This window comes from Actinopolyspora lacussalsi subsp. righensis (assembly GCF_900116555.1).
Lineage (GTDB): Bacteria > Actinomycetota > Actinomycetes > Mycobacteriales > Pseudonocardiaceae > Actinopolyspora > Actinopolyspora lacussalsi.
The window spans coordinates 1-55231 of the sequence record NZ_FPAT01000013.1 but is presented as its reverse complement, the minus strand read 5'-3'; the positions used below and the strand labels follow the sequence as shown (position 1 = coordinate 55231).

The 55231-nt window shown below is 68.0% G+C and carries 62 protein-coding genes and 1 pseudogene; 35 read left to right on the top strand and 28 right to left on the bottom strand.

Annotated elements, in window-relative coordinates:
* Positions 1–170 precede the first annotated feature (170 nt).
* Positions 171–668 carry a GNAT family N-acetyltransferase gene (locus BM394_RS19495; protein ID WP_245755625.1) on the bottom strand — a complete coding sequence of 166 codons (498 nt, stop codon included), beginning with the start codon at positions 666–668 and terminating at the stop codon, positions 171–173.
* A gap of 155 nt (positions 669–823) precedes the next feature.
* Here BM394_RS19495 and pyrE point away from each other — a divergent pair, with 155 nt between their 5' ends.
* The 3 genes from pyrE (at position 824) to BM394_RS19480 (ending at position 3383) form a co-directional block, all read left to right on the top strand.
* Positions 824–1402, top strand: a complete 579-nt coding sequence (gene pyrE / locus BM394_RS19490) for an orotate phosphoribosyltransferase (RefSeq protein ID WP_092980824.1) — start codon at positions 824–826, stop codon at positions 1400–1402.
* Between the two features lie 224 nt (positions 1403–1626).
* Complete coding sequence (locus BM394_RS19485) at positions 1627–2226, top strand: TrmH family RNA methyltransferase (RefSeq protein WP_342752758.1); 600 nt, start codon at positions 1627–1629, stop codon at positions 2224–2226.
* A gap of 191 nt (positions 2227–2417) precedes the next feature.
* Entirely contained in the window at positions 2418–3383 is a 966-nt protein-coding gene (locus BM394_RS19480; RefSeq protein ID WP_245780314.1) for a DUF368 domain-containing protein, read from the top strand.
* A 318-nt stretch (positions 3384–3701) separates the two neighbouring features.
* Here the strand turns inward: BM394_RS19480 and BM394_RS19475 are convergent, their stop codons facing one another.
* From BM394_RS19475 to BM394_RS19465, 3 genes are all read right to left on the bottom strand, one after another.
* A complete protein-coding gene (locus BM394_RS19475; protein WP_092980625.1) occupies positions 3702–3929 on the bottom strand; it encodes a hypothetical protein in 228 nt (75 codons plus the stop codon).
* Between the two features lie 46 nt (positions 3930–3975).
* Entirely contained in the window at positions 3976–5154 is a 1179-nt protein-coding gene (gene nagA / locus BM394_RS19470; protein WP_092980623.1) for an N-acetylglucosamine-6-phosphate deacetylase, read from the bottom strand.
* A 393-nt stretch (positions 5155–5547) separates the two neighbouring features.
* Positions 5548–6132: a SigE family RNA polymerase sigma factor gene (locus tag BM394_RS19465; protein WP_092928806.1), complete on the bottom strand. Its 585-nt coding sequence runs from the start codon at positions 6130–6132 to the stop codon at positions 5548–5550.
* Positions 6133–6228: 96 nt separating this feature from the next.
* On the opposite strand from BM394_RS19465, the gene BM394_RS19460 reads away from it, so the two are divergent.
* From BM394_RS19460 to BM394_RS19445, 4 genes are all read left to right on the top strand, one after another.
* A complete protein-coding gene (locus tag BM394_RS19460; protein ID WP_092980618.1) occupies positions 6229–6510 on the top strand; it encodes a YciI family protein in 282 nt (93 codons plus the stop codon).
* Between the two features lie 910 nt (positions 6511–7420).
* Positions 7421–8116: a hypothetical protein gene (locus BM394_RS19455; RefSeq protein WP_139235271.1), complete on the top strand. Its 696-nt coding sequence runs from the start codon at positions 7421–7423 to the stop codon at positions 8114–8116.
* A 628-nt stretch (positions 8117–8744) separates the two neighbouring features.
* Positions 8745–9155, top strand: coding sequence for a DUF3151 domain-containing protein (locus BM394_RS19450; protein WP_092980818.1), 411 nt, complete (start codon positions 8745–8747; stop codon positions 9153–9155).
* Positions 9156–9373: 218 nt separating this feature from the next.
* On the top strand, positions 9374–10501 hold the full coding sequence (locus BM394_RS19445) for an FUSC family protein (RefSeq protein WP_092980816.1): 1128 nt from the start codon (positions 9374–9376) through the stop codon (positions 10499–10501).
* A 100-nt stretch (positions 10502–10601) separates the two neighbouring features.
* Here BM394_RS19445 and BM394_RS19440 read toward each other — a convergent pair whose 3' ends face one another.
* Positions 10602–11258 carry an HNH endonuclease family protein gene (locus BM394_RS19440; protein WP_092980612.1) on the bottom strand — a complete coding sequence of 219 codons (657 nt, stop codon included), beginning with the start codon at positions 11256–11258 and terminating at the stop codon, positions 10602–10604.
* A 153-nt stretch (positions 11259–11411) separates the two neighbouring features.
* A complete protein-coding gene (locus BM394_RS19435) occupies positions 11412–12116 on the bottom strand; it encodes a hypothetical protein (RefSeq protein WP_175530179.1) in 705 nt (234 codons plus the stop codon).
* A 145-nt stretch (positions 12117–12261) separates the two neighbouring features.
* On the opposite strand from BM394_RS19435, the gene BM394_RS19430 reads away from it, so the two are divergent.
* The gene (locus BM394_RS19430; protein WP_092980608.1) at positions 12262–13548 is read left to right on the top strand and encodes an adenylosuccinate synthase; all 1287 of its coding nucleotides are present in this window, start codon (positions 12262–12264) and stop codon (positions 13546–13548) included.
* Positions 13549–13868: 320 nt separating this feature from the next.
* Here BM394_RS19430 and BM394_RS19425 read toward each other — a convergent pair whose 3' ends face one another.
* Positions 13869–14942: a glycerophosphodiester phosphodiesterase gene (locus BM394_RS19425; protein ID WP_092980810.1), complete on the bottom strand. Its 1074-nt coding sequence runs from the start codon at positions 14940–14942 to the stop codon at positions 13869–13871.
* 221 nt (positions 14943–15163) lie between these two features.
* Between BM394_RS19425 and purD the strand changes: the two genes are divergently transcribed.
* A complete protein-coding gene (gene purD / locus BM394_RS19420; protein WP_092980606.1) occupies positions 15164–16447 on the top strand; it encodes a phosphoribosylamine--glycine ligase in 1284 nt (427 codons plus the stop codon).
* A gap of 413 nt (positions 16448–16860) precedes the next feature.
* Here purD and BM394_RS19415 read toward each other — a convergent pair whose 3' ends face one another.
* Together BM394_RS19415 and BM394_RS19410 are read right to left on the bottom strand one after the other, a co-directional pair.
* The gene (locus BM394_RS19415; RefSeq protein ID WP_092980600.1) at positions 16861–17247 is read right to left on the bottom strand and encodes a VOC family protein; all 387 of its coding nucleotides are present in this window, start codon (positions 17245–17247) and stop codon (positions 16861–16863) included.
* Positions 17244–17537, bottom strand: a complete 294-nt coding sequence (locus BM394_RS19410) for an ArsR/SmtB family transcription factor (protein WP_092980808.1) — start codon at positions 17535–17537, stop codon at positions 17244–17246. Before BM394_RS19410 ends, BM394_RS19415 begins: the two co-directional genes overlap by 4 nt.
* A gap of 238 nt (positions 17538–17775) precedes the next feature.
* Between BM394_RS19410 and BM394_RS19405 the strand changes: the two genes are divergently transcribed.
* Complete coding sequence (locus BM394_RS19405; protein WP_092626714.1) at positions 17776–17979, top strand: hypothetical protein; 204 nt, start codon at positions 17776–17778, stop codon at positions 17977–17979.
* A gap of 75 nt (positions 17980–18054) precedes the next feature.
* Here the strand turns inward: BM394_RS19405 and BM394_RS19400 are convergent, their stop codons facing one another.
* The gene (locus BM394_RS19400) at positions 18055–18486 is read right to left on the bottom strand and encodes an HAD-IA family hydrolase (RefSeq protein WP_092980595.1); all 432 of its coding nucleotides are present in this window, start codon (positions 18484–18486) and stop codon (positions 18055–18057) included.
* A gap of 24 nt (positions 18487–18510) precedes the next feature.
* Positions 18511–19458 carry a threonine aldolase family protein gene (locus BM394_RS19395; RefSeq protein ID WP_425427675.1) on the bottom strand — a complete coding sequence of 316 codons (948 nt, stop codon included), beginning with the start codon at positions 19456–19458 and terminating at the stop codon, positions 18511–18513.
* Positions 19459–19698: 240 nt separating this feature from the next.
* On the opposite strand from BM394_RS19395, the gene BM394_RS19390 reads away from it, so the two are divergent.
* The 7 genes from BM394_RS19390 to purB all read left to right on the top strand — a co-directional run bounded on the left by BM394_RS19390 (position 19699) and on the right by purB (position 25112).
* A complete protein-coding gene (locus tag BM394_RS19390; protein WP_092980589.1) occupies positions 19699–20217 on the top strand; it encodes a SigE family RNA polymerase sigma factor in 519 nt (172 codons plus the stop codon).
* Between the two features lie 13 nt (positions 20218–20230).
* Positions 20231–20914 (top strand): hypothetical protein, encoded by a 684-nt coding sequence (locus tag BM394_RS19385; protein WP_092980588.1) that lies wholly within the window; start codon positions 20231–20233, stop codon positions 20912–20914.
* A gap of 148 nt (positions 20915–21062) precedes the next feature.
* Complete coding sequence (locus BM394_RS19380) at positions 21063–21386, top strand: DMT family transporter (protein WP_092980586.1); 324 nt, start codon at positions 21063–21065, stop codon at positions 21384–21386.
* A gap of 149 nt (positions 21387–21535) precedes the next feature.
* A complete protein-coding gene (locus tag BM394_RS19375) occupies positions 21536–22123 on the top strand; it encodes a TetR/AcrR family transcriptional regulator (RefSeq protein WP_092980584.1) in 588 nt (195 codons plus the stop codon).
* Positions 22124–22247: 124 nt separating this feature from the next.
* Entirely contained in the window at positions 22248–22787 is a 540-nt protein-coding gene (locus BM394_RS19370; protein ID WP_092980582.1) for an RNA polymerase sigma factor, read from the top strand.
* Positions 22787–23542, top strand: a complete 756-nt coding sequence (locus BM394_RS19365; protein WP_092980580.1) for a hypothetical protein — start codon at positions 22787–22789, stop codon at positions 23540–23542. The genes BM394_RS19370 and BM394_RS19365 overlap by 1 nt, the downstream gene beginning before the upstream one ends.
* A 136-nt stretch (positions 23543–23678) precedes the next feature.
* A complete protein-coding gene (gene purB, locus BM394_RS19360) occupies positions 23679–25112 on the top strand; it encodes an adenylosuccinate lyase (RefSeq protein WP_092980579.1) in 1434 nt (477 codons plus the stop codon).
* Positions 25113–25244: 132 nt separating this feature from the next.
* Here the strand turns inward: purB and BM394_RS19355 are convergent, their stop codons facing one another.
* On the bottom strand, positions 25245–25928 hold the full coding sequence (locus BM394_RS19355) for a TenA family protein (protein WP_217643599.1): 684 nt from the start codon (positions 25926–25928) through the stop codon (positions 25245–25247).
* A 141-nt stretch (positions 25929–26069) separates the two neighbouring features.
* On the opposite strand from BM394_RS19355, the gene BM394_RS19350 reads away from it, so the two are divergent.
* Positions 26070–26954, top strand: coding sequence for a phosphoribosylaminoimidazolesuccinocarboxamide synthase (locus BM394_RS19350; protein WP_092980577.1), 885 nt, complete (start codon positions 26070–26072; stop codon positions 26952–26954).
* A gap of 461 nt (positions 26955–27415) precedes the next feature.
* Complete coding sequence (locus BM394_RS19345; protein ID WP_092980572.1) at positions 27416–28159, top strand: polysaccharide deacetylase family protein; 744 nt, start codon at positions 27416–27418, stop codon at positions 28157–28159.
* A gap of 25 nt (positions 28160–28184) precedes the next feature.
* On the opposite strand, the gene BM394_RS19340 is transcribed toward BM394_RS19345, so the two are convergent.
* Positions 28185–28820, bottom strand: coding sequence for an MBL fold metallo-hydrolase (locus tag BM394_RS19340; RefSeq protein WP_092980567.1), 636 nt, complete (start codon positions 28818–28820; stop codon positions 28185–28187).
* A gap of 94 nt (positions 28821–28914) precedes the next feature.
* Positions 28915–29589, bottom strand: a complete 675-nt coding sequence (locus tag BM394_RS19335) for a TetR/AcrR family transcriptional regulator (RefSeq protein ID WP_165400729.1) — start codon at positions 29587–29589, stop codon at positions 28915–28917.
* 95 nt (positions 29590–29684) lie between these two features.
* Here BM394_RS19335 and BM394_RS19330 point away from each other — a divergent pair, with 95 nt between their 5' ends.
* Together BM394_RS19330 and BM394_RS19325 are read left to right on the top strand one after the other, a co-directional pair.
* A complete protein-coding gene (locus BM394_RS19330; RefSeq protein ID WP_092980798.1) occupies positions 29685–30275 on the top strand; it encodes an SCP2 sterol-binding domain-containing protein in 591 nt (196 codons plus the stop codon).
* A 191-nt stretch (positions 30276–30466) separates the two neighbouring features.
* The gene (locus BM394_RS19325) at positions 30467–31675 is read left to right on the top strand and encodes an acyl-CoA dehydrogenase family protein (RefSeq protein ID WP_092980565.1); all 1209 of its coding nucleotides are present in this window, start codon (positions 30467–30469) and stop codon (positions 31673–31675) included.
* 125 nt (positions 31676–31800) lie between these two features.
* Here BM394_RS19325 and BM394_RS19320 read toward each other — a convergent pair whose 3' ends face one another.
* The 4 genes from BM394_RS19320 to BM394_RS19310 form a co-directional block, all read right to left on the bottom strand.
* Positions 31801–32040, bottom strand: coding sequence for a hypothetical protein (locus BM394_RS19320; protein ID WP_092980562.1), 240 nt, complete (start codon positions 32038–32040; stop codon positions 31801–31803).
* A complete protein-coding gene (locus BM394_RS22555; RefSeq protein ID WP_139235270.1) occupies positions 32037–32264 on the bottom strand; it encodes a hypothetical protein in 228 nt (75 codons plus the stop codon). Before BM394_RS22555 ends, BM394_RS19320 begins: the two co-directional genes overlap by 4 nt.
* Positions 32261–32479 (bottom strand): hypothetical protein, encoded by a 219-nt coding sequence (locus BM394_RS19315; protein ID WP_245780312.1) that lies wholly within the window; start codon positions 32477–32479, stop codon positions 32261–32263. The genes BM394_RS22555 and BM394_RS19315 overlap by 4 nt, the downstream gene beginning before the upstream one ends.
* A gap of 80 nt (positions 32480–32559) precedes the next feature.
* Complete coding sequence (locus BM394_RS19310; protein ID WP_483860536.1) at positions 32560–33564, bottom strand: helix-turn-helix domain-containing protein; 1005 nt, start codon at positions 33562–33564, stop codon at positions 32560–32562.
* Between the two features lie 619 nt (positions 33565–34183).
* On the opposite strand from BM394_RS19310, the gene BM394_RS19305 reads away from it, so the two are divergent.
* From BM394_RS19305 to BM394_RS19280, 6 genes are all read left to right on the top strand, one after another.
* A complete protein-coding gene (locus BM394_RS19305; protein WP_092980557.1) occupies positions 34184–34438 on the top strand; it encodes a hypothetical protein in 255 nt (84 codons plus the stop codon).
* A 6-nt stretch (positions 34439–34444) separates the two neighbouring features.
* A complete protein-coding gene (locus BM394_RS22550) occupies positions 34445–34864 on the top strand; it encodes a hypothetical protein (protein ID WP_139235269.1) in 420 nt (139 codons plus the stop codon).
* A 75-nt stretch (positions 34865–34939) separates the two neighbouring features.
* Positions 34940–35173 carry a DddA-like double-stranded DNA deaminase toxin gene (locus BM394_RS23965; RefSeq protein WP_092980554.1) on the top strand — a complete coding sequence of 78 codons (234 nt, stop codon included), beginning with the start codon at positions 34940–34942 and terminating at the stop codon, positions 35171–35173.
* The gene (locus tag BM394_RS19290) at positions 35170–35577 is read left to right on the top strand and encodes an Imm1 family immunity protein (protein ID WP_092980552.1); all 408 of its coding nucleotides are present in this window, start codon (positions 35170–35172) and stop codon (positions 35575–35577) included. The genes BM394_RS23965 and BM394_RS19290 overlap by 4 nt, the downstream gene beginning before the upstream one ends.
* A gap of 434 nt (positions 35578–36011) precedes the next feature.
* Positions 36012–36536, top strand: a complete 525-nt coding sequence (locus BM394_RS22910) for a hypothetical protein (protein WP_175530178.1) — start codon at positions 36012–36014, stop codon at positions 36534–36536.
* A 105-nt stretch (positions 36537–36641) separates the two neighbouring features.
* On the top strand, positions 36642–37103 hold the full coding sequence (locus BM394_RS19280) for a pyridoxamine 5'-phosphate oxidase family protein (RefSeq protein WP_092980550.1): 462 nt from the start codon (positions 36642–36644) through the stop codon (positions 37101–37103).
* A gap of 386 nt (positions 37104–37489) precedes the next feature.
* Here the strand turns inward: BM394_RS19280 and BM394_RS19275 are convergent, their stop codons facing one another.
* Genes BM394_RS19275 through pdhA form a run of 3 tightly spaced genes read right to left on the bottom strand, consistent with a single transcriptional unit; the run spans position 37490 to position 41299 of the window.
* Entirely contained in the window at positions 37490–39013 is a 1524-nt protein-coding gene (locus BM394_RS19275) for a dihydrolipoamide acetyltransferase family protein (protein WP_092980548.1), read from the bottom strand.
* Positions 39014–39023: 10 nt separating this feature from the next.
* Positions 39024–40043: an alpha-ketoacid dehydrogenase subunit beta gene (locus tag BM394_RS19270; protein WP_092980546.1), complete on the bottom strand. Its 1020-nt coding sequence runs from the start codon at positions 40041–40043 to the stop codon at positions 39024–39026.
* Complete coding sequence (gene pdhA, locus BM394_RS19265) at positions 40043–41299, bottom strand: pyruvate dehydrogenase (acetyl-transferring) E1 component subunit alpha (protein ID WP_165400728.1); 1257 nt, start codon at positions 41297–41299, stop codon at positions 40043–40045. Before pdhA ends, BM394_RS19270 begins: the two co-directional genes overlap by 1 nt.
* 554 nt (positions 41300–41853) lie before the next feature.
* Here pdhA and BM394_RS19260 point away from each other — a divergent pair.
* The 5 genes from BM394_RS19260 (at position 41854) to BM394_RS19240 (ending at position 46946) form a co-directional block, all read left to right on the top strand.
* Positions 41854–42552 carry a GOLPH3/VPS74 family protein gene (locus tag BM394_RS19260; protein ID WP_175530177.1) on the top strand — a complete coding sequence of 233 codons (699 nt, stop codon included), beginning with the start codon at positions 41854–41856 and terminating at the stop codon, positions 42550–42552.
* A 58-nt stretch (positions 42553–42610) separates the two neighbouring features.
* Positions 42611–44035 (top strand): M20/M25/M40 family metallo-hydrolase, encoded by a 1425-nt coding sequence (locus tag BM394_RS19255; protein WP_092980538.1) that lies wholly within the window; start codon positions 42611–42613, stop codon positions 44033–44035.
* A gap of 377 nt (positions 44036–44412) precedes the next feature.
* Positions 44413–45219, top strand: coding sequence for a transporter substrate-binding domain-containing protein (locus BM394_RS19250; protein WP_092980536.1), 807 nt, complete (start codon positions 44413–44415; stop codon positions 45217–45219).
* Positions 45220–45359: 140 nt separating this feature from the next.
* On the top strand, positions 45360–46145 hold the full coding sequence (locus BM394_RS19245) for an ABC transporter permease subunit (RefSeq protein WP_092980534.1): 786 nt from the start codon (positions 45360–45362) through the stop codon (positions 46143–46145).
* Positions 46146–46166: 21 nt separating this feature from the next.
* On the top strand, positions 46167–46946 hold the full coding sequence (locus tag BM394_RS19240) for an amino acid ABC transporter ATP-binding protein (protein WP_092980532.1): 780 nt from the start codon (positions 46167–46169) through the stop codon (positions 46944–46946).
* A gap of 48 nt (positions 46947–46994) precedes the next feature.
* Here the strand turns inward: BM394_RS19240 and BM394_RS19235 are convergent, their stop codons facing one another.
* The 3 genes from BM394_RS19235 to BM394_RS19225 all read right to left on the bottom strand — a co-directional run bounded on the left by BM394_RS19235 (position 46995) and on the right by BM394_RS19225 (position 50627).
* A complete protein-coding gene (locus BM394_RS19235) occupies positions 46995–47279 on the bottom strand; it encodes a hypothetical protein (protein WP_092980530.1) in 285 nt (94 codons plus the stop codon).
* 391 nt (positions 47280–47670) lie between these two features.
* Positions 47671–49500, bottom strand: coding sequence for a phosphoenolpyruvate carboxykinase (GTP) (locus BM394_RS19230; protein WP_092980526.1), 1830 nt, complete (start codon positions 49498–49500; stop codon positions 47671–47673).
* A 431-nt stretch (positions 49501–49931) separates the two neighbouring features.
* Positions 49932–50627: a DUF6802 family protein gene (locus BM394_RS19225; protein WP_175530176.1), complete on the bottom strand. Its 696-nt coding sequence runs from the start codon at positions 50625–50627 to the stop codon at positions 49932–49934.
* 264 nt (positions 50628–50891) lie between these two features.
* On the opposite strand from BM394_RS19225, the gene BM394_RS19220 reads away from it, so the two are divergent.
* Complete coding sequence (locus tag BM394_RS19220) at positions 50892–51917, top strand: siderophore-interacting protein (protein WP_092980524.1); 1026 nt, start codon at positions 50892–50894, stop codon at positions 51915–51917.
* A gap of 202 nt (positions 51918–52119) precedes the next feature.
* On the opposite strand, the gene BM394_RS19215 is transcribed toward BM394_RS19220, so the two are convergent.
* From BM394_RS19215 to BM394_RS19200, 4 genes are all read right to left on the bottom strand, one after another.
* Entirely contained in the window at positions 52120–52419 is a 300-nt protein-coding gene (locus tag BM394_RS19215; protein ID WP_217643598.1) for a hypothetical protein, read from the bottom strand.
* Positions 52420–52424: 5 nt separating this feature from the next.
* Complete coding sequence (locus BM394_RS23960; protein WP_425427674.1) at positions 52425–52898, bottom strand: AbrB/MazE/SpoVT family DNA-binding domain-containing protein; 474 nt, start codon at positions 52896–52898, stop codon at positions 52425–52427.
* A gap of 507 nt (positions 52899–53405) precedes the next feature.
* Complete coding sequence (locus BM394_RS19205) at positions 53406–53594, bottom strand: DUF397 domain-containing protein (protein ID WP_092980519.1); 189 nt, start codon at positions 53592–53594, stop codon at positions 53406–53408.
* Positions 53591–54445, bottom strand: coding sequence for a helix-turn-helix domain-containing protein (locus tag BM394_RS19200; RefSeq protein WP_092980517.1), 855 nt, complete (start codon positions 54443–54445; stop codon positions 53591–53593). Before BM394_RS19200 ends, BM394_RS19205 begins: the two co-directional genes overlap by 4 nt.
* Before the next feature lie 335 nt (positions 54446–54780).
* Between BM394_RS19200 and BM394_RS19190 the strand changes: the two genes are divergently transcribed.
* Together BM394_RS19190 and BM394_RS19185 are read left to right on the top strand one after the other, a co-directional pair.
* On the top strand, positions 54781–55029 hold the full coding sequence (locus BM394_RS19190; protein WP_092977188.1) for a hypothetical protein: 249 nt from the start codon (positions 54781–54783) through the stop codon (positions 55027–55029).
* Positions 55026–55231 (top strand): annotated as a pseudogene (locus BM394_RS19185) (hypothetical protein); the annotation flags it as partial. The gene BM394_RS19190 and the pseudogene BM394_RS19185, both read left to right, overlap by 4 nt.

Sequence of the window (55231 nt, the reverse complement as noted above, 5' to 3'; positions counted from 1 at the left end):
TCCGGTCGTGCGCGATTCGTGGTTTCCGTCCGGCCGGAAACCACGAATCGCGCCCCGAGGCCGTCGTCGCTACCCGATGCCTTCGCCCTCGACGTCTCCGCTCTCGGAGCGAGAGCGAGTGGGAGGCTTCGCCAAGCGAGTAGCTCGACAACCCGACCGGAACACTCCGATCAGGCGTCGCTGGTGGCGAACTCCTCCTCGGGAGCCACGGATTTGATCCAGTCCAGGCTGGGGGCGGCGAACAGGGTCATCGTGGTCAGTTCGGTGAACCCCATCGAACGAGCGAGCAGCTTGGATTCCCGGTTGGACGTGGAGATGTCACCCACCACCCGGGTGGCGCCCGCTCGGTAGAGCGCCCGGATGGTCGCGTCGGCCAGTTTGGTAGCCAGCGCCTTGCCCCGGAAATCCCTTCGCAGGCCTATCCATTCGACGTGCCCCCAGTACTTCTGGTCGAAGAACGGCATCGAGGCCAACACGAATCCCACTTTCCGCGAGCCCACCTCCGCCACGTGGCAGGCTTCCGGTTGTTGGTCGAGATGTTTGGCTATGGCTCCCAGCGACCACACGCTGTAGGGAAATACCGAAACGTCGAAAATCTCGTTGCCGAGTTCAAGTATTTCCGGGACGTCGCTGTTCTCGATCGGGCGTACTTCGGCGATTGATGTCATGGCGGAAATAGTAACCGTTGGTTCCTTTTCGGGACGCATCCCTATTTGCTCACACGATCAGGTGAGATTTTTCGTTCTGGCTAAAATTGACTTCGGTTTCGGGTAATATCCCTGAAACTCGTGCCAGGGCGAAAATGATCACCAGCCGGAGCGGTATGCTGCCGGTCGTGGAGGAACCAACCGCGCACACTACTGTTGACCAGCGACGTCGAGACCACCTCGCCCGGCTAGTCCGGGACCTCACGGTCGTGCACGAGCCGGTCACGCTGTCCTCGGGACGCCGGGCCGACTACTACGTGGACCTGCGCAGGGCCACGTTGCACCACGAGGCGGCGCCGCTGATCGGAACGCTGCTGCGGCAGCTCACCTCGGACTGGGACTACACGGCCGTTGGCGGGCTCACGCTGGGCGCGGATCCGGTGGCCACCGCGGTACTGCACTCCTCCGGCGCCCCGCTGGACGCGTTCGTGGTGCGCAAGAACGCCAAACAACACGGCATGCAGCGTCGGATCGAGGGGCCGAACGTCTCCGGACGTCGGGTGCTGGCCGTGGAGGACACCTCGACCACCGGTGACAGCGTGCTCACCGCGGTCGAGGCCCTGCGAGAGGCCGATGCCGAGGTGCTCGGCGTGGCCACCGTGGTCGACCGCGACACCGGAGCCCGCGAGGCCATCGAGGCCGCGGGACTGCCGTACCGCTCGTTGTTGGGGGTCACGGATCTGGGGCTGGACTGAAGGAAGCCGACAAAGCACTACCAGCAGGAGTCTTGGTGATTCCCAACGACAGCGCCGGGGTGCACCGGAGCGCGTCCGAGGACGAGCACCCGGCCGACGACTCCCGGGACGCCGACCGGCAGCAGGGCGGGGCGGGAGCTTCCGAACACGGCTCGTCCGAGCGAGGGGCATCCGAGCAGGGGCAGTCCGAGGCCGGGCCGACCGAGTGGGGTGCCCAGGTCGGGGTGGGCCCGTGGGAAGGGGAGTGGCCCGCGGACGAGCACTACGATCCCGAACTCCTGGAGCACGGTGATCGTCGCAACGTGGTCGACCACTACCGCTACTGGAGTCGGCGGGCCATCGTGGCCGATCTGGACCGTAGGCGGCACGGTTTCCACGTCGCCATCGAGAACTTCCAGCACGACCACAACATCGGAACGGTCGTACGTACCGCCAACGCCTTCGCGGCGCGGGAGGTGCACATCGTCGGCCGCAGACGCTGGAACCGGCGCGGCGCCATGGTCACCGACCGCTACCAGCACGTGCGCCATCATCCGGGGCTGGACGAGCTGCGTGCCTACGCCGAGGAGCACTCGCTGCGGGTGGTGGCCGTGGACAACACCCCCGGAGCCACCCCGATAGAGCGGGTCGAACTGCCGGCCGACTGCGTGCTGCTGTTCGGGCAGGAGGGGCCCGGTCTCGGTGACGACTCCCGTCGCATAGCCGATCTGGTGGTCTCCATAGCGCAGTTCGGTTCCACGAGGTCGATCAACGCCGGGGTGGCCTCCGGGATCGTCATGCACACCTGGATCAGGCAGCACGCCCGGTTGGAGAACGCCTGGTGACCTCGTCACTCCGGGGCAACGGGGCAACGGGGCAACGGGGCCGCTCTTACGATCTCCGGCGAGCTCTCGGTCACTGGCGGGTGGCACCATGAGGGCGATCGGTAGTGTCGTACTCACGTGAACCGGCGACTCCCCTCCGCCGGAGCGTTCGGCACGGGCGGGCCCGGTGGTGCCGCCGGTTGGTTTCTCCAGTGTCCGACAATGAAAAGCAGGTCATGGTCAACTCATTGCGTGCGTATCTAGCGAACCTGTTCCGCGGTGCTCTGATCGGTACCGCCGAGGTCGTTCCCGGTGTAAGCGGTGGAACGATCGCCCTGGTCACCGGGATATACGAAGCACTGATCGGTTCCGCGGGACATCTGCTCAGCGCGTTGCGGCTGGCCGTGGCCGACGTGCCGCGTGGCGCCGGTTTCACCCGCGCGGGCGCCGAGTTCCGCAAGGTGCGTTGGGACGTCGTGCTTCCCGCGCTCATCGGGCTGGTGTGCGCCGCGTTGATCGCCGCGAAACTGCTGGAACCGGTGATCGAGGAGCACCCGATCTCCTCCCGCGCGGTGTTCTTCGGGCTCGTGCTGGCCTCGCTGTGGGTTCCCATATCCATGATCGGTCGGGCCTGGCGAGGTGCCGACGTCATCACGGCCGTGCTGGCCGCACTGCTCGCGTTCGGGCTCACCAGCCTGCCCCCGACCACTGTCTCACCCAACCCGCTGATCGTGGCGCTGGCAGCGGCGGTGGCGGTCTGTGCCCTGGTGCTGCCCGGGGTTTCCGGATCCTTCTTCCTGCTTTCCTTCGGGCTCTACGAAACGACGCTCTCCGCGCTCAACGAGCGGGACATCGGCTACATCGCGACCTTCGCAGTGGGCGCGATCATCGGTCTCTCGCTGTTCGTCAAGCTGTTGCAGTGGCTGCTGGAGCACCGCAGGCGGATCACGCTGGTGGTGATGACCGGGATCATGGCCGGTTGCCTGCGCGCCCTGTGGCCCTGGCAGACCGAGGAGCACCGCGAGCTGCTCGCCCCCTCGGGCAACGTGGGCGTGACGGTGCTGTTCTTCCTGCTGGGGGTGGCCCTGGTGACGGCGGTGCTGGTGATCGAGCACCTCGCGCTGCGGAACAGGCCGAACGACGACGAACCCACCGAGCAGATCTCCAGGGTCGGCTGACTGAGGGTTTCGGCGGCTCGGTTGGCGTAGGGGCTCGGGCGGCGGAACCTCGCGCACGGCTCTCGCCGCGGGGCCGGAGACATCGGGTAGGTACTACACAACGTCTCCGGCGTCCTCGCGAGAGCCGCACGGGAGAACCCGCGGCGGTGCCGACTGCGGGAGTGGTTGGAGTGCGGCCCGCGGGGGTGGTCGGGGCTAGGCTCCGCGTCGAAGTGGCGCGGCGATTTCGCGAGAAATCGACGATCCCCCTCGCGAGTCGCCGCCGCGGCGTCCCCGGGACAGGGGCTCGGCCGCGCCGCTGAGCTCCCCGGCCCGAGCTCATTGCAGTGAGATCACGCCCGCGATGCCGCCGACGAGGATTCCCAGCAGCAGCGCGTAGAGCAGTACACGCAGCACCGGCAGCCCCCGCGGTTTCGGCTGCCGCGGCGGCCGCTGGTTCGGTGCGGATTCGGGTTCCGCGTTCCCGTTGCCGGTCGCCTGGGCGCGCAACGCGGCGGAGAGCATCCGTTCCGGATCCGGGTCGCCACCCGTCGAGGACGTACTCATGCCCTTCAGCGTAGGTATCCGTGCGGTTTCCGTGTGGGAGTGGTGTTCATCCCACCAACCTGGCGGTGTCGTCCGGCGCCGCCGGAACCACCGACCCGTCCTTGAGCACGTGCTCGGGCCGCAGCCGCTCGTCCAGTACCACGAGGTCGGCGGCCAGTCCGGTGCGGATCGAACCCAGCCGATCGGACAGGCCCAGCAGCTCGGCCGGTTTGGTGGAACAGGCCGCCACCGCCTCCGGCAGGCTCAGTCCGCAGCGTTCGACGAGGTTGCGCAGTGCGGTGTCCATCGTCAGCGTGCTGCCCGCCAGGGAGCCGTCCGCCAGCCTGGGTTCACCGTTGGTGACGGTCAGCGGCAGGCTGCCCAGCTCGTAGTGCCCGTCCCCCGCCTCCGTGGCGCTGATCGCGTCGGTGACCGCGACCGTGCGCGAGGGGCCCGCGTGCCGTGCGACCAACCGCGCCACCGTCGGGTGCAGGTGCACCATGTCGCAGATCATCTCCACGGTGATCCGCTCGTCGTTCAGCAGGGTGCCCACCGGCCCCGGCTCGCGGTGGTGCAGTGGCCGCATCCCGTTGAACAGATGGGTCGCCACGGTGGCTCCGGCGTCGATCGCCGGGCGCACCTGCTCGGCCACCGCGTCGGTGTGACCGACGGCGGCTATCACCCCGGCCTCGGCGAGTTGTTTGACCGCTTCGACGGCACCGTCGAGTTCCGGTGCCAGCGTGACCATCCGGACCTCGCCCTCACCGGCTTCGAGCAGTTCGGCGACGCTTTCCGGATCGGGGGCGCGCAGCATGTCGGTGTCGTGGGCGCCGCATCGCACCGCGGAGAGGAACGGGCCCTCCAGGTGGATTCCGGCCAGCAGTCCCTCGCGCACCGGTCCGAGCAGCGAGCCGATCTGTTCCCGGAGCTGCGGTACGGAGGCCGTGACCAGGCTGGCCAGCATCGTCGTCGTGCCGTGCGCGCGGTGCGCGGCCACGGCGGTGCTGATCTGCCGCCTGTCCCGGCTGGTCAGTGATCCGCCGCCTCCGCCGTGGCAGTGGATGTCGACGAATCCGGGCACGATCCAGTGGCCGCTGAGCTCCGGCCGCAGTCCGCCGGGGGCGGGGCCTTCACCGATCTCGGCGATCCGTCCTTCCTCGACGCGGATCCAGCCGTCCCGCGGCGCTCCCTCGTCGGTGACGATCCGCCCGCCGATCAGCGACGGCTCGGTTGCTTCGTTGCTCACAGTCTCGGCGTTCCTTCCAGGAGCGGCTGCGGTCGGTGCCGCTGGAGTCGCCCCGTGTTGCCGGGCGAATGTTTCGGGTTGCTAATCCGATCCTGCGACATCGACCCCACTTTGGTCTACACCACCTGTCGGAGACGTGGTGTGTGCCGCCCTTTCGGGGTAATCGGCGAAGTGAATCGATTCAACCGGTGATCGTGCTGACACGAGCCGTGACGATCTGGCGGCATCAGTGCCGAAACCACGTACGCGGCCCTGATGTCCGCGTACGCTCCCGCGGGGACGGCCCCGACGGGGTGCGGAACGCTACCCGAGGTCGGGGGTACCCGCGGGTGAGAGCCTGCGGGAGGCTCCGCCGCTCACGTCGCCGAGCGAGCCGAGGTGTGGAACTTCCGATCAGGCGTTGCCGAGCTGCTTCTGCAGCGCTTCGAGCGCCCGGCTGGCCGTGGATTTCACCGTTCCCTTGGACACACCGGTCGCCTCGGCGATCTCGCCCTCCGACATGTTTCCGTAGTAGCGCAGTACCAGCACCTCGCGTTGCCGCCGGGGCAGATGTCCCAGCGCGGCCACGATCGCCTGGTGCTCGCTGGAGAGCATCGCCAGTGACTCGGCGGAACGCGCGTCGGGCTGGTGCGGCGGCTGGTACTCGCGTGCGGTCTTGCGCCGCCGCAGCACCGATCGGCTGCCGTTCACCACTGCCGTGCGCAGGTATCCCACGGCGGCTTTGGAGTCCCGCAGCTGCGACCAGTTGCGATACAGCCCGGTGAACGCCTCCTGCACCACGTCTTCGGCGGTCGCCGGGTCGTCGACGAGCAGTATGGCGAGCCGCACCATCCGCATCTGCTGGTTGCGGTAGAGATCCTCCAGTGTCATTGGTGCCTGGGGCTGATCGTCCTGTTCGTCCGATCCGTCCAGAGCACGTAGGTGGCCGAGCGTGCGCTCGACCGAGCGTTCCACTCCGCTGGTTCCGTCCCCGATCACGATTCAGCAAGGTACCGGCTCAGCCCCCGGTTCGTCTGCTTACCCGGTAATCTCCGCAAGAAACTTGTGACCAACACATCGTCAGAAAGGGTGGAAATGGCCACTTTCGTCGTGCACATCCGATACGGCGAGGACCGTGAACTGCTCGAACGGGTCCGCCCGGAGCACCGGGACTACTCCAAGGCCCTCTCGGACCGAGGAGTGCTGCTGGCCGGTGGGCCGTTCGTCGACGGTGACGGCGCGATGCTGGTCTACGAGACCACCGACCGTGCCGAACTCGACCACATCCTGACCGAGGACCCCTACGCCAGGGAAGGTGTGCTGCGCGAGACCACGGTTCGGGAGTGGAAAGCGGTCGCCGGGAGCTGGCTCGGCTGAGATCGGCTGGAGCTCCTCGGGTCGGTCGTCCCCGGGAGCCGGTAGGCCTCTCGGGGCGGCCGGGCCGAGTACGAGGCCGCTTCGACGTCGGACGCGTCGAATGACACCGATGATTCGGACCGAACAGCCCGAGCCCCGAGATCGGAGCACGAGACCTCGCACAGCCTCTCGACTCCTCATTCGGCCGCTGTTGCTGTTGTTGCGCCGGAGCTCGGTGGAAGAGCCCTTGGTTGATCGCGCTCCTCTTGCGGGGCTCGCTGAGAATGGGGGTTGTTACCTCCGCTGCATTCAGGAGATCCGGATACAGATATCCGCTAACGTCCCGTGGACACCGTTGCGACGTTGTATCCAGCTCTCACACGTTGATGTCGGTGAGTTCACCGTGACCGAATACGTTCGAACTCGGTGGTGTATTCCAACGGCGCGTGTACACGTGGCTGCTGCGAGGACGGTGCCGTGCTGACTGATCGCCGGTCGATGTCATACCGGTCGTCGCATTCCAACCGTACTGAACTGGTCGAGCTCATCAGTCGACTTCGGGATCAGTGGTGGAGCACGCCCCAGATGTCGTTGCAGCTGGCGAACCCGCTGTAGACGGCCGGGACGACCCGCCGCCGACTCCATCCTGGAACCCTGCGGTAACCATCCCCGTGGGGCGCACATGGGTGAGGTCGTCAGGTCAGTGTTCGTTTTCTGTCACTACGTGAACAAGGGTTGGCTGTGTCGTGAAAACACGAATTTTCGCAAATAATCAAAATGCTATCCAAATTGCTGAATTTTTCCTGGGTTGGCTGCCTGGTGTCTTTTGTCGCTGGCGTAATGATTGACCGACAAAAGCGCGTGTGAGTAATTTTCGGTTTGGTCGGATCGAGTTTCGACGAAATGTTCTCCGAGGGAGCGAGTGTGTACTGTGGTATTCTCGATCAGAGCATCGCGCTGCATTGGCGCGGCAACTTTAGGGGTTATGGCTTTCGTGGGTTCTGGTGCGGTCGCTTGCGCTGGTGACCGCTCGAGTGGTGCGAATTCCGGTTTTTCCGATCGTGCGGTTGTTCGAGTAGGCGACGGCCAGGGGCGACGTCAGCTCGTTTCCAGTGATACGCTCAATCGAATCAAACCATACGTGTCCGTCGACTCAAACGGTGTGACGATGACTGTTCCCGATGAGGTCGAGAATAATCTTCCTCGGAAGGAGATGGAGCATCTTCGGGAATACCAGAGTCAGATCAACCAGCTGATCGCTGACGGTGCAGCGGAAGTTCGGCCGGATGGAACTATTGTCCCGTCCGGTTCCGCCGAGAGGCAGAACAGCAAAGTCCTCCGGGAGCCGACAGGACATGGTTACGTGAAAGCGCACTGGTATGGATTGGAGATCGCCTTCGATTCCTGGGTGCGGAACAAGATCAACACAACCGGCGGGGTAGGTGCCTTGGTCGGAGCCATCGCCACGGGTCCGTGGGCTGTCGTTATCGAGGCCGCGGCCGGTGTTATCGTTGCCGAGGCCAACGCGTGCGCGCACGAGGACGGCTATACGTACATGTACTTTATCGGAGTGACCGCGCCTGTCACGGGCGGAATTCCCACTCCTGTTTGCAATCCCTTCGGATGATCAAGCGATTATGCCATTGAAGACGGATGGACTCAAAGAATCGTCTACCTTTCGCTGGGCCGGTTTCGTGGTTTCACTGGTGCTGGCATTGGCAGCGGCGATCGCCGGATCGGTTGCCCTTTTCGCGGGAGCGGGCAGCACACCTGCGGTAGTGCTATTGTTCTGCTATCTGGGGTGCAAGCTGGTGCTGTACATTTTGGGCTGGCGGACACCGTTGTACAACAACGCATCTCGATAGGGAGTGTGCGGAGGTGCCGAGGTCACGCCTCTCGTGATGGCAGAAGACCTCGGCATCGTTGCTGGTTGTGAGGTGCTTCGGGATCGGATGGTCGAGTCGTCGAAGACGAGCTCTCCACTCCGCTTGGGCGGACGACCTCTCCGGGAGATGCACCCGATCCGGGTCGCGTCCGCCCCGGGAGTGCACGGGAAGATTGGCTGGTGGACAGGTGATACGCGGCGTGTCGTAGTCGGCCTCGAACACCACCGGAATCCCCGACGCCAGTGGTTCACCGAAGTTGGACCCCCGCAGCCGCCGGACAGGTGTGGCTCCCTCGGTCGTGCCGAGTTCGGCGCACCGGCGCCCGCGACCGGCGACCTCCCCCGGTCCGGCTGGCAGGATGAGGTCATGATGACGCGAGGAAACCTGCTGGAACCACCGGAGACGCTGCTGCCCGAGGACAGCGATGCGCAGGCGGAGCTGGACCGGGGTGACGACCCCGCCGATGTCGCGGCCCGACACCCCACCTTCAGCGCCGCGTGGGCCCGGCTGGCCGAACTCGCCCTGGAATCCGGGAGCCCCGTCGCCGCCTACGCGTACGCGCGCACCGGCTACCACCGTGGCCTGGACGCGCTGCGCAAGGCGGGCTGGAAGGGCTTCGGCCCCGTCCCGTGGCACCACCGCCCGAACCAGGGTGTGCTGCGCTCCGTGGCGATGTTGGCGAAGGCGGCCCGGGACATCGGCGAGGACGAGGAGTACCAGCGTTGCAGCCAACTGCTCGCCGACAGTGATCCGGCATCCCTGGAGGCCAACGGCATCTGACCCGAGCGGGCCGGGCCGCGGGAGCGGTCCGGCCGCCGGCCACGCCGGTGCTCGCCGGGGAGCGGTTCCGGCCGTAGTCGTTCACCAGCCGGGCCGGAAGCTTGGGTCGCCCACTCGTGGGCCCGCGACCGACCCCGAGCGGGTTCCGTCAGGGGCTCTTGCCGGGGACGCGTCCGGGCTGACAGGATCACGCGCCGTGATTGTCGCAGAATGACAGCGTGCAGCGATTTCGCCAGGAACTCCTCCGACGAACGCAGCGTCTACTGCGGACCGGTATCCCGATCGTGCAGTGCGCGATCTCGGCCGGGCTCGCCTGGTTGATCGCCCGGCACGTGGTCGGCCACCCCGAGCCCTTCTTCGCGCCGATAGCGGGTGTGATCGCACTCGGCATCTCGTTGGGACAGCGGCTGCGCCGCGCCGCCGAACTGGTCGTGGGGGTCAGTGTCGGTGTGGGGATCGGCGACATACTGATCTCCGTCATCGGGACGGGGCCGTGGCAGATCGCGCTGGTGGTGGCGCTTGCCATGAGCACGGCCGTGCTGCTGGACGCGGGCGGCGTGATCGTCATGCAGGCGGCTTCGTCCTCGGTGCTCGTCGCCACCCTGCTGCCGCCCGCCACGATGGGTGGGCTCAACCGCATGGTCGACGCCGCGATCGGCGGTGTGGTCGGTCTGATCGTGGCCGCGCTGCTGCCGCAGAACCCGCTCGCCGTGGCCCACCGCTACGGCAGGACGGTGCTCGGCTCGTTGGCCGACGCGCTGCGCGGCATCTCCGCCGCCATGGCGGGCGAGGACAGTGCCGCAGCCTCCGACGTGCTCGTCGCCGCACGTAAGAGCCATCGCTCGGTCGAGGAACTGCGTTCCGCCCTGACCACCGGCGACGAGATAGCCAGATACGCTCCGATCCGTTGGCGCAACCGCGGGGAGCTGGAGCACTACCAGACCGCCGCCACTCCCGTCGATCGCGCGTTGCGGAACACCCGGGTGCTCGCCCGCCGCGCGTTGGCCGCGTTGCGCGACGAGGAGCCGGTCCCCGATCCGGTGCCGGGCATGTTGGAGGAACTGGCCGGGGTGGTGGTGCTGCTGCGGGACGAGCTCGCCGACGGCTCGGAACCGTTGCGCACCAGGGAAGCGGCCCGCTCGGTCGCGCGCCGCACCACGGTTCGACTGGTGTCCGAAACGGACTTCTCCATGCAGGTGGTGGTGCTGCAGATCCGTTCCATCACGGTGGACCTGCTGCAGGCCACGGGACTGAGCCGTTCCGAGGCGCTGGCCAGCCTGCCCTCGCTGCACCCGGATTCCGGGGACGATTCCGCCGAAACCCCCTCCGACCGGCCTCCGGAGTGACCCGCGCCACGGCCGCTCTCTCGCCGCCGGAGGTCTCCGGAGCGGGTTCCCCCGGGAGGTTCCGAGCGAACATCCCGACAACCCGACCGGAAGACTTCGATCAGCAGCCGTCCAGCACACCGCGCAGCGTGGTCCGCTCGGCCCCGGTGACGGTCAGTTCCCAGTTGTGCTTGGTGCCGATCCAGGACCTCACGTACTCGCAGTGGAAACTCTCGTCCGGTGGTAGCCACTCGTCCGGGGTGTCGTCACCCTTGGACTGGTTGACGTTGTCGGTGACGGCGAGCAACTGCGGGCCGGACAGGTCGTTGGCGAACCGTTCGCGTTTCCGCTGTGTCCAGTCGGAGGCCCCGGAGCGCCAGGCCGCGGCCAGCGGAACCATGTGATCTATGTCCAGATCGGAGGGGTCGCTCCAGCTGCCGTCGTCGTAGGGGCTGTCCCAGGTCCCCGAGGTGGGGTAGCAGTCCGAGCCGGTTCGCACGTTCTCACCGTCGCGAATGAGCACCCGTTCCCGGACGTTGCAGTTCTCGCCCTCGGCCTTGCCCCAGTGCGGGAACTCGTCGCGGTCGTACCCGTCCATCGAACCCTCCGGGGCGGTTCGGAGGTCGGCGAGCATTTCCTCCGCCCGCGCGGTGTCCGGTGCGCCCGGTGGTCCGGCGCTCGATTCGGTTTCCTCCGTCGGGGTGAGGGTGGCGCATCCCAACGCGACGAGGACGGGTAACACGGCTGTCGCCGTACGTAGTGCTCTTCCGGCGGGCATGACTGGCCTCCAGGACGAATCCGGCCGAGGGGCGGCCGTGTGGGGTGTGAGGACTCGTGAGGTGCGGAAGGTACCTGATCTCGGCATACGGGTGGCGAGCCGGACCGCGCAATCCCCTGTCCGATGATTGTCTTCGGCGTGGGGTGCTGGGAGTCACGGGCGGGCGAGCAGCAGGTCCCGGGTGTGCCGATACCAGGCACAGCGGTGCAGCGGCCGGGGATGCGCCACCCCGTCCCGGTGGACCGTGGTCTCCTCGAAACTGGCCTGCATCGCGCGGCCACGTGCCGATTCGCTTCGCTGCCACAGCAGTTTCCGCCTGGTCACCACGGTCACCAGGCCGGTCGTGACCGGTGCGGGCTGGGTGGTGAGCGGGTCGTCGGTGGGCTCGCTCAGCGGTGGCGCGTCCGGATCGGGGAAGACCTCGACCGAGCGTGCCGAACCGTGCAGCATGCGCTGGTCGTCGCAGTACACCTGACCGGTCATCGGTGCGATGGCGCCGCGTCCCAGCAGCACACCGCCGGAGTCGTCCCTGATCAGCGGAGTGGCCCTCGTCGGTGCCGCCAGCGCCGTGTCGAACTCCCCGACCGGGAGGGACCACACCGAGCTCGCGGGCGAACGGGTGACCGGGACGTAGCCCACGGACAGCTCCGCTAGTAGATTCTTACGCAGCAGCCGCAGCACCACGGCGGCCAGATCCGCATCCGTACCGTGCACGACCACGCGGCCCTCGGCCTCGAGGAGTATCGGGTCCACGTCGGTGCGTGACGGCTGGGGCGGTAGGTCGAACCACCGCACGTCGGCACGGGCCGGGCGTGCTTCGCGTTCGATGTTTCCGCAGGATAGTGCGGTGGTAGTCACGTTACGCTCCTGGTTTACCCTGATCGATCGGCATTCGCAGGTGCCGGGCCTTCCTCGGTGTGGCGGCGCACCCGTGGCCACCGACAGCGATGACCCGCCGTTACCAGTTGCACAGACCGCCTCCAGTGACAGGTTGGAGTTTCACATGCCGGCAATCGTGTTGATCGGCGCCCAGTGGGGTGACGAGGGAAAGGGTAAGGCGACCGACCTGCTCGGTGAGCAGGCGCAGTGGGTTGTCCGCTACCAGGGTGGCAACAACGCGGGTCACACGGTGGTTTTGCCGGACGGGCAGGACTTCGCGCTGAAGTTGATCCCCTCGGGGATCCTCAGCCCGGAGGTGCACAACGTCATCGGCAACGGTGTGGTGGTCAGCCCGGAGGCCCTGCTGGAGGAGCTGGACGGGCTGGAGTCCCGTGGCGTGGACACCTCCAAGCTCTCGCTGTCGGCCGACGCGCACCTGGTGATGCCTTACCACGTGGCGATGGACCGGGTCACCGAGCGTTACCTCGGCAAGAAACGCATCGGGACCACCGGTCGGGGCATCGGTCCCTGCTACCAGGACAAGGTCGCCCGGGTCGGGGTTCGGGCGCAGGACGTGCTGGACGAGAAGATCCTCCGGCAGAAGGTCGAGGCCGCCCTGGAGTACAAGAACCAGGTGCTGGTCAAGGTCTACAACAGGCGTGCGATGGACCCCGAGGAGGTCGTCGACACGGTGCTGGCGCAGGCCGAACGGTTCGCGGGCCGGGTGGCGGAGACGAAGCTGATGCTGGACCAGGCACTCAGCCGGAACGAGACGGTGCTGCTGGAGGGGTCGCAGGGCACGCTGCTCGATGTGGACCACGGCACCTACCCGTTCGTCACCTCCTCCAACCCCACGGCCGGTGGTGCCTGTGCCGGAGCGGGGATCGGTCCGAGCAGGATCGACTCGGTGATCGGCATCATCAAGGCATACACCACCCGTGTCGGGGCGGGCCCGTTTCCCACCGAGCTCACCGACGAGGCGGGCGAGAACCTGCGCAAGGTCGGCGGTGAGGTCGGGGTGAACACCGGCAGGGACCGCCGCACCGGCTGGTTCGACGCGGTGATCGCGCGTTACGCGACCAGGGTCAACGGCATCACCGACTACTTCCTGACCAAGCTGGACGTGTTGTCCGGGCTCGAGACGGTGCCGGTCTGCGTGGCCTACGACGTGGACGGGATGCGCACCTTCGAGATGCCGATGACCCAGACCGGTGTGCACCACGCCGTGCCGGTCTACGAGGAGATGCCCGGCTGGCGCGAGGACATCAGCGGGGCGCGCACCTTCGAGGACCTGCCTGCCAACGCCCGTGCCTACATCGAGCGGCTGGAGGAGCTCGCCCAGGCGCGGATCTCGGCGATCGGGGTCGGTCCCGGGCGGGATCAGACCATCGTGCGCCACCAGATGGCATGACTGCGTTTCGGGCTGTCGGTCTGCGTAGCTGGTTGAAGTGGCGGAACCTCGCGCACGGCTCTCGCTCCGGGAGGCCCGACATCGGGTAGCGACCTACACAACGTCGGGCCTTCCTCGCGGGAGCCGCACCGGAGGACCCGCGGCGGCGCCGATCGCGTAAGTGGTGGGAGCTCGGCGCAGCGCCGTCCCACCGCCCGGCGATTTCGCGAGAAATTGACGGAACTGGGGTCGCACCGCCGTGCGGGGGTGTCAATTTCTCGCGAAATCGGCGCCCCCGGAGGTTTCGCCACCCGCACCGCTACGAAAACCGGCTCACCTCGTCATTGCTCGTTCCGTGCGTGGTGGGCGAGATCGGGCTGATCGGCGAACACGGCATCCACGCCTGCGGCGAACAACTCCCGGAGGAAGCCGAACACGTCGCCGTGGGCACCGTCCACGTCGGAACTTCGGAACTCCGCGGGCAGGAAGGTGTTCTCCGCTCGCACCGTGTAGGTGACCACCCGCAGGCCGGCCTCGTGGGCGTGCGTCACCAGGCTCGTCGGCTCGGTGAGGCGACCGTTCTCGTCCTCGGGCAGGATCATGGTCGTGACCGGTGCCACCCAGTCGGCGTACTCGGACATCTCGCGCAGTCCGGCGGGGGTCACCATGTCGGCGTACTCGCGCGGGTCACCGCTCTCGACGAAGTCGCGCGGCGCGCCGCTGCTCCACACCAGCTGCACCAGATCGACGCGCAGCCGCCGGTCCAGCCAACGCAGGTTGCCGACCTCGAAGGACTGCACCGCCACCCTCGCGTGTGGGTGGTTGAGTCCGTTGCGGTCGAGGGCCCGCACCACGTCGGGCTCCATGCCCAGTCCCACGGAATCGAAGTAGCTCGGATGCTTGATCTCCGGTGCGATTCCGATCCGCCTGCCCAGCTCGCGGGACAGTTCCCGCTCGAGATCGATGATCTCCTGGAAAGTGGGGATCTCGAACCGGCCGTCGAAGACGGTGTTGTGCTGCCTGAGCTCGGGGAGGCGTTCGGTCGCCCGCAGCGTCTTGAGTTCGGCCAGGGTGAAGTCCTCGGTGAACCAGCCGGTCACCCGCTCCCCGTCGATGACCTTGGTCGTCCTGCGGTCCGCGAACTCGGGGCGCTCGGCCACGTCGGTGGTTCCGCTGATCTCGTTCTCGTGCCTGGCGACGAGGACCCCGTCCTTGGTGGGCACGAGATCGGGCTCGATGTAGTCGGCGCCCATCCGCGCCGCCAGCTCGTAGGAGGCGAGGGTGTGTTCCGGGCGATAGCCCGGTGCTCCCCGGTGACCGAAGACCCGGATGGTCTCGTCCCCCTTCGGGTGTCGTTTCGCGTCCGAATGCCTCGGGACGGTGGTGTCCGGTTCGGCGACCGAGGACACGCCCATGACGGGCAGCGCCGCGAAGGCGAGCGTACAAAGTATCGCGATCTCGCGTATCCGGTTCCGTGGCACGTGAACCTCTCCTGCTCGTGAGTCCGTTCGGGGTGATCGTCGATCACGATCGCGCACCTCGCGGCGAACTGGGGGTGAACGGTCGACGTCGTGTCGGCCACTTCTCGGCGGGGGGTGAGAAGTGAGGGATCCGGCAAAGCTTTACGCTGCGGGGCGTGCGCATCCTCGTGATTGGTGCAGGCGGCAGGGAACACGCGATCCTGCGGGCGCTCTCCCGCGACCCGGAGGTGACGGCCCTGGCGTGTGCTCCCGGTAACGCGGGCACCGCGACGATCGCCGAGTCGTACTCGGTGGATGTCGCCGCCCCTGATGAGATCGCCGAACTCGCGGTGAAGTGGCGGGCCGACCTGGTGGTGTTCGGCCCCGAGACCCCGCTGGTCGTGGGCGCGGCCGACGCGGTTCGAGCGGCGGGCGTCCCCTGCTTCGGGCCGTCCAGAGCCGCGGCACGTATCGAGGGCTCGAAGGCCTTCGCCAAGGACGTGATGCTCTCGGCCGGTGTGCCGACCGCGCACAGCGAGACCGTGGACAACCCGGCGAAGCTGGACGCCGCGCTGGTCAATTTCGGCCCCACCTGGGTGGTCAAGGACGACGGGCTGGCAGGCGGCAAGGGAGTGCTCGTCACCGGTGACTTCGACGCCGCCCGGGCCCACGCCCTGAAGTTGTTGGAGGACGGCCACCCGGTGCTGCTGGAGTCGTTCCTGGACGGCCCGGAGGCGTCGTTGCTGTGCCTGGTCGACGGCACCACGGTGCGTCCGTTGCTGCCCGCGCAGGACTTCAAGCGGGTGGGTGACGGCGACGCGGGCCCCAACACCGGCGGGATGGGGGCCTACGCCCCGCTGCCCTGGGCTCCGGAGGGAATGGTCGACGAGGTCGTCGACACCGTCGTGCGCCCCACGGTGGAGGAGCTGGCACGGCGCGGCACCCCCTACTCCGGCCTGCTCTACGCCGGGCTGGCGCTGACCTCGAACGGTCCGCAGGTCATCGAGTTCAACTGCCGCTTCGGTGATCCCGAGACGCAGGCGATCCTGGCCATGCTCCGCACCCCGCTGTCGACCCTGCTCGCCGCCGTCGCCAACGGTGAACTGGCCGAGGCGCCCGAGCCCGAGTGGGAGCCCGGCGCGGCGGTGACCGTGATCCTGGCGGCCGAGGGCTATCCCGGCAGGCCGCGCGTGGACGACGTGATCGGCGGCAGCGACGGTCCCGGTGTGCTGCACTCCGGCACCCGCAGGAGAGAAGAGGACGGTGCCGTGCTCGCCGCTGGCGGACGGGTGTTGTCGGTGGTCGCCACCGGCGAGGACCTGGAGTCCGCGCGTGCGGAGGTCTACCGGCGCGTGGACGGTGTGCACCTGCCCGGTGCGCACTACCGCACCGACATCGCGGCGCGTGCCGCGCGCGGTGAGATCTCCGCCCCCGGAAACGGTGACCTCACCCGGAACTAGGATTCTCGGCAGAACTGACATGGGTGGTCGGGTAGCCGGCACGTGAGTCGGCGCCTTGCTGCGTTGGGCCGGCTCTTGAGTAGCGACCTACGCGGCGAGCGGCCCTGCCTGGCAAATGCATCCGACTCACGCACCGGGGACCCGTGCGCTGCGACACTCACGGTCGCTTCCCCACGGCAGTCTCCGGGTGGAGATTTCGCAAGAACTCGACGCCGCCCCGAAGTCGGGTGGCAGAACTTCACGGGCCGTGTCGCTGTGGGATCCTCGACATCGGGTAGGCAACTACACAACGTCGGGTCTTCCTCGCGAGAGCCGCACCGGAGAACCCGCGGCGGCGCCGGTTGCGGGAGTGGTGAGTTCGCGGCGGTGCCGATGGGCAGGGTTGGTTCTTCGGCCCTGTTGAGCCGAGCGTGTCAGTGGTGTTGGGCGATCTGGATGAGGTTGCCGCAGGTGTCGTCCAGCACCGCCGTGGTGACCGGACCCATGTCCACCGGTTCCTGGGTGAAGTGCACCCCCAGTCGGCCGAGCCGGTCGAACTCGGCCCGCACGTCGTCCACGGCGAAGGAGGTCGCCGGGATGCCGTCTTCCAGCAGTGCCGCCTTGTACGGCTTGACGGCGGGGTGGGCGTCGGGCTCGAGCACCAGCTCGGTGCCCTCCGGTTCCTCCGGCGAGACCACGGTCAGCCAGCGGTGCTCGCCGAGCGGGACCTCGGTCTTCTTCACGAAACCCAGCACGTCGGTGTAGAAGCGCAGGGCCTTTTCCTGGTCGTCGACGAAGACGCTGGTCAGGTGGATCTTCATTGGTCGTCCTCCGCTGCGTCGGTCCTGAGCCACCGGGTCGCGATGCGCTCGAGGGGTGCGGTGTTCAGGTCGTGGAACTTGTAGCGGCCCTGGCGCCGTGTCCGGACCAGTTCCGCGGCTTCCAGCACGGCGAGGTGCTGGCTGATCGCCTGGCGGGACATCCCCAGGCCGTGCTTGGTCGCGAGCCGTGCGCGGATCTCGAACAGGGATTGGCCGTTCCGGTCCGCCAGCTCGTCGAGGATGTGTCGACGTGTGGGATCGGCCAGCGCCTTGAAGACATCTTCGGGCACACCCCACAATAGGCAAGCGACGGCTTGCATGACAAGTCGAGGGAGAACCACCGTATTGGCGTCGCGGGAGGCTCCGCCACGCGAACTCCCCGGCAACCGAACCGAATACCCCCGGAAGTGGTTCACGGCCGGCGGAGTTGTGGGAGGCTGGAGGTGTTGGCTCCGGATCCGCGGTAGCCGTTCGCGATCGGCTTCCGCTCAGCCGCGGGGCCGTGCACTCGTGGTGAGGTGAGCAGCGATGTGGTGGAAAGTAGTTCTCGGGCTGCTGGCGTTGTGGCTGGTGCTCTCGGTGGCCGGAGCCGTGATCGGTTTCGTGGTGAAGGGGCTGTTCTGGCTAGCCGTGATCGGTGGTGCGTTGTTCCTGATCACAGCCGCCGTCGGCTGGGCCAAGCGGGACAGCCGACAGGTCGGCGGCAGGGACCGCGGTCGACAGCTCCGCTGAGATCACCGCTTTCCGCCGGACGGATCGGCGGCGGTGTACGGCGCGCGGCAGGGTTAGGTGCGCGGCGCTCTCGGTTCAGTGACCGCTCGTGGCGGGCAGCACCCCGTGCGAGCGGAGTTCCTCCCGTGCGTGCTCGGGCCCCTGCCAACGCCGAGCGTGCAGCCCCGCAGCACGAGCCGCCGCCACGTTGGGTTCGCGGTCGTCGAAGAACAGGCACTGCTCGGGTGACACGTCGAGCCGTTCCAACAGGACGCGCCAGATCTCCTCGTCCGGCTTGGCCATGCCCAGATCGGCGGAGAACACCATGTGACGGAAGTGCTCCGCCCACCTCGTGCGTTCGGCTTCCCGCGCGAACGAGCCCGGCGCGTTGGACAGCAGCGCGAGTGGGGTTCCGGAGGCGGTCAACTCCCGCAACAGCAGCAGCGTCCCCGGGTCGGTCTCGGACCAGCCCGCCACGTCGAGCCGGGTCAGCTGCCGGGACAGCCGCTCGTCGCCGGGTCCGCTCATTCCCACCGATTTCCCCTCCGCTGATCAGTCCGCTTTCCCGATCCGGCGCAACACCTCGTCGACGTCGCCGGAATCGACGTCGCGGTGCGTCACGAAACGCACCCGACCGGCCATCGGTACCGCGAGCACACCGGCCTTCCGCAGCCGTTCCAGGCTGTGGCCGACGTCGGGAACGGTGGCCAGCACCATGTTCGTCCGCGGCGAGTTGACGTGCCAGCCCAACTCGGTCAGCCCTGCCGCGAGACGGGCGGCGTTGTCGTGGTCGGTACGTAACCGCTCGGTCTCCTCCAGCGCCACCAGACCGGCCGCGGCGATCACGCCGCCCTGCCGCACCCCGCCGCCGAGCATCTTGCGCATCCGGCGGGCCTCGGTGACGAATTCGGCGGTGCCGGCCACAGCCGAACCGACCGGAGCGCCGAGCCCCTTGCTCAGGCATATCTGCACCGTGTCCACCCCGACCGTCAGCGCCGCGGGTTGCACTCCCAGCGCGACCGCGGCGTTGAACAACCGCGCCCCGTCCAGGTGAATCGTGAGGCCGTTGTCGCGCGCCGCGGCCACCAGCTGCGCGTGTTCGTCCGGCGGGATCACGGCTCCGCCCGCCTCGTTGTGGGTGTTCTCCAGGCACAGCAGGCTGTCGCGCAGTGAGTCGTACGCCGCGCTTCCCCCGGACACGGAGCGCACCAACCCCGCGCTGGGTCTGCCCGGCCCCGCGTCCCAGTCCAGCGGCTCGGGCATCCCACCCGCCAGCCATGCCGCCGAGCCCAGCTCGTGGGTCAGCACGTGCGTTCCGCGCGGCGCCAGGAACCGGTCGCCGCGCCGCAGGTGCAGCGACAGCGCGATCAGGTTCCCCATGGTGCCGCTGGGAACCCACAGGGCGTCCTCGGTTCCCAGCACTTCCGCGACGCGGCGTTCCAGTTTTCGCATGGTGGGATCCCGGTCCAGCACGTCGTCGCCGACTTCCGCGGCCGCCATCGCCGCGGTCATCCGCTCGTCGGGACGTGTCACCGTGTCGGAACGGAGATCGATCGGGGTTGTTCGGGTCACGAAAGGATCACACCATATTCGGCCCGGTGAGCGGTATCGGGTACGCGGGCCTGCGGGATCGCCGATTTCCACCGGGGGTGTGGTGATCGTGCGTTACCGGCGTGCAACCTTGAACGGTGGACGTTCCGTCCTGATACGTGTCGGCACGCAACGAGCGGAGGCTTCCGCGTGGAGCAACGCGAGGAGCAGGAGTTCGCGGAGTACTTCGCGGCTCGGCGAGAGGCGGTGCGTCGGATGGCGTACATGATGTGCGGGGACTGGCACCGAGCGGACGACCTGACGCAGAACGCGTTCATAGCGGTGCACCGCAGGTGGCGCAAGATCCGCGACAAGGAGGCGCTGGACGCCTACGTCCGTCGCACCCTCACCCGCGCGGTGATCGACGACTCGCGCCGCCCCTGGCGTCGGGAGCGGACCGTGGACGAACTGCCCGAGCACTCGGCGGATCGTGTGGACATGGACGACTCGGTCGTCACCCGTCGAACGCTGCTCGCGGGATTGCGGCTGGTGCCGCCGAAACAGCGGGCGGTGCTGGTGCTGCGTTATCTGGAGGGACTCGATGTCGCCGGTGTCGCCGAGGTCATGAAGTGCAGCGAGGGCAACGTGAAGAGCCAGACGGCCCGGGGGTTGGAGGCGCTGCGTGCCGCCCTCGGTGATTCGCTCGGTGATCTGCGGTCGATGTCGTGAGGAGGTGTAGGCAGTGCGAGAGCACGAACTCGCGGAACTGTTCCGCGACGCGGCCGATTCCGCCCCCGAAGCGACCTTCGACGCCGGGGACATCGCCAAGGCGTCGCGGCGTGTGACGGCACGGCGCAGAGTCGGCGCCGCCGGGGGCTCGTTGCTGGCGCTGGCCGTGGTGGCGGGCGGTGTCGGTTTCGGGACGGGCTGGGTCGATCCGCAATCGTCCAACCGGGCCGACTCCGCTTCGTCCGGCGCCTCGGAGCGAGCGAGCGAGCCCGCTCCCCGGGTGAGCACCGGGCAGCGGGAGCCCTCGGTGCTCTCCGTGCCGGGCGACCGTTCCGCGGGCTGCGGTCCACCGGATCCCGAGCTGGCCGACTCGCTTTCCGAGCAGTTACCCGCCGTCGGCGACGCCAGCGCGCCCGTGGCGGCCCGGCAGTGTCCCACCGGCGCGCGCACCGCGTCGTTCCAGCTGCGCACCGAACAGAGCAACGGCAACGTGACCGTGATCCTGGGCTCGGCGTCCTCGGCTCCCTCCGAGGGGGAGGTCGAACCGCGGCGCCGGGGTGACAACGGGGTGCAGGTGGCCGTGCGCACCGGAAGCGGACGGGAGCTCATCCTGCGCAGCAGTTCCGACTCCAGTGGTCCGCCGCCCTACGAGGGCGAGCTGGCCGGGATAGCCCAGCGGCTCGCGGGCGAGCTCTGACCCGAGTCGGTCCCGGTTCCGTCGAGTCCCGGTTCCGTCGAGTCGTGGTGGCGTCGCGCACCAGAGTGGTACGGCCGTACCACTTCAGGGGTAGTCTTCCCGGGGTGAGCGTGGTTCGTATCGCCGATCGCGGGAGGTTGAGCTCGTCATGGCTTGGCTGGTGTTGCTGTTCTCCGGAGTGCTCGAAGCCGGTTGGGCGATCTCGCTCAAGCTCTCGGAAGGTTTCAGCAGGCTGGTTCCCAGCCTGGCCTTCCTGGTGCTCGCCACCGGCAGTTTCGCGGGGCTGGCGTGGTCGATGCGCCTGCTGCCGGTCGGTCCCGCCTACGCAGTGTGGACGGGAATCGGCGCGGCGCTGACCGCTGTGATCGGCATGATCTGGCTCGGCGACGCCGTCTCGGTGATCAAGATCGTGTCGATCGTGCTGATCATCGCCGGGGTGCTCGGCCTCAATCTGGCCGGCGTGGGGCACTGATCCCGTCGGAACGATCCACCGTGCGGGCGGCTGTCGGCCCGGAGTTTCGAGGCGGTGCGGCGGCTGTCGGTCCCGGGCGGGGACGGACACCGCGAGAGCCTCGCCTCACGTCCCCCAGTCGAGTGGGCAGGGTGGCTAGGATCGACGCGATGACGGCGGCGAGTACTCCGAAAGGCGAACGGCGGCGGCAGCTGCTCGTGGTCGCGGCGGCGGAACTGCTCTCCGAGGGCGGCTTCGCCGCGATCCGGCACCGCGCGGTGGCCGAGCGCGCCCGGCTGCCGCTCGCCGCCACCACCTACTACTTCGACTCGCTGGAAGAGCTGATCACCGCCGCGGTGCGGCACGAGGCCGAGGAGGAACTCGCGGCGGGCAGGCGCAGGCTGGAGGAGCTGTCCGAGCGTCCGCTCGGCACCGAGGAGATCGTCGAGCTGGTGCTGGACCTGCTGTTGGGCACGGACTCGCGCGACGGCGGCACCGAGTCGGTACTGCTGCGGTACGAGCGGCTGGTGGGTTCGCCGAGACGTCCCTACCTCGCCGAGTCGATGCGCGATCTGCACTCGCGGCTGCACGAGCTGCTCGCCGAGATCTTCCGCCGCTCCGACGCGGACATCGGTCACGAGCGGATGTTGGAACTCATCGCGCTGGTCGACGGCGCGGTGGTCAACGCCCTCATCGAGAGCGACCCCGATCCCAGGGGCGCCGCCCGACGGATGCTGCGCGCCCAGCTGCTCCGATAGTTCCTCGCCGCCACGACCCCCGCGCGGCGATTTCGCGAGAAATCGGCGCCCGGTCCGCCCCGCGTGCAACCCCGTCCCCGTTCCGCGCGTATCAGGGGCGTGGCACGGAAGAGGGGTGTAGCCAATGCGGCAGAGCGAAGAGTCGTTCCGGGCCTTCGCACGTACCCATGCGACGCAGTTACGACGCTCGGCTTATCTGCTGTGCGGTGACTGGCACCTGGCCGAGGACCTGGTGCAGAACACGTTTATCAAGCTCTACCGAAGGTGGCGGCGGGTCGGTTCGGACACCGCCGTGCGCTACGCGCGCAAGACGCTGCTGCGGGTCTGGCTCGACGAACGACGTCGACCTTGGCGACGGGCCGAACACCGTTTCGGCGCCGTTCCCGAACGCGCGCACTCCGAGAGTGATCCGGCCTTGCTCGGGCAACGCGGATTCACCAGGAACATGCTGCTCGACGCGCTTTCCGACCTGCCACCCAGGCAGCGGGCCGTGCTCGTGCTGCGTTACTGGGAGGACCTGCCCATAGCCGAGGTGGCCACTGTCATGCGCTGCTCGGAGGGAACCGTCAAGAGCCAGGCGGCAAGGGGACTGCGCAGCCTCCGGACCGAAATCGTTGATCGCGATCCCGAGCGGTTCGGGATCGCGGTGGAAGGGACAGTGTGATGGACGAAGGACTGTTACGGGAGCGCATGAGCTCGGCCGTCGACGGGGAACCGCCGTTGCGGTTCGATCCGGATCATGTGGCGGACGACGCCGTTCGACTCCGCAAACGGCGCAGGGCAACGCTTGGCAGCGGTGCGGCGACCATGGCCGTGATCGGCGCTGTGGCGGTGGTTCCCGTTTGGACGGGCGCCGAGGCCGGGCAGCCGGTCGTCCCGGCCGCGTCCTCGAGCGGCTCGGCGGCGGACACCGGAACTTCCCGGCCCGACGAGCAGCGCGTCGAACAGCTCGCGCGACACGCCGTGGACAAGGTCGTCGAGCTCGCGCCAGGAGCGCGTGACGTCCGGGCTAGCGAGGCGGACTTCGTCGACAAGAACGAGGAACTCCCCGCCCACCTGTCGATCACCGTCGCGTTCACCAACTCCCAGGGCTCCGCCGAGGTCGAGCTCGACGTGTTCCCCGACGGCGTTCCCGGCGGGGTGAATCTCGGTGAGGGGGACAGCTTCCAGCTCCGGACCGGGAAGCACGACGACGGAGTGGGGTCCGATGGTGGGGATGTTTCGAAGAGCCGGAAGCTCTCACCGAATCCGTCGGTGAGACAACTTACCCGGGAGCGTGCGGACGGCTCGGTGATTTTCGTCGCTGCGGGTATCCCCGAGAACGCTTCGGATGAGAAGCGGTTGCGCGAGGGGCCCGTGATGCCCCGGTGGCAATTGGCCCGGCTCGCCACCGACCCGAAGTTCCGACTCGAAGGCTGAGCACGACGTGCTCCGGGCGGTCTCCGCAACCGCGGTCACCTGTTCGCCCCGTCGCGGCGATTTCGCGAGAAATCGGCGCCCGACCGTCGGGGCCGCCCGGCGCGTTCATCCGTTGGTGGAAGTATCCTCACCACTCGTGACGGACAAGCCCAGCATTCCCGACCCGCTCGCCTCCCGCTACGCCTCGCCCGAACTGGTCCGGCTCTGGTCGCCGGAGCACAAGATCGTGCTGGAGCGCAAGCTCTGGCTGGCCGTGCTGCGTGCGCAGGCCGAACTCGGCGTCGAGGTGCCGGACGGCGTGGTCGAGGACTACGAACGGGTGCTGGAACAGGTGGATCTCGACTCCATCGCGGAGCGGGAGCGCGTCACCCGGCACGACGTCAAGGCCCGCATCGAGGAGTTCAACGCGCTCGCCGGGCACGAGCAGATCCACAAGGGCATGACCTCGCGCGATCTGACCGAGAACGTCGAGCAGCTCCAGATCCGCCGCAGCCTGGAACACGTGCGTGACCGCACCGTGGCAGTACTCGCCCGGCTCGGGCAGCTCGCCACCGAGAACGGTGAGCTGGTCATGGCGGGGCGTTCGCACAACGTGGCGGCCCAGGCCACCACCCTCGGCAAGCGGTTCGCCACGGCGGCCGACGAGATGATCGTGGCCTTCCGGCGGCTGGAGGACCTGCTGGCGCGGTACCCGCTGCGCGGCATCAAGGGCCCCGTCGGCACGTCCCAGGACGCGCTGGACCTGCTCGACGGGGACCAGGAGAAGCTCGCCCAGCTGGAACGCAGGGTCGCCGGGCATCTCGGCTTCGGCAAGGTGCTGGGCAGCGTCGGTCAGGTCTATCCGCGCTCGCTGGACTTCGAGGTGCTGACCACCCTGTCCCAGTTGGCGGCCGCGCCCTCCAGCCTGGCCAAGACGATCCGGCTGATGGCGGGCCAGGAGCTGGTCACGGAGGGCTTCAAGCCGGGGCAGGTCGGTTCCAGCGCGATGCCGCACAAGATGAACACCCGCTCCTGCGAGCGCGTCAACGGGCTCGCCGTGGTGCTGCGGGGTTACGTCTCGATGTCGGGCGAGCTGGCCGGGGACCAGTGGAACGAGGGGGACGTTTCCTGCTCGGTGGTGCGGCGCGTGGCGCTACCGGACGCGTTCTTCGCGTTCGACGGACTGCTGGAGACGCTGCTGACCGTGCTCGACGAGTTCGGCGCCTTCCCGGCCGTGATCGCACGTGAGCTGGACCGCTACCTGCCGTTCCTGGCCACCACCAAGGTGCTCATGGCCGCGGTTCGCGAGGGGGTGGGCAGGGAGACCGCCCACGAGGCCATCAAGGAGAACGCCGTCGCCGTCGCGCTGGACATGCGGGAGCGGGGGCTGGAACGCAACGACCTGCTCGACCGGCTGGCGGCCGACGAGCGGCTGCCGCTGGACCGTGAGCGGCTCGGCCAGCTGCTCTCCGACCCACTGGAGTTCACCGGCGCGGCAGCGGACCAGGTGCGTGAGGTGACCGAGGAGATCGGCGAGATCACCGGCCGCCACCCGGAGGCCGCGGCCTACGCGCCCGCACCGATCCTCTGAGAGTTGTCCGTCCTCGCGAGGACTGCCGGGTGTGGATTTCCCACGAAATTGACACGCCGGTGGCGTGGCTCGGGCGCGTCGATTTCTCGCGAAATCGCCGCGCACCACTGCTGAGGCAGCGCTCGGCGGTGCCTACCGCCAGTGCGCGTCGAAGAAGTCCCGTTCGTACCGGGTGGCGAGCTGGAACAGCCGCAGGCAGCGCGCCCGCTCGCGCTCGTCCAGCTCTTCGGCCACCCGGTCCAGTTCGGAGCGCAGCCAGTTCACCCAGTCGGCGAACTCGGCGCCGTTGTGCAGTGTGATCCACTCGGCCTGCACGAAGTCCTCCGGCAGCCGCTCCGGCCCTGGTGAGGCCCACTCCAAGTAGGACCACTCGGCCACGGTCAGCACCGTCAGGACGTCGGCGTAGCTGCCTCGCTCCGTCGTGTCCCCCAGCAGGTCCCGGAACGCCACCGTGACCTCGTCCAGCTCGGGCGCCTCGCGCTCGTGCCGGGGAACCTCCAGCTCGTCGAACGAGCGCCGGAAGTAGTCGTTCTCGATGCCGGTGATCACGGCCACGCTGCCCGCGATGCGCAGTCGCGAGGTGTGGCGGTCGGCCCTGGCGAGTCCGGCTCCCAGCAGCGCGAGGAGCAGGTCGACGAACTGATAATCCTGCACCAGGTAGCCGCGCATCCGCTCCCGGGGGACCTTCCCCTCGAACAGGGCCTCGGTGAAGGGGTGTGCGACCACCGCGCCGAAGTCCGGCTCGCTGCGCTCGCGCATCCACTCGGTGAATCCCCCGGGGAACTCCCCGCCGTTTCCGGGCGTCGTCGATTCCAAGCTCGGCCTCCTGGTCGGCACTTTCCGCGACACCGGTGTGCGGTCGTCGCGGGAGACGCGGTGACTCGGTTCCACCCGTACTCTGCCGCAACCGTGGCCCGTCGGCCCACCGATCGTTCGGGTGAGGCAGAATTCCGAACCGTGGTCGCGCTTTCCGAATACCGTCCGGTGGCAGCGGGCAAGGTCCGTGAGCTCTACGAGGTCGACGACGAGCATCTGCTGATGGTCGCCTCCGACCGTGTTTCCGCCTACGATCACGTGTTGGAGACGCCGATCCCGGACAAGGGTCGGGTACTGACCGCCATGAGCGTGTTCTGGTTCGAACTGCTCGGCGATCTGATCGACTCCCACCTCGTCGCCGCCGACGACCCGCGCATCCCGGACGAGGTGCGCGGCAGGGCGCTGCTGGTGCGCAAGCTGGAGATGCTGCCCGTCGAGTGCGTCGCGCGCGGCTACCTGAGCGGTTCCGGACTCGTCGAGTACCGCGAGACCGGCAGGGTCTGCGGGGTGCCGCTGCCCGACGGCCTCACCGAGGCCTCGCGACTGCCGGAACCGATCTTCACACCGGCCACCAAGGCTGAGCTGGGCGAGCACGACGAGAACGTGAGCCTGGACGCGGTGGTGGACAAGGTCGGCCGCGAGCGTGCCGAGCAGCTGCGGGACACCACGCTGCGGATCTACGAGCGCGCGGCCGAGCACGCACGGACGCGCGGGGTGATCCTGGCCGACACCAAGTTCGAGTTCGGCCTCGCCGCCGACGGCACGCTGGTGCTCGGCGACGAGGTGCTGACCCCGGACTCCTCGCGGTACTGGCCCGCCGACGAGTACGCGCCGGGCAGGTCACAGCCCTCCTTCGACAAGCAGTACGTGCGGGATTGGCTGACCTCGCCGGAATCCGGTTGGGACCGCGCCTCCGACGTGCCGCCGCCCCCGCTGCCCGACGAGGTGGTCGCGGCGACCAGGGCGCGCTACGTTGAGGCGTACGAGCGGATCACCGGACGCGATCTCACCGACTGGCCTTCGTAAGGTCCCGGCAGCTCGGGCTGCGTGGCGGTGCGGTTGGCGGAACCTCTCGCACGGCTCTCGCTCCGGGAGACCCGACATCGGGTAGTTACCACAACGTCGAGGCTGTCCTCGCGAGACGCCCCGTGAGAACCCGCGGCGGTGCCGATCGTGAGGGTGGTCGGAGTGCGGCCTGCGAGGGTGGTGGGGGTTCGGCACCGCGTCGAAGCGGCGCGGCGATTTCGCGAGAAATCTACGGCCGCAGCACGAGGATCCGCCCCACACCGGGATCCGCCCCAGCGGCGCGGCGATTTCGCGAGAAATCGACGCCGCGCCGGTGCGGCCGGACCGCTCCGAACGGCAGCGACAGCACCGGACACCGTCCGGGTGTGGTGAATCCCGCTGGGCGGGTTTTTCCGGGAGGTCATGTCGGCTTCATCCGCCGGTCACCGGCACGACAGCCCGGTCTGGCGCCATGAAGCACCGTGAGTGCGCGACTCGTGGTCTCGTTGTACGGCATCGGCGGCGAGCCGGATCTCGCACGCTGTGCCCGCTTCGCCGCGCGGCTGGACCGGCTGCGTGTCGGGTTGTCGGTGTTGGTCCCCGCCTCGCTGCTGACCGACTCGGCCGTGACCGACTGGGTGCGGGAGCGCGTCGCGTCGGGCGACGCCCTGGTGCTGCACGGTCTCGAACCACCCCGTTCGAACCGGATTCGCGGACTCCACGACGACCGTCGTCGCCCCCGACACGAGGCCGGGCTGCGGCTGACCGCGGTGAACGCGGTTCTCGACGCGGCCGGGCTCGGCTCCGAGACGTTCGCCCCGCTGGGTGGCCGGGCATCGACGGGCACCCTGGCGGCGCTGCGTGCGGCGGGCTTCGGTGCGTGCGTCGAGCCGGAGGTGCTGCGGGACCTGCGCACCGGGCGGGTACGCCGCAGCAGGGTAAGGACCCTGGCGGGCTTCCGTAGCGAGTCGGCTCGCTGCAGGGGGTTGCGTTCGACGACCGAACGGGAGGTCCGGGACTGGCCGGGACTGGCCAGGCTCGCGATCTCCGCCGAGGACCTGGGGCATCCCACCCGTCGCGCGGCGGTTCACGACGCCATCGACCTGGCTCTGCTGCACGACGCCGTTCCGGCGACCTACCCCGAGTTGGTCGCACCGCCGCCCGCACCGCCGCATTCGGCCCCGACCGGGCGCGGCACTCCGAACCCGGACCCGCTGACCAGTTGATCAGCGGGACCGGGGTGCGGTGCGTTCAAACGCCGGTCGGTTCACCCCGGTTGAGCACCGTCACGGTGGTTCCCTCCGGCCCGAGCCGTTCGAACATGCCGTAGTGCATCTGCGGCATGGACAGCACCGCCTCGTGGATCGGCACCGCCACGCGGGGGTTCATCGCCCGCAGGAAGTCCACCGCCTCCGAGAGCTTCAGCCAGGGCGCGCCGGTGGGCAGCCCGAGCACGTCGACCCGCTGCGCCGGGACGTGGAAGGAGTCGCCGGGGTGGTAGAAGGCGCCGTGCTCCACCAGGTAGCCGATGTTGGCGATGCGCGGGATGTCCGGGTGGATCACCGCGTGCTGGCCGCCGACGACGTTGATCGCCACCCCGGCGAGCTCGAACGCGTCACCGGGGCGGGCCGTCTCGGCCTCGATTCCCTTCTCGGAGAGCTTGGCCGCGGACTCGGTGTCGGCCACCAGCCGCGCGTTCGGGTTGTTGCGCAGCACGTCCGGCAACCGTTCCAGATCCAGATGATCGGGATGCTGATGGGTGAGCAGCACCGCGTCCAGGTCACGCAGCGCCTCGAAGTCGTGGGAGAACGTGCCCGGGTCGATCAACAGCCTCGCCGCCGAGGTCTCGACGAGGACGCAGGCGTGCCCGTAGTGGGTCAAGCGCAAGATTGCCTCCGTGGGTTCGTGTCGGTTGTCGATCTCGCGATGCTCGAGTCGTCGCGTGCTTGCTGTGTCGGTGCGCCGCGCGTCCGCGACGCTGTCAGGAGGGTTTCCAGCGGCGTCCCTGGACCATGTCGCCGAAACCCATCCACACCAGGTTCATCAGGCGCATCGAGAGCGCGTCGGCGGTGTACTCCGGGTGGTCTATCCACCAGTCGAGCATCGATTCACCCGCTCCCACCAGGGCGGCGGCGAACGGCTGCATCTGTTCGAGTTGCACCGGTTGTTCGCTGCTGCCTCCCGCGCGGGCCAGCAGTTCCGCCACCAGGTTCAGCGCGCGGTCGCGCCATTCGGAGAGCTCGGAGGTGAAGGGCTGCCCCTGCACACTCGCCTGACGGTGCAGGACGGTCCAGCTGGCGCGGTTCTCGTTGACGTACTCGAAGAACGCGTGCAATCCGCGCCAGAGCTGTTCGTCCGGTTTCAGATCCGCGTCCACCGCCTGACTGATCGATTCGATCAGTCGGTTCGCCTCCCGCCTGATGCAGGCCACGAAGAGTTCGTCCTTGGCACCCAGGTAGGCGTAGATCATGGGTTTCGAGATCCCGGCCACGTCGGAGATCTCGTCCATCGCCGCCTCGTGGTAGCCGTACTTGGCGAACACCGTCACGGCGGCGTCGAGGATCTGGCGCTCGCGCACCTGCCGGGGCAGGCGTCTGGAGCGGGGCTTTGCGGGGGTGCCGGACTGGTCCGTCCGGTCGTGTCTCGCGTCCTGCACTCTTGGCACGGTAGAACAGTATCGATCAGGGGGTTGTATTGCCGGTCTATCTACCCGGGAGTAGTCTTACTCGTGAGTAGGTAATGGAGGGCAACATGTCGGAATCCGACCCCATCGCCGCGCTGGCGGCCACCGATCCGAAGCAGGTCAGCAGGGAGGAGTTCGTCAGCCTGCTGGCGGCCGCCTCCGAGCTGGCCGCGGCCGACACCGAAGTCGATCTCAGCTCGCTGGAGCCGCAGCAGTTCGCGAGGCTGATCTCCCGCGCCTCCGACGAACAGCTGCGGGACGTCATGGACCGCCCGGAACTGGCCGAGCGGATCCTCGACGAACTGTTCCGCCGCATGGGCGAGCACTACCGCTCCGACAAGGCCAAGAGCACCGAGGCCGTGGTGCGTTGGCGCATCAACCTCGACGGTTCCACCTCACAGGGCTCGCCCGATTCGGATGCCGACGAGACCGGAGTGCTGCGCTACGAGTGCGTGCTGTCCGGCGGTACCTGCACCGTGAGCAAAATCCCGGAGCACGAGCCCAGGGCCACCGTGATGCTCGGCCCGGTGGAGCTGCTCAAGCTCGCCTCGAGCAACGCCTCGGCGCCCATGCTGTTCATGACGGGCAAGCTCAAGGTGGCCGGTGACGTCGGTTTCGCCGCCGGTCTGACCAAGCTCTTCCAGATCCCGAAGGCCTGACGAGCGAGTCCGAGCCCGACGCCCTCGGCGACCCCGATATTTCCGACGCCCCGAATGTCCCGAAGATCCGCTCGTGGCCGTCCCGCCGCCACACGCGTCCGCCGGAGGAAACCCGGGCTCCGCCGTGTCGGAACCGGGTCCACCTTCCGACTCGTCCACGAACCACCAGCAACGACATCCGAGGAAAACTCATGAGCTTCTCGCTGGAACTCACCGAAGAGCACCAGGAACTGCGCGACTGGTTACACGGCTTCGCCCAGAAGGAGATCCGCCCCGCCGCGGCGGAGTGGGACGAGCGGGAGGAAACTCCCTGGCCGATCATCTCCGAGGCCGCCAAGGTCGGCCTCTACGGCTTCGAGACGCTGGCGACGTTCTGGGCGGACGAGACCGGCCTCTCGCTGCCGATAGCCAACGAGGAACTGTTCTGGGGCGACGGCGGTATCGGGATGGCGATCTTCGGTACGACGCTCGCGGTGGCGGGAATCTTCTCCTCCGGCACGCCGGACCAGCTCGCCGAGTGGGTTCCGCAGTGCTACGGCGATGTGGACGAGCCCCAGGTGGCCGCGTTCTGCTCCTCCGAACCCGAGGCGGGTTCGGACGTCGCCGCGATGCGCACCCGCGCCGTCTACGACGAGGCCACCGACGAGTGGGTGCTCAACGGGCAGAAGGCGTGGGCGACCAACGGCGGGATCGCCAACGTGCACGTGGTGCAGGCCGTGGTGGACCCCGAACTCGGGCCGCGCGGTCAGGCGGCCTTCGTGGTCCCGCCCGGTACGCCCGGCCTGTCCGCGCCGAGCAAGATCCGCAAGCACGGGCTGCGCGCCTCGCACACCGCCGACGTGTTCCTGGACGACGTGCGGGTGCCGGGTCGCTGCCTGCTGGGTGGCAAGGAGAAGCTCGACGAGCGGCTGGCGCGGGCCAGGGAGGGCGGCAAGTCCAGCTCGCAGGCGATGCGTACCTTCGAGCTCTCGCGCCCCACCGTCGGATCGCAGGCCATCGGCATCGCCCGGGCCGCCTACGAGCACGCCCTGGAGTACGCGACCCAGCGGGAGACCTTCGGGCGCCCGATCATCGACAACCAGGGGATCGCGTTCACCCTCGCCGACATGCGTACCGAGATCGACGCGGCCCGAATGCTGGTCTGGCGTGCCGCCTGGATGGGCCGCAACGAGATCCCCTTCACCTCCGGTGAGGGATCGATGTCCAAGCTCAAGGCCGGTCGGGTCGCGACCTGGGCCACCGAGCGGGCCATCCAGATCCTCGGCGGCAGCGGCTACACCCGCGAGTACCCGGTGGAGCGGATGCACCGCGACGCCAAGATCTACGACATCTTCGAGGGCACCGAGCAGATCCAGCAGCTGGTGGTGGCCAGGGCGGTCTCGGGGCGGCACATTCCCTAGTGCGGTGCGAGACGCACGAACGCCGGGGCCATCGCGTGCCCACCACCCCGGCGACATGAGTGCGGCCCGCTTGATAGGGGGTGGTGGTTTTTCCTCTCGGCGGGCCGTTCCACCGTGGCTGTGGCCTACTCGGCGGGCTGGAGTCGTCGCAGCCCGTCCAGCACGCGGGCGAGGGTGGTCGGGTCGCGGGACCAGCCGGGCAGGACCGGCCCGCTGTCGGTGGCGTGCCGGTCACCGTTCGCCAGGGGCGTCGGCTGCGGCCCCGGTACCGCGAGGTCACCGGACAGTGCGGGCACGTGTCCCGGCAGCCGGCAGGGACGGAACCCGTGTCGGCCGAGGTAGGGCCGGCCCCTTCGCACGGTCACGACTCCGGGTCCACGATCGTGGGCGGCTCCCCTGCGTCCACGTCCGTGTCGGTGGGAGCGTCGCGGTACTCGCGCAGCGCGGCCGAGAGTTCGTCCAGCGCCTCGGCCAGATCCTGCCGATCGGTGGCCGGAAGCCGCTTACCGCCGAGCTTGTAGGCGGCCTCGTCCACCATCCACTGACAGCGGCGCAGCAATACGGCCAGCTGCGTATGCGGCCGACTCACCGGGCACCACCCCCGCCCGGCAATTGGCACAGCAACCTGGTCACCGTGTCCCGCAGGGTGCGCGCCTGCTCGGCACTCCACCGAGTGCGGTTGTAGACAGTGGGAGTGATGATCGTCAGCCGACCACCCTCGACCGACAGCTGTAGTGATTCGGTGCCGTCGTGCTCGACAGTGTTACACCGCACCAACACGGGCTTTGTTGATCTCGTGGTCATGCCCGCAGCATCGGTCGGTTGGCGATGCGAAGTGCAGGGGTTGCGCTATGCGTTTCCGTATGTGCATAGCGCAAGAGGTGTTATCGGTGTTGCTCGGCCCGGTCGAGAGCTTCCCGGTATTCCACCGTCCATTCCCCGGTGCGCTGATCAGGGGGAAGCCCGTTCAAACCGGCGCTGAGGTGATCGGATGCGGTGGTGTGGTCCGCCAAGGCCAGATGAGCCAGGCCGATGTTGAGTCGGTGAAAAGTCGGGGTGAGCCAGTAGGCCGTGCGAGGAGGTTCTTCACGGGCAGCTGCGTCGATCAGCTCTCCGGCCGTGTCCAGCAGGCGAAGAGCGTTGTCGGGTTGTCCGAGTTCGGCATAGCCCTGCGCCGCCTGGGCAGCGGCTCCGACCCGCTGGGCGATGTGGGCACCGGGGGTGTGGTGCTCGGCCAGGAACCACCGCACGACTCCCCGCGAATTCCCCTGTTGCCGGGCCAGATATCCCTTGAAGTTCGCCGCCTGGGCAGCCAGGATGCCGTTTCCGATCTCGTCGGCAACCTGTTCGGCCTCGCTGAGCAGCCGCACGGCGTCGCGGTCCCGACGCGTCTCAGCGTGCAACCATCCGGCGAACTGCACGTACTCCGCCCCCACCTCGGCCAGGGAATGCTGGTGTCTACCGCTTGCCTGGCGCATCAATCCGAGCACCGTATCCACCTGTGCCATGACAGCCGGGATCAACGGTTCCGGTCCGAGCGTGTCGTCCAACCCGCGCTGGGCAGCCAACATGTCCGCGAGAGCGGTTACGGTCGCCGCGTCGATCCGGTAGGGCTGCTCCAGCCCCCGAGCGAGCCGCTGCTGATCGTCCGGCGTGAGCAATCCGCTGGCCGGAGCCGCCAACGTGGTCAATTCCTCGTCCGAACCGAGCAGCTCGTCCAACCGGCGCGCCATCGACACGTCAACCGTCTGACGGTCGGATTCGTACCGCGACAGCGAGGACTGGCTGATATGTGCCTGTCTGGCCAGCTGCGGCTGCGACAACCCCGCCAACGCACGCAACCGGCGCAACGCTTGCCCAAACGTCTCCACGATGCACCTCTTCGCCACTCCTCTTCACCGCCCCCACGGCGTCCCGCGGGGGCAACCTCGGCGAAGAGGCACCAACCACACTACCGAGCACACGATCAGACAACGAGACTTCGGGGCACTGCTTCGTGTCCGCTTCGCGGAGGGGTCGGCAACGGCCGTCGCCAGCCAACGCGAGCAAACAGAAAAACGCTGCGCACAGCCATTCCAGAAGTTTCGAGTGCGGCTCACAGCGCCGGTGCCGTACAACTACGACATCTTCGAGGGCACCGAGCAGATCCAGCAGTTGGTGGTGGCCAGGGCGGTATCCGGGCGGCACATTCCCTGACGCCGCAGGTGACGTGTCGGCGTGCCGTCACCGCGCCGGAAGAGGTCCGCGTGCCCGTCCCGAGCCCTGCCCGGGACGGGTGTTGACGCGCGTCGGTACGAGCGAGGCACGAGATCCCTGGCGATCGGGTCGTCGCGGATGCACCGTGACGCCAGTCGGGCCCCTGGTCGCGATGCCGGTTGATCGCGAGCTCGGGACTCCTTCTCCGTTGTCGTGGGCGTAGGGCGGATCGAAGGTTGTCGAAGAATTTGTCGGGGGTGAACGCCATCCTTTTCGCACAGTAAGTGATCACTGTTGCGACAAGGAGTGACCGTGAGTGCCCTGGAGGGACTTCGTGTCCGGCTGGCCGGAGCCGCTGACGACGCCTACCCCGATCAGATGGCCGTCACCGTCGAACAGCTCGACATCATCGCCGCTGACCTGGTCGATGCTCTGCGCGGCAGCGGCAACACCGACGCCCACACCATCCTCGCCCGGATCAACCAGGCTGGCGAGCACGCCCGCGCCTGTCTCCGGTTGAGCGCCCGGGCGGCCGGAGATCTCCGCGACTACGCCGACCGGTTGTGATCCGGCATGTCGTTGTTGCAAGATCTCGCCGCCCGCATGGCCGCTGCCCATGCGGCTCTACCGGCAGAGCACCTGCACCGCGCCCGCCGAGTGCTGGCCGAGGTGGCCGAACGGGTCGCCACACTGAGTCGTACCAGTCAGGACCACAGCCTCACCCACGCCTATACCGGGCTGGCCGAGGCCGGCCGGGAAGCCGAAGCCGCCGCTGAGTGCCTCACCCGTGCCGCCGAACACCTCGTCGCTTATCTGGCCGACCCAGCGGGCATCCCCTTCCCCCGAGACCAGGAACCCGCCACCCAGCGCCGTACCCACGATCGAAGCCCGTCCGATACCGGCCCCGTATTACCGCCGACACGCCGATTCCTTGCCGGAACGTCCCACCCGACGCAGTCCAACTACCGGCATTCTGACCACCACCACAGGTGAAACCATCGAACAGGTGGAAAGCGGACGGCAGGGAGCTGGTGCGGGTGGGCCGGACTCAATGGCGATTGGCAAACCCTGGCCAGCGGCAACGACCATGCCGAAGGACACGCCGCAGCCGTCCTGCGCGCTCTCTACCGTGATACCGGGAGCACCGAAGCCACCCTCTACGTCAACAACCGACCCTGCCCCGGCGAGTTCGGCTGCGACGCCACTCTGCCTGGGCAGTTGCCCGCCGGCACTCGGTTGACGGTGTACTGGCCCACCGGTTACCAGGTCTATACCGGCACAGCAGAAGGGATGGACCCGTGAGCACCTTCACAGCGATGTACCACCCGGACGAACCTTTGGCCGAGGTCTCCACCGTTGACGAACTCGATGCCCTGCTGGAACGAGTCACCGTCGATGCCGTAGCCGAAGACGTGCCCACCTACGTCGAACTCGTCCCCCCCCCCGACAAACGATGCGCCCTGCACATCGGTCTCGGCCAGGACGGGTACAGCTCGGTGAGCTACCTCGAAAAACCAGCCCGCGCCGTCGCCAGCAAGGGCACCTTGCCCACTCCCGACGACGCCGGATTCGACTACGGCGGTACCTGGACCCACGCCCCGCTGGACTCGGCCGTCCCCGTCGCCGACGCACACCAGGCCGCCCGCGAGTTCCTCACCACCGGCCAACGTCCGACCAACCTCACCTGGCAGGAACCCCGGTACTGATCAGCACCGGGACCGTCCCGGCATCCGGGCGATTCCCTGTTACGTATCCTGCGTCACTCCACGGCGGGGGCGCCCGTGCCGTGGAGTGACGGGGTGACCCTGTGAGCAAGCTCGCAAGCCGTGCGTGGCCTTTGCCACGGTTCGGAATTGTCGCCCGTTTCCGCTTTGTTTCTCTGGAATGCTGGTGGGTTGCGGTCGGGTGAAGTCGGCACACACCTCACCTGAAGAGGTGAGATTGCTCGGCTTCGCCTGCGAGGACCGTTCACCCCTGTGTTTTATCGGCGCGGGCGGCCCTCGGGCCGGCCGCGTGCCACGAATCGCCGCCGGGGATTCGTGGTGCCGACGCTCGGGTACACCACGTCGGGATCTCGGTCGTACGCCGAGAGACCGGCAGTATCCCGGCTCGCTTCGAGAGTGATTGGGAGGGCGAAGCGGTGAGCAAGGCGACATCCGACCCTGGAACTCCGATCTTCGGGGAGCTCCACAGCGAGCTCGAGCTGCCGGAGATCGACGTGCACGACTTCGAGTCGCACGAGTTCGACTTTCCGGAAGGCCCATCGGCCACCCAGCCACCGGAAGCCGAGCCGGCCACCGAGCAGGCACAGGCCGCCGCGGCGAGCGGAGACCAGGGCTCCGAGCAGCAGAACGCGACCGGACAGGCCGAGCAGCCCGAGAGCGGCTCCGGTGGCTCCCGCCAATCCGATGCGCAGCGGGCCGCCCAGCAGAAGTCCGCCTCGGCCACGTCGAACGGGGCTTCGCAGTCCCGTGGCCAGCGGTCCGAGGGAGCTTCCGGCCAGTCGGCCACGGCGGCCGAGGCCGGTGACGGTGCCGACTCGGGGGCGCACGGTTCCGGGCAGCACACCTCCGCCGAGGGGCAGCACACCAGCGCGGCTGCCCAGGCCGTCGCCGGGGCCGGGGCCGCGGCACAGCGCGGTGGCCGCAGGCGCAAGGAGGAGTGAGGCGGCTCCGACGTCGGGAACCTCGCGCCACGAGCCGGGGTGCCGCCGAACCGCCGAATCCGGCGGCGACACCGTGTTGTCGGGGGTTCGTGCGATGTTGGCCGCGTGACCGATTGGAAACAGTTCGAAACCGAAGTACCAGAGTTCGCGGCGGCCGTCCGGCAGTGCTTCGAGGCGCACCTGCACCACGTCCTGGCGACACTCCGCGGCGACGGATCACCCCGGGTCAGCGGCACCGAGGTCCAGTTCCACTCCGGGAACCTGACCATGGGGTCGATGCCACGTGCGCTGAAGGCACTCGACCTGCGGCGTGACCCGCGTGCCGCGCTGCACGCTCACCCCGGCGAGATGACCGAGGGGGACGTGAAGGTATCCGGGCGTGCCGTCGAGGTTCCCGAGGGCGAGGAGCTGCGCGCTTACGCCGGCGAGATCCAGCACGAGCCCGGCACTTTCCACATGTTCCGCTGGGAGTTGCACGAGATCACGCGGACCAGCGTGGCCGAGGATCGGCTGCTGATCCGCACCTGGCGGCCCGGAGCCGGGATCACCGAGCACCACCGCTCCTGACAGGAGCAGGAGGGGGCCGATTCGCGTAGCTGGTGTCTTGGCGGAACCTCTCGTGCGGCTCTCGCTGCGGGTGCCCCGACATCGGGTAGCGACCTACACAACGTCGGGGCCGTCCTCGCGAGAGCCGCACCGGAGAACCCGCAGCGGTGCCGAGTGCGAGGGTGGTCGGAGTGCGGCCTGCGGGAGTGGTGGGAGTTCGCCACCGTTCCGTCCCACCACCCGGCGATTTCGTGGGAAATTGACGGAGCTGGGGCACATCACCGTGCTGGGGCGGCGATTTCGCGCGAAATCGCCGCCCCGGTGGGGTGCCGACTCACGTGCCGGTAGCCGACCCGGCACGTGAGTCCCGCCACGGAGCTGGCTACGGAAACCGAGCTGCCCGGGTTCTACTGGAACGTCAGGGCCATCCCGGGATCGGACAGCAGTGCCCCGACGTCGGCGAGGAACCGCGAGCCCTGCTGGCCGTCCACCACCCGGTGGTCGAAGCTCAGCGCCAGCTGGCAGACCTGGCGCGGCACCACCTGACCGTCGACCACCCAGGGCATCTCGCGGATGGCGCCGAACGCCAGGATCGCCGACTCGCCCGGGTTGAGGATCGGCGTCCCGGTGTCCACCCCGAACACGCCCACGTTCGTGATCGTGATCGTGCCGTTGGTCATCGCCTCCGGCGAGGTCCTGCCCTCACGTGCGGTGCTGGTCAGCTCCTCCAGCGCCACGGCCAGTTCCCGCAGCGACATCCCGTCCGCGTCGCGGACCTTGGGCACGACCAGCCCGCGTTCGGTGGCCGCGGCCACACCCAGGTGCACGTAGTCCTTGTAGACGATCTCACCCGCCTCGCCGTCCCAGGCGGCGTTGACGTCCGGTGTCCGCTTCGCGGCCAGGCACATCGCCTTGGACGCGATCGCCAGCGGTGTGACCTTGACGTCCCGGAAATCGGGGTGCTTCTTGAGCCGCTCCCGGAACTCCATCATCGGAGTGACGTCGATCGTCAGGAACTCGGTCACGTGCGGGGCGGTGAACGCGCTGTCCACCATGGCCTGCGCCGTCGCCTTCCGGACCCCCTTGATCGGAACCCGGTGCTCCCGCTCGGCACTGTCCCGGGCCGACCGGGTGCCGGCAGCGGAGCCCTCGGAGGTCGCGGCCGTGACGCCGCCCGCCGCAGCGCGTTCCACGTCCTGCCGGGTGATCACGCCACCCGAGCCGGAACCGTGCAGCGAGCGCAGCTCCACGCCGAGGTCCTTGGCCAGTTTGCGCACCGGCGGCTTCGCGAGTGGCACTCCGCCGCCCGCCGCTTCGCCCGTGCCGCCGACCGCGGCCGGCTCGGCCTGCCGGGAAGCGGACGGCGTGCTCGTGGCGGGGGCGGAGCCGTTCACCGCGGTGCCGTTGGTGCTTGCGCTGTCGGTGCCCGCGCCGCTCGTCACCGGAGTGCCGTTGGTGGCGGGCCGTTGTCCGGTCGAGCCGTTGACCCCACCGCTGCCGGAACCGCGCTGCCCGGCGGTGGCGTCCTTCTTACGGGGGCGACGTTTCGCGCTGGTCGAGCGCGGGCCGTACCCCACCAGGGTGGCGATCCGGCCGTCGGCCCCTTCCTCACCGATCTTGCCGCCCTGCTCGGACCGCTCGCCCTGCTCGGCGGGCTTGTCCGGTGCGGGCTCGTCGCTCTCCGCCCCGGCCGGTTCGATCGTCAGGATCGGGGTTCCGACCTCCACGGTCTGGCCGGGTTCGGCGAGCAGCTCGCTGATCGTCCCCGCGTAGGGGCACGGCAGCTCGACCGATGCCTTCGCGGTCTCGATCTCCACGATGATCTGGTTCAGCTCGACCGCGTCACCGGGCCCGATCCGCCAGTTCAGGATCTCCGCCTCGGTCAGCCCTTCACCGACGTCCGGAAGCGGGAAGTTCTTGAGTTGTGCCATGCCTGCCCCCTCAGTAGGCCAGTGAACGGTCGACGGCATCGAGTACCCGGTCGAGGTCGGGCAGGTAGCCCTCCTCCAGCTTGCTCGGTGGGTACGGCGTGTCGAATCCGTTCACCCGCAGCACGGGGGCCTCCAGCGAGTAGAAGCACTCCTGCTGTATCCGGGTGGCCACCTCGGAGGTGACCGAGGACTCCGGCGGCGACTCGCTGACCACGACCAGCCGTCCGGTGCGCCGGACCGACTCGGCCACCGGGCCCAGGTCCAGCGGTGAGAGCGAACGCAGGTCCACGACCTCGACGGCGTTGCCGTCCTCCTCGGCCGCGGTCGCGGCGTCCATGCAGGTCTTGACCATCGGCCCGTAGGTGGCGACGGTGACGTCGGATCCGGTGCGCAGCACGGCGGAGCTGATCATCGGCAGGTGCTCGGCCGTGGGGTCGAGCTCGGCCTTCTCCCAGTACCGCCGCTTCGGCTCGAAGAACAGCACCGGGTCGTCGGAGTCGATGGCCTGCTGCAGCATCCAGTAGGCGTCCACCGGGTTGGAGCAGGAGACCACCTTCAGGCCCGCCACGTGGGCGAACAGTGACTCAGGGGACTCGGAGTGGTGCTCCACCGCCCCGATACCGCCGCCGAAGGGAACCCGGATGACCAGCGGGACCTTCACCTTGCCCTGGCTGCGGTAGTGCATCTTGGACAGCTGCGAGACGATCTGGTCGAAGCCGGGGAAGATGAACCCGTCGAACTGGATCTCGCAGACCGGGCGGAACCCGCGCATCGCCAGGCCGATGGCCGTGCCGATGATTCCGGACTCGGCCAGCGGCGTGTCGAGCACCCGGTGTTCGCCGAAGTCCTTCTGCAGTCCGTCGGTGACGCGGAAAACACCGCCGAGCTTGCCGACGTCCTCGCCCATGACCAGGACCTTCGGGTCGCGCTCCATGGCGTTGCGCAGCGCGTTGTTCAGACCCTTGGCGATCGTGATCGTCTGGGTCGGTGTCGTGCTCGAACCGGTCGATTCCATCGTGGGCGCGGCCATCAGCGAACACTCCCCTCGGTGTCGTGGCCGGAGTCGGCGAAGCCTGCGAGGTAGTTCAGGTAGTCCTCCCGCTGTGCCGCCACCACGGGGCTCTCCTCCGCGTAGACGGCGGAGAACATCCGTTCCGGCGGCGGTTCCGGCATGTTCACGCAGAACTCGCGGAACCTGGCCGCCAGCTCGTCGGCCTCGGAATCCACCCTGTCGAAGAACTCCTGGTCGGCGATCTCCTCCCGGAGCAGGTGCGCCCGCAACCGTTCGATCGGGTCCTTGAGCTTCCACGCCTCCAGCTCGTCGTCCAGCCGGTAGCGCGTGGCGTCGTCGGAGGTGGTGTGCGCGTCCATGCGGTAGGTGAACGCCTCGATGAGCAGCGGCCCGTTGCCCTGCCTGGCCTCGTTCATGGCCCACTGGGACACGGCGAGGCTGGCGAGCACGTCGTTGCCGTCGACCCGGATGCCGGGGAAGCCGTATCCCTTGGCGCGTTCGTAGAGCGGTACCCGGCTCTGCCGTTCGGTCGGCTCGGAGATCGCCCACTGGTTGTTCTGGCAGAAGAAGACCACCGGCGCGTCGTAGACCGAGGCCCAGACCATGCCCTCGTGCACGTCACCCTGGCTGGTGGCGCCGTCGCCGAAGAAGACCATGGTGGCCTCGTTCGAGGCGGGGTCCTCCCCCGAGTTGCCGACCTTGCCCTCGAACTTCTGCCCCATCGCGTAGCCGGTGGCGTTCACGCACTGGTTGCCGATGACGATGGTGTACAGGCTCATGCCGGTTTCGTTCGGGTCCCAGCTGCCGTGGTCCGTGCCGCGGAAGATGCCCAGCAGCTCGGTGGGGTCGATGCCCCGGCACCAGGCGACCCCGTGCTCGCGGTAGCTCGGGAAGGCCATGTCCTGCGGTCGCAGCGCACGGCCCGCGCCTATCTGCGCGGCTTCCTGGCCCAGCAGCGGAACCCAGATTCCGAGCTGGCCCTGGCGTTGGAGCGCGTTGCCCTCGCGGTCGGCACGCCGCACCAGCACCATGTCGCGGTACATGCCGCGTAGTTGCTCGTCGGTGATGTCGATGTCGAAGTCCGGGTGCGATACCCGCTGACCCTCCGGCGTCAGGAGCTGAACCAGATCAGCTCCGCCTTCGCTGGTCGCACGCAAACCGGCGATCACCTGCTCCCTCGTTGGTGTTGCTGAGGTTGCGGCAGGCACCGCGGTGTCCGCGAGTCGATCGCGATCGTCGGGTCGGCTCGGTCGCGTCCAGTGTTCGGGGGACATGTGGATCTCCTCGTCTCACCCCGGCCCGTCCGCTTGTGGCGGCTGGGACCGGTTACCCCTGACGGCGCCGTCGACCAGGTGGGTCTCGGGTCATCCGATCGGGGTCGTTGGATCGCTCCTCGCCATCCTGGCATGACAACGGCCACTTCCGTGAGCCCTGCCACAGAGATCGATGCCGCCTGCAAACCTTGTCCGGCGCACCGTAGCTCGCGGTTGGATCAAGCGAATTCGCAGGTCATCAGAGGGGTGGATCTCCGATGGATGGCGTTGTGACAGTTGTATAACCGATTTTTTCGCGGCCGATTCCGGTACTGGTCAGCGTCGTCGTGGATCGTGCTGAATCGATGGTGAGTACGTTCGGTGCAGGGCCGGTCACTCTTGGGGCGCGGGGTGTTTCCCGGTTTCCGGATGCGTTCACGGTTCTCGAACGGCCCCACTCGGGAAGGGATCTCGGGCCGGGCTGCCCCGGTCGGGCGGCTCCGGACGGGGTATCGAGGGCCCGAATTCGTGCGAAACGGTCCCCTGCGCGGTTCGCGTGATCTAGCATCGCCGCCGTGGAAGCACATCTGTCGTTGTCGTTGCCGGACCAGATCGTGTTGCTGCTGCACGGGCCGGACGGCAGGCAACACGGGGTCAATCACCAAGTCCTCACGCCGGCCGCCGAGCTCGCCGAGCTCGTGATGTACGGCCGCGCGGAACTGACCCGCACCGCCTTCGGTGGAGTCAAGATCGGTCTGCTCGACTCGACCCCGGTGGGTTTCGAACCGTTGGAACACCCGCTCTCGGCGCTGGTGGGCCGAATCGCGGGCAAGGGCAAACCGATCCCGTTTCAGACCTGGCTGGCCGAGCGACGCAGTGCTTTCCAGGAACAGCGGTGGGCGCTGCGGCAGCGGGGTTATCTGGAGCACGAACCGGAGAAGCTGCTCGGCTTCATCCCGCGCGACCGCTACCGGCCGAACGGACCCCTCCAGCAAGAGTTGATCGGCGAGCTGGGGCAACTCGCTCGTGGCGAGCGTTCACCGGACGATCGGCTGGCCCTGTTGGTCGCGATCGTTTATCCCTCCGGGTTGTATCGCAGGCTGCTCGGCTTCGACCGGTCGCAGAGTCGCAGGCTCAAGCACATCGCCAAGGGCCAGGACCTCGAAGGGGCGGTTTCGGCCGCCGTGGCCGCGACCGGTGCCGTTATCGCAGGCGCGGTCGGCGGTGGGGGTGGCGACGGTGGCGGTGGTGGTGACGGCGGCGGAGGCGGCTGAGCCTCAAAACCTCGGGCTTCACCAGGCCGGGTGAGCTTTCCCGAGGAGTGGGAATACGATCGCGGGTGTGGACCGCACAGCAGTGAACACCTTCGTACAGCGGCAATGGGAGTCCTCGGTACTTCCCAGCCTCTCCGAGCTGGTCGGCATACCGGCCGTCTCCCCGGCCTTCGACGCCGACTGGGAGGCCAACGGCCACCTGGACGCGGTGGTCGAGCACGTGCGCGGCTGGATCGACGCCCGCGGGATCACGGGTGCCGGGATCGAGGTGGTCCGGCTTCCCGGACGGAGCCCGCTGCTGCTGGTGGACGTGCCCGCGACCGAAGGAGCCTCCGAGGAGACGGCGCTGCTCTACGGCCACCTGGACAAGCAGCCGCCGGTCGGGGGGTGGTCCGAGGGGCTGGGGCCATGGACGCCGGTGGTGCGCGACGGCAGGTTGTACGGCCGGGGTGCCGTGGACGACGGCTACTCCGGCTACGCCGCGATCACCGCCATCGAGGCGCTGCGTTCGCACGGCGGTGCGCATCCGCGCTGCGTGCTGCTGCTGGAGACGGGCGAGGAGTCCGGCAGCCCCGATCTGCCCGCCTACCTGGAGCACCTCGGCGAGCGGCTGGGCCGCGTCGGCCTGGTGGTCTGTCTGGACTCCGGCGGCGGGGACTACGACCGACTCTGGCTGACCACCTCGCTGCGGGGGATGGTGCAGCTCAACGTCACGGTTCGGGTGCTGGACGCGGGGCAGCACTCCGGTGCGGCCAGCGGGCTGGTGCCCGACTCGTTCCGGGTCGCCCGGCAGCTGCTGGACCGGTTGGAGGACTCCGCCACCGGCGAGATCCGGCTCCCGGAGCTGAACGTGCGCATCCCGGAGAACCGGGTGGCCGAGGCCCGGGCGGGCGTCGAGGCCGCGCCGGGGCTGGTGCGCGAGTCCATCGAGCTGCCCGAGGGCATGCGGATGATCAGCGACGACGAGGCCGAGCTGGCGTTGAACAACTGGTGGCGGCCCACCCTCTCGGTGATCGGTGCCGACGGGTTGCCGCACCCCTCGGAAGCGGGCAACGTGCTGCGCCCCCACACCACGCTGGATCTCAGCTTCCGGCTGCCGCCCACCGCCGATCCGCAGCGGGCGTTGGACGCGGTGCGGACCGCGCTGGAGACCGACGTCCCCTACGGCGCGAGCGTCGAGTTCGGCCACGCCGAGGCGGGGCAGGGCTTCAACGCTCCCGAACCCGCCGAGTGGTTGAACGAGGCCCTGGACGCGGCGGGCACCGAGGTGTTCGGCAACGACTGGCGCACCATGGGGCTGGGCGGTTCGATCCCGTTCATGGGGCTGCTGCACGACAACTACCCCGACGCCCAGTTCGTGGTGACCGGGGCGCTGGGGCCGGGCAGCAACGCCCACGTCCCGGACGAGTCGCTGCACCTGGACTACGCCGCCAAGGTCACCAGCGCCGTCGCCTACGTGCTGGACGCGCACGCCCGGCGCTGATCGCTCGCCGAGGAACCCGCCCGTGGCGCGCTCGGCCGTCCGTGCGTCGGCCACCGGCGGGTCGGTGATCGGCTGCTCGACCGGCTCGCGGGAGAGTTCTTCCGGTCACGCTTGGTGATAGTTGCCAACCCCGCGATACTTCACCTGATCAGCGTAACGGTATCGTGTGTTCCGCTGACGCGGCCGTTGCGCTCGATCTCGTCCGGTTCTCGGATCGATTGGGGCCACGGTGGGTGTGCGTTGCGTGATCGATCGCGATGCGGCTGTCCCGCTTCCGAGTGGATTTGACGTGATCGAAACACGCGAAGCTGTTTGTAACGGCCCCGGAGGATGGCAGGATCCCAGCATCCGGATTCCCGTCGAGGAGGAGTGACACTGTGGCGCTTCGAACAACGTTGCGGGCCGCGGCCCTGTTACCCGCGTTCGCCCTGGTCGCGGCAGTAGCGGGCTGTGGCGGTGGTGGTGGCGGTGAGGCCAAGGGCGTCCCGCTGGTGAACGAGGGACAGCTGACCACCTGCACCAACCTGCCCTACGAACCGTTCGAATCGCGCGAGGACGGTGAGGTCGTCGGTTTCGACATCGACCTGATCGAGCTGGTCGCCGAGGACCTCGGCGTCGAACAGCAGGTCACCAACTCGCCGTTCACCACCCTTCAGTCCGGCCAGGCCCTCAACGTGGGCAACTGCGACGTTGCCGCCGCCGCGATCACGATCACCGACGTCCGGAAGAAGAACTTCGACTTCTCCGATCCCTACTTCGACGCCACGCAGGCGCTGCTCGCACCCGAGGGCTCCGACCTCGACAGCTTCGAGAAGCTGCGGGGCAAGACGCTGGGTTACCAGAAGGGCACCACCGGCGCGGAGTACGCCAAGGAGCGCGCCGAGCAGCACGGCGTCACGCTCAAGCAGTTCGCCGACCTCGGCCTGCTGCTGCAGAACATGCGCACCGGCAAGATCGACGCCGCGATCAACGACGACTTCGCGCTGATCGACTTCGCGGACCAGAACCAGAAGTTCGAGGTCACCAAGAAGCTCGAAACCAGTGAGAACTACGGCTTCGGCGTCAAGACCGGCAACGGCGAGCTGCAGAACAAGATCAACGAGGTGCTGGCCCAGGCCAAGGAGGACGGCACCTACGACCGGTTGTACGAGAAGTGGTTCGGCCACGCGCCGTCCGAGAAGTGACTAGTACCGACGGGTGAACCGACCACACCGGTCCTCCCCGATGATCTCGCACGTGGCGGGACGGGCGCCGACCGCGTCCGTCCCGTTCCGACTGCCCTGGAGCCTCGATGGCAGTGCAACCCCGACCCGCCACCAGCGGGATGAGTAAACGCCAACGCGCCAGGATCGGGCGCGGTGTGCAGTACGCGGTACTGCTCGCGGTCGTCATCGTGGCCGCGCTGCTCGCCGACTGGGGGCGTCTCCAGGATGAGCTCTTCAACCTCGAGATCGCCCGGGCGCTGTTCCCCACCGTGCTGAGCACCGCGCTGCTCAACACCGTCCTCTACACCGCGCTGGGCTTCGCGCTCGGACTGGGGCTGGCGCTGGTGCTCGCGCTGATGCGGATGTCCTCGGTGGCGCCCTACCGCTGGATCTCCGGCGCCTACATCGAGTTCTTCCGCGGCCTGCCCGCGCTGCTGGTGTTCCTGTCGATCGGGATCGGCATCCCGACCGCCTTCAACAACATCAGCTTCAACCGCAACGTCACCGTCATGATCGCGCTGGGGATCGTCGGTTCGGCGTACATGGCCGAGACCATCCGCGCTGGGATCAAGGCGGTGCCCAACGGCCAGCTCGAAGCGGCCCGCTCGCTGGGGATGTCGCACGGCAGGGCGACGATCACCGTCGTCATCCCGCAGGCGTTCCGCATCATCCTGCCGCCGCTGACCAACGAGCTGATCCTGCTGACCAAGGACTCCTCCCTGGTGTTCGTGCTCGGTGCCACACTCGCCCAGCAGGAACTCACCCAGTTCGGCCGAGCCGCGCTGACCAGTTACCAGAGCATGACCCCGATCCTGGTGGTCGGGCTGTGCTATCTGGTGATAACCATCCCGCTGTCGGTGCTGCAGCAGCGGTTGGAACGCAGGTTCGGACCCGACGGTCGGTAACGGCAGCCGAGGGAGTTTCACATGAGCGACGTAAAGATCGAGATCTCCGAACTGCGCAAGTCCTTCGGTGAGCTGGAGGTCCTCAGCGGGGTGGACCAGCGGATCGACGCGGGCGAGGTGGTCTGCGTCATCGGGCCCTCCGGGTCCGGCAAGTCCACCTTGCTGCGCTGCGTGAACCTGCTCGAACAACCCACCTCCGGCAGGATCGTGGTCGACGGGGTCGAGCTCACCGACCCGGACGCCGACATCGACGCGGCGCGCACCCGCATCGGCATGGTCTTCCAGCAGTTCAACCTGTTCTCGCACCTGTCGGTGCTGCGCAACCTCACCGTCGCGCAGCGCAAGGTGCTCGGCCGCGACCGGGCCAAGGCCGAGGAGACCGCCCGCGAGAACCTGCGCAGGGTCGGGCTGGCCGACAAGGAGAACGCCACCCCCGCCCAGCTGTCCGGCGGCCAGCAGCAGCGGGTCGGCATCGCCCGCTCGCTGTCGATGGACCCGGACGTGATGCTGTTCGACGAGCCGACCTCGGCACTGGACCCGGAGCTGGTCGGCGACGTGCTGGATGTGATGCGCGGACTGGCGAACGAGGGGATGACCATGCTGGTGGTCACCCACGAGATGCAGTTCGCCCGCGAGGTCGCCGACCGGGTGCTGTTCATGGACGGCGGCGCCATCGTCGAGCAGGGCAGGCCCGCCGACGTGATCGGAAACCCGCAGCGGGAACGCACCCGCAACTTCCTGGCGCGGGTGCTCAACCCGACGCACGCGGCCTCGGCCGTCGAACCGGAGGAGTCCGACTAGGAGCAGCACGGCCCAGAACGGGTAGCACGGCGTGCTCGGCTTTCTCGGTCAGTCGCCGTCGGGGTTCTCGGCCCGCTTCCTGCGCAGCGACAGCATCGAGCGATACGCCCCCGGTCCGTGCGGGACGCCGCCGCGCGCGGCCGTGCCGTACGAGTCCTCGGAGCGTTCTCCGTCGGTGGCGGTCGGGTGGTTCGGTGGCGGGGGTCCGACGCGGCCGCGGTAACGGGCGAACCCGGCGCTCCGGCGACTGCCCACGCTGTCGGCTCCCCGTAGGAACAGCCACACGGCCAGCAGCGCGACCAGGACCAGCGCGATCATCGCCAGATCTACCATGACACACCTCCCGGGGTGTGCAGGCTTTCCGGTTTTCCTCGGACGTGTCCGAGTGTGCACCGGTTTGTCCGGTTCCGGCCAATCAATTCCTACGCGAGTGACCCTGAGTGTTCCTACGCAGTGCGAACGGATCGAGGGATCAGTCGCCCTCGTTTGTGCCGCTCGTGGCCGCTTCGGTGCGTTCCGTTCGACCGTGGGGTCGTGAAAATATCCACGATTGAACACGATCGAGGGTTTTCGATGCATTTACCGGCGCGTGTCGAATCACGCTTTCGGGGGCGTTTTTCGAATGAATTCGATTCGCGCAATGCGCTGAGTGACCCGAGGGGTGTCGACATTCCGGAGAACGGAATCTCGACACCCCTCGGATTCGCGAGACGTCGTCGTAGCGTCACTCACCGATGCGCTGCTTGAGCGCCTCCAGCTCGTCGCGCATCGAGGTGGGCAGGTCGTCGCCGATCGTGTCGAACCACTCCTCGATCAGCGGCAGCTCCTCGCGCCACTCCGGCAGGCTCACCTCGAGGGACTGGTCGATCTCCTCACGGGTGGCGTCGAGCCCGCCGAGGTCGAGCTGGTCCGCGGTGGGAACCCGGCCGATGGCGGTCTCGTCGGCGGCGACGTTGCCCTCCAGCCGGTCCACGATCCACTTCAGCACCCGGCAGTTCTCGCCGAACCCGGGCCAGACGATCTTCTTGCCCGAGGGGTCCCTGCGGAACCAGTTGACGTAGTAGATGCTGGGCATCTTGGAGGCGTCGGCCTCCTTGCCCATGTTCACCCAGTGCTGGAAGTAGTCGCCGACGTTGTAACCGATGAACGGCAGCATCGCCATCGGGTCGCGGCGCACCTCGCCGACCTTGCCCGCCGCGGCGGCCGTCTTCTCCGAGGACAGCGTGGCGCCCATGAAGACCCCGTGCTGCCAGTCGAAGGCCTCGTTGACCAGCGGGATCGTGGTCTTGCGCCTGCCGCCGAACAGGATCGCCGAGATCGGCACGCCCTGCGGGTCGTCCCACTCGGGAGCCAGGATCGGGCACTGCGACATCGGCGTGCAGTAGCGGGAGTTCGGGTGGGCGGCCTTCTCGTCCGAGTCGGGCGTCCAGTCCTGCCGCTTCCAGTCGGTCAGGTGCTCCGGCTGGTCCTCCATCTCCTCCCACCACACGTCGTCGTCGTCGGTCAGCGCGACGTTGGTGAAGATGGAGTTGCCCCGCTCGATGGTGCGCATCGCGTTCGGGTTGGTCTTCCAGTTGGTGCCCGGCGCGACACCGAAGAAGCCCGCCTCCGGGTTGACCGCGTAGAGCCTGCCGTCCTCGCCGAACCGCATCCAGGCGATGTCGTCGCCGAGGGTCTCCACGCGCCAGCCCGGGATGGTCGGCTCCAGCATCGCCAGGTTGGTCTTGCCGCACGCCGAGGGGAAGGCCGCTGCCACGTAGTAGACCTTGTTCTCGGGCGAGATCAGCTTCAGGATCAGCATGTGCTCGGCGAGCCAGCCCTCGTCACGGGCCATCGCGGAGGCGATGCGCAGCGAGTAGCACTTCTTGCCCAGCAGCGCGTTGCCCCCGTAGCCGGAGCCGAAGCTCCAGATCAGCCGCTCCTCGGGGAAGTGCGTGATGTACTTGATCTCGTTGCACGGCCAGGGGGAGTCCTCCTGACCGGGTTCGAGCGGCGCACCCACCGAGTGCAGTGCGGGCACGAACTCCACGTCCTCGCTCTCGGAGAACCGCTCCAGCACGCGGTCACCCATCCGCGTCATGATGTGCATGGACACCACGACGTACTCGGAGTCGGTGATCTCCACGCCGAGCCTGGGCGGCTCGGCCTCCACCGGGCCCATGCAGAACGGGACGACGTACATCGTGCGACCACGCATGCAGCCCCGGTAGAGCTCGGTCATGGTGGCCTTCATCTGGTCGGGGTCCATCCAGTTGTTGGTGACCCCGGCGTCCTTCTTCTCCCGGGAGCAGATGAAAGTCCGCTCCTCGACCCGGGCGACGTCGGTGGGATCGGAGGCCGTCCAGAACGACTCGGGCTTCTTCGACTCGTCCAGACGCTTGAAGGTGCCGGCCTCGACCAGTCGGTTGGTCAGCCGTTCCCATTCCTGCTGCGATCCGTCGCACCATACGACCTGCTCGGGCGTGGTCAGCTCCGCTACCTCACGTACCCAGGACAGCAGGCGTTCGTGATTCACGGGTGCCTGGTCGAGACCGGGGATGGTCAGAGCGGTCATCGCGTCGTGTCTCCTGACTGGGCGCCACAGCCCGGATTCTCTCCTCCCGCCGACGCGTGGCCGGCGGAGCTTTCAAAAATGCTTCGCTCCGCCCGGAAATCCGGACGGAGCTGCATTTGGGGATGCACCGAGGCTAACCGGAGGTGCCGGGGTTGGCGGAGATCAGCCCTGTCACTTCCCTCACAGGAACGATAAGGGAATCGATTCAGATGACGGGGTGTCGCGGAAATCCGTCTGTTTCGAGGGGTGCTGGATCGATGTTTTCCGTCGTCGAACCTCGCGGACTCGCTCGTTCGGATGATTTTCACGAGCGAGCCCGCGGAAATCGGATGTGTTCCGGAACACATTTCGATCCGAATTGCCGCCATTCGTGTTATTGGCTTCGGGTTCCGCTTCGGGTAATCCGGGGCGCATTCCGCGCGGCGTGCGCCTCAGACCCAGAACGAGTCGTCGCCCGGATCGGTGCTCGCGTCACCGCGGCCGGTTCCCTCCCGTTCCTCGCCGTTCCACAGCCAGTCCTCGGTGCCGCTGACCTCGAAGGAGCGCTGCTGCCCCGCCTGCTGTCCCTGGCCGTCGACCCGGCCCTGCTCGACCACGGTCCACTCCCCGTCGCCGGTGTGCTTGGCGACGGTCACCTCGCCGGAGTCGCTGATCTCGACCATCTGGTCGGCGGAGCCGTCCCCGTCGGCATCGGTGACCATCATCTGGCCGTGCTCGGTGTCGACGATCGCGGTGTCCGCCCTGCCGTCGTTGTTGGTGTCCTCGGTGGGCGGGCCGACCTCGCGGTCCCCCTGCGGGGTGTCCACGACCATCGATCGGCCCTCGCTCCCGCCGTTCCGCTCGCGGACCGGCGAGTCGTCGGGGCTCTCACGGGTCCACTCGCCCGTCGCCTCGTCGTAGCGTGCCTGCTCGACCACGTTGCCCCGCTCGTCGATGCCGCGCATCACGTCGGCCTCGCCGTCGGCGTCCGAGTCGGTGTAGGCGAGGAAGCCGTCATCGGTCAGCACCGCGACGGTCTCGTCCACGCCGTCGTCGTTCAGGTCGTAGTTGGCCTCGGCGGTGTACTCGGTATCGGCGATGTCGATCCGGATGTCGCCGTCTCCCGAACCGGTGTCCTCCACGTACATCAGGGCGCTCCCGTGCGGTTGGTTCTCGTCGGTGGGCCTCGAAGGTTGGGACGCGGCCGGGCCCGTCGCGGTTCCGGGGCGCCCGTCCCCGTTTCGGGGGCGAACGTGGTGCGGTTCATCCCGCTGCCGGGGTGGTGCTTTCGAGATGTGTCGTGCGACACGCTCGATCACCTGTCGTCAACTGGATGAGTGTAGGCTAACCTTACCGGAGAAGCGTAGGCTAGCCTCACCGAAGCACCGTATCTCGTGATTGGGAGGAACGGTATGGCCACTGCTACCGGGACGGTAAGTGCCGCGGCGCCCGCGAGCACACGATCCGAAAAGACCGCCAGGCCCGAGTCCCGGGTCTACACCGTCGAGGTGGCCGGTAGGCAGCGGCTGAGTCCCAATTTCGTGCGGCTCACCTTCTCGGGTGAGGGACTGCGCTCCTTCGGTGCCGGTGGCGTCGACCAGCGCATCAAGCTGATGCTGCCCCGTCCGGGTCGGACGGTGGCCGACGTGCCGGACGGCCACGACTGGTATCCGACCTGGCAGGCCATGCCGGAGGAGATCCGGCCGACCATGCGGACCTACACGGTTCGGTCGTTCCGCCCCGAGCGCGCGGAGATGGACATCGACTTCGTGTTGCACGGCTCTGGCGAGGAAGCCAGCGGACCGGCCTCCGCCTGGGCGAGCGGCGCCCGCATCGGCGACCGGGTGGCGATCCTCGGTCCCGACCGTCCCGGTTCCGGCAGGATGTGGGGCTGCGAGTGGTGCCCGCCCGCGACCGCGCGGCGGTTGCTGCTGGCGGGGGACGAGACCGCGATCCCGGCGGTGGCGGCCATCCTGGAATCACTGCCCGCCGATTCGCGGGGGATAGCCTGCCTGGAGGTGCCCAGCGAGGCCGACATCCAGGCCTGGGAGCACGTTCCGAGTGGGGTCGAGATCCGGTGGCTGCCGCGCGACATCGCGGGCAGCGAGCACGGTGAGCTGCTGGAGCAGGCGCTCGAAACCGCGCTGGGAGAGCTGTGCGCCGCGCCGAAGGCGGACGGCTGCCCCGCCGCGAGCGAGGCGATCGCCGCGCTGGAGGACGTCGACGTCGACAACTACCTGCTCTGGGAGATCCCGGGTAGTCAGCACCAGGATCCGGCCTACGACGAGAGCCTCGACATCGCGAACGGTGAGCTCTACGGCTGGCTCGCGGGTGAGGCCGGTGTCATCAAGCGGCTGCGCCGAATGACCGTGCAGGGCTACGGCGTGCCGCGCGGCTCGGTGGCGTTCATGGGCTACTGGCGCCAGGGTCGCTGCTGACGGGGGCGTCGCTGAAAGCCTGCCGTCGTGGGGCTGCCGAAGGGGTGTCGCTTCGGGGTAGCTGCTCTCGGGTTTTATTGGTCTCGCACGGAGTTCATGCCCGGCCGTACACCTCGCGGCCGGTCGGGCATCGCGGTCGCCGAGCACCGCGACGCGGCGACTTCGCGGGAAGTCTTCGTGTGTTCAAGTCACCCGCCTGGGTTTACGGGGCACCGAAAATGTCGTGGGTGCCGACTCGACGCAGAATCACCGTGGTGACGCCGGGTGCTTGTTCGAGCTCGTACTGCCAGGTCATTCGCCCGTCTCCGTCCCAAGTCATCTCAAATACGCGGTTGGTGCCATGAACACGCTTCACTCGTAGCGACGGCGGGAAGCTCGGTGGCGACTGATCAAGAGCAGGGAGAAACTTCGTATCGAGCACGTGTTGAAAGGTGCGGCGCTGTTCACGAGTGAGTTTCTTGAAGTCCTTCTCGAATCGAGACGTCCGCTTGACTTCAGCCAAGGGGGTCACACATCCTCGTCGTTGTCGATGTCGGCGAACATCTCGGCGGCGCTGGTGAACCCCCTGGAGACCTCCCCGTTGGCGATCTGTTGATCCGCTTCGGCTTCCCCGGCCTGCCATTCCGGAGTCCAGAACCATCGTTGATCCGTGGGGATGCTGGTCCAGCCGCGCACTGTGATCGTTCCGCTCTCGTCGATCGTAAATTCGAGATCGTCACCCTCAGCCACTCCCAGCACCTTGGCTACGCTCTCCGGCAACGTCACCTGGCGACGGCCTCGCACTGAGGCGCGCACACGTTCGACGGGTTCAGCATGATGGGCGTTCGACGACTCTGCGCCAGACGAATCTGAATTCTGCCCGGCAGCCGAGCTCTTATTCCCCGGCAGTGAAGTATCCGGCTCATCGGTCGTATTCTCGTAGGATCGAGCCGCAGACCCGGACTTGGGTTTTCCACGTCCTGCTGGCTTCTTGCTACTCATCAGCACCTTCTCTCCCCTGAGAGTCAGATTATCCCACTATCAGTAGCTTCACGAACAGATTAATCTGACCCCGAAGTTGAAGCCGGCTCGGGCAGCGCGCGGTCGATGGAGCACGCGAGTGGCCCGCACCCAATTGCCCTCGGCGTTGCTTGATCCCTGTGGTATCGCGGCGACCGGTGCCCCTCCCGATAGGTACGCTTGGCACCGTTCGCGGTCGTCGGTTCCGGTGGGCAGTCCAATGAGGTGTGACGGAGTGGTGTTCACAGCGCCTTCGCCGCGCTAGAATCCCAGCGCAGTGAGTGTAGGCCCCGCGCACGCGGGGATAGACCTCGCCGTAGGCCACATCGGACTGCTGGGCGACGGTAGGCCCCGCGCACGCGGGGATAGACCCGGGTTGTTTCCCCCGAGCCCCGCGTTCATTGGGTAGGCCCTGCGCACGCGGGGACTTGGATAGCAAAAGCGCCTCCGGAGTGCTGTTCCGGAGGCGCTGCGTTCGTTAGCTGGGGTTCAGTCGAAGCGGTCGGTCTTGACCGCGTTGATGAACGCCGACCACTGCCGACCGGTGGTGGTGAAGTGTCCGGCCGCGCGGTCCTTGGTGTCGCGTACTGCCGCGCCTTCGTGCGTGCGGCCGATTTCGACGCAGGAGTCGTTGGGGTTGGAACGGCTGGATTTCCGCCAGTTCGTCGGTGCCGTCATGCTGGGGTGTTTCCTTCCGTCTGTTCCGCGATCGTGTCCATGAGCTGGAGTGATTCATCGGGGCTCATGGCGGCGTCCGTGAGGTTATCCAGCGCTTTGCGGTATGCCTCAACGTCTTTCTGGTCATAGATGAAGGCGGGGCCACGGTAGTGTTCCAAGTGGATGATCGGTGATGCCTTCGGGAACTCGAACAGCACGAACGAACCGTTGTGGGCCAGTGTCCAGCGTTGTAGTCGTTCGGGAAGTATCCGGATGGTGGCGTTCGAGTTCGATGCCGTGGTGGCCAGGTGGCGTAGTTGTTCGGCGAGCACTCCCTGCCCGCCGATGTCATCGCGCAGCACGCGTTCGCAGATGATCGCGTCGAGTTTGCGGGTGCTGAGTACCTCGCTGCCGCGTGCCATCCGGAGTTCGACTCGGAGGTGGCGTTCTTCGCCGGACAAGCTCGCCATGATCTCTTCGGCATAGGAGCGTGTCTGCAACGGCCCGGGGATCACCAGCGGTGCGATGTGCACGATCCGAGTGGCTGTGCGTTCGAACTCCGCCAGGTTCAGCAGATGCTTGTGCAGGCCCGAACGACTGTCGCCGATCAAGTTCGGTTCGGAAGCACGCCGCTGTAGCTCCATGAGTTCGTCGTAGCGCTCGCCGGAAGCGCCAAGCTCCACCAGTAGTCGCGCCAGAAGATCGCGGGAGGGCGAACGAACTCCTGTCTCATAGCGGGAGACAGCGGCATGTCCCAGCTGGACGCGCTTCGCCAGTTCTCGAACGGGGATACCGGCTTCTTTGCGCAGTTCACGAAGTTCCGCGCCGAGCAATCGAGCCTGCGGTGAGTGATGCTCCACGTCTCCGGGCATGCGCCAAGCCTAGCTGCCGCGGCATCTCGTTCATTGCCACCTGATCGAGGGATTGCCACATATGTCTCCGGAGACTGATTATGTCTCCGGAAACGAAAGAAAGGTGGTTGTGCCGTGTCGGAGAGATACGAGGTGCGTCATCCGGGTGTTCGGGTGTGGTGTGGCGACGAGTCGGGGTGGTCGTCGTCGTTGCTGGTGTGGATCTCGTGGTGGTCGCCGGAGGTGATTCGGATCGAGACGCCGACGGTGTTTCACCGGACGGTGTGGACACTCGGGCAGGCCGTCGAGCTTCGGGATGTGCTCACTACGGCGGTGCGGGTTGGGGGTGAGTCGCGGTGACCAGTTATGCGGGCAGGTTGGGCATGTGGCTGGCCCATGAGCAGTGGGAACTGGAGCAGGCTTCCTACGACATTCCGGCCCGGCAGGCCACCCCGAGGCAGTGCGCCGAACTCGCCGGAATATTGCAGCGGCTCTCCGACGAGCTGCGTGACTACGCCGCCGCGCTGGCCTTCGGCGGCGGCAATCCCCCGGAGTCCGGCTCGATCGACCCGGACGAGTTCCGCAGGCGGGGTGAGGCGGAGTGAGCACGCATCCGGCGATGCTGCTGACCACCGCCGTCGTGCTAGCCGGGACGGCGATCGTGCTGGGCGGCTGGGGCAACCGGGTCAGCTACCGGCCCCGCCACGCGGGCGGCAGCGGCCCGGCCGCCCGCAGGCTGGCCGCACTGCGGCTGGAGTCCTACTTCCGCGACGAACAACCCACCACGGAGTTGATCGGCTGGCCGCT

Bases quoted from the DNA above. Each gene is read 5' to 3' on its own strand.
- BM394_RS19475 (WP_092980625.1), bottom strand. From the start codon at position 3,929: ATGAGTACGTCCTCGACGGGTGGCGACCCGGATCCGGAACGGATGCTC.
- BM394_RS19200 (WP_092980517.1), bottom strand. From the start codon at position 54,445: ATGCCCGGAGACGTGGAGCATCACTCACCGCAGGCTCGATTGCTCGGC.
- BM394_RS19365 (WP_092980580.1), top strand. From the start codon at position 22,787: ATGGACGAAGGACTGTTACGGGAGCGCATGAGCTCGGCCGTCGACGGG.
- BM394_RS22550 (WP_139235269.1), top strand. From the start codon at position 34,445: ATGTCGTTGTTGCAAGATCTCGCCGCCCGCATGGCCGCTGCCCATGCG.
- BM394_RS19495 (WP_245755625.1), bottom strand. From the start codon at position 668: ATGACATCAATCGCCGAAGTACGCCCGATCGAGAACAGCGACGTCCCG.
- BM394_RS19405 (WP_092626714.1), top strand. From the start codon at position 17,776: ATGTGGTGGAAAGTAGTTCTCGGGCTGCTGGCGTTGTGGCTGGTGCTC.
- BM394_RS19425 (WP_092980810.1), bottom strand. From the start codon at position 14,942: ATGGGCGTGTCCTCGGTCGCCGAACCGGACACCACCGTCCCGAGGCAT.
- pdhA (WP_165400728.1), bottom strand. From the start codon at position 41,299: ATGTCCCCCGAACACTGGACGCGACCGAGCCGACCCGACGATCGCGAT.
- BM394_RS19415 (WP_092980600.1), bottom strand. From the start codon at position 17,247: ATGAAGATCCACCTGACCAGCGTCTTCGTCGACGACCAGGAAAAGGCC.
- BM394_RS19245 (WP_092980534.1), top strand. From the start codon at position 45,360: ATGAGTAAACGCCAACGCGCCAGGATCGGGCGCGGTGTGCAGTACGCG.
- BM394_RS19315 (WP_245780312.1), bottom strand. From the start codon at position 32,479: ATGACCACGAGATCAACAAAGCCCGTGTTGGTGCGGTGTAACACTGTC.
- BM394_RS19225 (WP_175530176.1), bottom strand. From the start codon at position 50,627: ATGTACGTGGAGGACACCGGTTCGGGAGACGGCGACATCCGGATCGAC.
- BM394_RS19450 (WP_092980818.1), top strand. From the start codon at position 8,745: ATGACGCGAGGAAACCTGCTGGAACCACCGGAGACGCTGCTGCCCGAG.
- BM394_RS19460 (WP_092980618.1), top strand. From the start codon at position 6,229: ATGGCCACTTTCGTCGTGCACATCCGATACGGCGAGGACCGTGAACTG.
- BM394_RS19395 (WP_425427675.1), bottom strand. From the start codon at position 19,458: ATGGCGGCCGCGGAAGTCGGCGACGACGTGCTGGACCGGGATCCCACC.
- BM394_RS19370 (WP_092980582.1), top strand. From the start codon at position 22,248: ATGCGGCAGAGCGAAGAGTCGTTCCGGGCCTTCGCACGTACCCATGCG.
- BM394_RS19240 (WP_092980532.1), top strand. From the start codon at position 46,167: ATGAGCGACGTAAAGATCGAGATCTCCGAACTGCGCAAGTCCTTCGGT.
- BM394_RS19235 (WP_092980530.1), bottom strand. From the start codon at position 47,279: ATGGTAGATCTGGCGATGATCGCGCTGGTCCTGGTCGCGCTGCTGGCC.
- pyrE (WP_092980824.1), top strand. From the start codon at position 824: ATGCTGCCGGTCGTGGAGGAACCAACCGCGCACACTACTGTTGACCAG.
- BM394_RS19400 (WP_092980595.1), bottom strand. From the start codon at position 18,486: ATGAGCGGACCCGGCGACGAGCGGCTGTCCCGGCAGCTGACCCGGCTC.
- BM394_RS19270 (WP_092980546.1), bottom strand. From the start codon at position 40,043: ATGGCCGCGCCCACGATGGAATCGACCGGTTCGAGCACGACACCGACC.
- BM394_RS19440 (WP_092980612.1), bottom strand. From the start codon at position 11,258: ATGCCCGCCGGAAGAGCACTACGTACGGCGACAGCCGTGTTACCCGTC.
- BM394_RS19275 (WP_092980548.1), bottom strand. From the start codon at position 39,013: ATGGCACAACTCAAGAACTTCCCGCTTCCGGACGTCGGTGAAGGGCTG.
- BM394_RS19220 (WP_092980524.1), top strand. From the start codon at position 50,892: ATGGCCACTGCTACCGGGACGGTAAGTGCCGCGGCGCCCGCGAGCACA.
- BM394_RS19375 (WP_092980584.1), top strand. From the start codon at position 21,536: ATGACGGCGGCGAGTACTCCGAAAGGCGAACGGCGGCGGCAGCTGCTC.
- BM394_RS19330 (WP_092980798.1), top strand. From the start codon at position 29,685: ATGTCGGAATCCGACCCCATCGCCGCGCTGGCGGCCACCGATCCGAAG.
- BM394_RS23960 (WP_425427674.1), bottom strand. From the start codon at position 52,898: ATGAGTAGCAAGAAGCCAGCAGGACGTGGAAAACCCAAGTCCGGGTCT.
- BM394_RS19325 (WP_092980565.1), top strand. From the start codon at position 30,467: ATGAGCTTCTCGCTGGAACTCACCGAAGAGCACCAGGAACTGCGCGAC.
- BM394_RS19380 (WP_092980586.1), top strand. From the start codon at position 21,063: ATGGCTTGGCTGGTGTTGCTGTTCTCCGGAGTGCTCGAAGCCGGTTGG.
- BM394_RS19230 (WP_092980526.1), bottom strand. From the start codon at position 49,500: ATGACCGCTCTGACCATCCCCGGTCTCGACCAGGCACCCGTGAATCAC.
- BM394_RS19430 (WP_092980608.1), top strand. From the start codon at position 12,262: ATGCCGGCAATCGTGTTGATCGGCGCCCAGTGGGGTGACGAGGGAAAG.
- BM394_RS19205 (WP_092980519.1), bottom strand. From the start codon at position 53,594: ATGACGGCACCGACGAACTGGCGGAAATCCAGCCGTTCCAACCCCAAC.